Raw genomic sequence first — 41,719 nt, forward strand, 5'->3', positions numbered from 1 at the left:
ACCTTCACCGCGAGCCGGTCTGGCTCGACCTCGCCGCCGGCGTGCGCGTCTGCCTCGCCCCGCTCACCACCGCGCTGATGGTGTCGGCGCGCAACGACCCCGCCGTCCACGAGATGCCGGACGACGCCTCCGACGAGGACCGCGCGCTCGCTTACGCCAAGGCCATCGCCCGCCGCGCGTTGCTCGGCTGGGAGGGCGTCGGCGACGCCGATGGTGAGCCCGTCGATCCGACCTTCGACGGCATCGATGCGCTGCTCGATCTCTACCCCGTCTTCGAGGCCTTCCAGCTGAAGTACGTGAACAAGGGGCTGCTATTGGACGCGGAAAAAAACGGCTCGCAGCCCTCGCCGAATGGCACTTCGGCGGCGGGCAAGGATACTGCGACGCCTGCCCGTCGCCGTGCCAAGAGTGCCCGGGCCGCCTGAACCTGCCGGCGACCTTCGAGGGCTGGCAGGTGTGGGATCTCGCCCAGCGCATGGGCGGCCAGGTTCGCGCCGTGCCGGGCGGCGTCGTCGGATGGGACATGACCGCCGCCCTCGCAATGGCTGACGCCCTCGGCTTCAGCCCGCTCGCCGCTGTCGAGATGCTGCCGGCGCTGGAAGCCGCAGCGATCACCGCCATCAACAAGCAGATCGGATCCGAGCATGGCTGAGAAGCGCGTCAGCGTCCGCCTCGCTGCCGTCGGCGGACGCCAGGTGAAGGCCGAGCTGCAGGGCATCGGCGACACTGGCGGCAAGGCGTTCGGCCGGCTCTCGCGCGAGATGGAGGCGGCGAATGCGCGGATGGCATCGTTCGCGCGAGCCGCCAAGGTCGGGCTGACGGCGGCGGCTGCTACCGCGACGGCCTCGCTTGGTCTGATCGTCCGAGCCGCGGCCGACAGCGGCGCGCAGCTCCGGCAGTTCGTACAGGTCGCCAACGCCACACCCGAAGGGTTCCAGCGCTGGTCGGGGGCCGCGCGGACGGTCGGCATCGAGCAGGAGAAGCTCGCGGACATCCTGAAGGACGTGAACGACCGCGTCGGCGACTTCCTCCAGACCGGCGGTGGGCCGATGGCCGACTTCTTCGAGAAGGTGGCGCCGAAGGTGGGCGTCACAGCCGAACAGTTCGCGCGCCTGTCCGGTCCGGAGGCGCTGCAGCTCTACGTCGACACGCTTCAGCGCGCCGGCCTCTCGCAGCAGGAGATGACGTTCCACCTCGAGGCGATGGCCTCGGATGCCACGCGCCTCCTGCCGCTGCTGCGCGATGGCGGCGCGGAGATGCAGCGCCTCGGCGACCGCGCGGCCGACCTTGGCGCCGTCCTTGACGCCGATGCTCTGAAGGCGCTGCAGCGGACCGAGGTCGCGCTCGACACGATGTCTCTGGTGATGGAGGGGCTGCGCAACCGCATCGCGGTCGCGGCGGCCCCGGCCGTGGAAGCGCTCGCCTCAGGCTTCGTCACGCTCGCGTCAGCCGGCGGCGTCGTCCGCACGGCCATCGACACCGTGATCGGCAACCTCGGCCGGCTCGCGACGTATGCGGCAACGGCCGCCGCCTTCTTCGCCGGACGCTGGGTCGCGGGAATGGTGGCGGCCGCGGTCTCGGTGCGCGGCCTCGCCACGGCGTTGGTCGTCCTTCGGGGCGCGCTGATCCGGACCGGCATCGGCGCGCTCATCGTCGGGGCGGGCGAGCTGATCTACCAGTTCGGGCGCCTCGTCAGCAGTACCGGCGGCTTCGGCAATGCGCTGTCTCTCCTCGCGGATGTGGCGACCGAGGTGTGGGAGCGCATCAAGTCCGGTGGCCGTGCGCTCGCGCTGGCGCTTCAGTCGGTCTGGGCTCGGATCGAACGCGGCTGGCTCAGCGTCATGGCCCGGATCCAGAAGAGTTGGGCCGAGCTACTGCACCGGCTCGCGCGCGGTCTCGACGGCCTCCCAGGCTTCGATGAGACGACGCTGCGGGTGCATGGCGCCGCGGTCATGGCGACATCCGGCTTCTACGAGCTCGAACTCGCGGTCGGCGAGGCTGACCAGCGCGCGAAGGAACTTGCCGCATCCGCGTCGGAAGCCGCCAAGGCGGCCACCGCCCCGCTGACGTCCCTGGCAGCGCTCGGGCAGGCCGCCGAGGAGGCCGGCAACGACAGCGAGGCGTCGTTGCAGCGCGCGGCGAAGGCCGCAGAAGGCTTGAAGGACGGTGTCGCGCAGACCGCCAAAGCGGCGAAGGCTGCGAAGCCGGAGGTGGTGGAGACCGCCGAAGCCGCGAAGACCGGCTGGAGCCAAGCGCAGGACGCGCTGAGCGATTACGCCAAACAGGCGGTGGCGCTCGGCAAGAACGTGGGCGACGCGCTGGTGAGTGCGTTCCGGAGCGCCGAAGAGGCGTTCGCCGAGTTCGTCCGGACGGGGAAGGTCGACTTCCGCAGCCTGGTAAGCTCGATGCTCGTCGACATGGCGAAGGTGGCGGCGCAGCGCTTCATCTTCGGTCCGCTCTCGAATGCGCTGTCGGCGGGGATCGGTCGCCTCGGTTCGGTGTTCGCCGGCGTCTTCCACGAGGGCGGTGTCGTGGGGCACCCGGCGACGATGCGGCTCGCGCCAGCGGCGGCGTTCGCCGGAGTGCACCGGTACCACGGCGGCGGTGTCGCCGGGCTGCGGCCCGACGAGGTGCCGGCGATCCTGCAGCGCGGTGAGCGCGTCCTTTCGCGCCGTGAGACGGCTGCGCTCGATCGCGATCGCGCATCGGGCGGTGTGAGCGTCACCATCGTCGCGCGGGACGCGGAGAGCTTCCGGCAGTCTCGGACGCAGGTGGCGGCAGACGTCGCTCGTGCGGTGTCGCTCGGACGGCGGGGGCTCTGATGGCGTTCCACGAGGTTCGCTTCCCCGAAAACATCAGCCGCGGCGCGCGCGGCGGTCCGCAGCGGCGGACGCAGATCGTCGAGCTGGCGTCGGGGGCCGAGGAGCGCAACGCCAACTGGGTCAACTCGCGGCGGCGCTACGACGTGGCCTACGGCATCCGCCGAATCGACGACCTCGCCGTCGTCGTCGCATTCTTCGAGGCGCGCAACGGACGGCTCTATGGATTCCGGTTCAAGGATTGGGCTGATCACAAGTCCTGCGCGCCGTCCGGGATCCCAGCCCCCACCGATCAGCTGATCGGGATCGGCGACGGCGAGCAGACCGAGTTCCATCTGACGAAGGCGTACGCGTCGGGCGGTGAGACTTGGATCCGCGCGACCACCAAGCCGGTCACCGGGACGGTTCGCGTCGCTGTCGACGGCACCGAGCAGATGTCCGGCTGGTCCATCGATGCCACCACCGGGATCGTCACGTTCGCCACCGCTCCCGCTGATGCCGTCGCCATCCGCGCCGGTTTCGAGTTCGACGTGCCAGTCCGCTTCGACACCGACGCCCTCGACGTCACCCTCGACATCGAGCGGCTCGGCTCGATCACCTCCATCCCGCTCGTGGAGCTCCGCCGATGAAGGCGCTCTCACCTGAACTGCAGGCCCATCTCGACGAGGGCACGACGACGCTCGCCTGGTGCTGGCGCATCGCCCGCTCCGATGGCGAGACATTCGGCTTCACCGACCACGATCGCACGCTCACCTTCGACGGCACGGACTTCGAGCCGGAGAGCGGCCTGACCGCCTCCGAGATCCGCTCTGGCTCCGACCTGTCGATCGACGCACAGGACGCCGAGGGCGTGCTGACGTCGGACCGGATCGCCGAGTCGGACATCCTCGATGGACGATGGGACAATGCCGCGGTCGAGGTGTGGCGGGTGAACTGGGCGGATGTCAGCCAGCGCGTCCTGATGCGGCGCGGCTCCATCGGCCAGATCCGGCGCGGCCGTCTCGCGTTCGTCGCTGAGGTGCGTTCCCTCGCGCACGTGCTGGGCCAGACCGTCGGCCGGACGTATCAGGCCACCTGTGACGCTGCGCTCGGCGATGCGCGATGCGGCGTCGATCTCGACGATCCTGCCTATCGCGGATCGGGCGTCGTCGTCGATCGCCTGCGCGACCGAGCCTTCACGGCCTCCGGGATCGGCGCTTTCGAGGCCAGTTGGTTCGTCCACGGCACGGTCGAATGGACGAGCGGCGCCAACGCGGGACGCCGCGCGGAGGTCATTGCGCATGACGTGTCCGAGGGGCTCGTGACGATCACGCTGCTTGAGGCTCCGGTGCGCGGCCTTGCCGAGGGCGACGCGTTCGTGATCCGTGCCGGCTGCGACAAGCACGTTGCGACCTGCGCGGCGAAGTTCGCCAACGTCGCGAACTTCCGCGGCTTCCCACACATCCCCGGCCAGGACACCGTGATCCGCTACGCGACGACCGACGGCGGCCACGAGGGCGACGTCCTGTGACCATTCCGCCGAACCGCACGGTCTGGGACGCGCTCGTCGCTCTAGCAGCGACCGCGCTCGACGTTCCTGCCGCCGACGTGGGCGGACCAACTCGCGGGCCGGCGCGCGCTGCGCTCGCCCGACAGCTCGCCTACTACCTTGCGGTCACGACGTTGGGCTGGACGGCGAGCGACGCGGGCCGCGTTTGCGGTCGCGACCGCACGTCGGTGAGCCATGCGCTCCCCTTAATCGAGGATCGGCGGGACTGCCCGCAGTTCGATGCCATGGTCGAGCGTCTCGAAGAGGCCGCGCTCGCTGCGGCAGGCTTGGCCGGCGCCGCCAATAGCGTGCCGGGGCTCCCCATCGCGATCGCATCGAGGAAGTCGCGTGCGACGGGAGTGATCTGTCTATGACAGCGGCAGCAGATCCCGCCTGCGTCGTCGATGCGGCACTGTCTTGGCTCGGCACGCCGTACCACGATCAAGCCAGCCTGAAGGGCGCAGGCTGCGACTGCCTTGGCCTCGCCCGTGGCGTCTGGCGCGAGATCGTCGGGCCGGAGCCGTTCCCGATCCCGCCCTACAGCCGCGATTGGGGCGAGGCCGGCGCGGTCGAGGTCCTGGCGGCGGGCGCCCGCCGAATGATGCCGGAGATCGATCCGGCATACGCGGAACCGGGCGCGCTGCTGCTGTTCCGCATGCGCCCGCGCGCGATCGCCAAGCACGTCGGCATCATGACGGCGGAGGACCGGTTCGTGCACGGCTATGAGCGACTCGGCGCGATCGAGCAGCCCCTCACGCCCGTCTGGCGGCGGCGCATCGCGTTCGCCTTCCTCTTCCCGGCTCCGGATCCTGGCTGATGGCGACACTTGTTCTCGGCGCTGTCGGCACTGCGATCGGCGGCGCGGTTGGCGGGACCGTCCTCGGTCTGTCCGGCGCCGCCATCGGCGGCATCGTCGGCTCGACAGTCGGTTCCGTCATCGACAGCTGGCTCGTCTCGCAGCTCGCACCGACCCAGCGCATCGAAGGCGCGCGGCTAGACAGCCTGCGCATCACCTCGTCCACCGAAGGCGCCGTCATCCCGCGGCTCTACGGGCGAATGCGGATCGGCGGCAACATCATCTGGGCCACTGACTTCCGTGAGGAGGTCGAGACGTCCACCCAGGGCGGCGGCAAGGGCGGCGGGCCGAAGGTCAAGACGACCGAGTATCTTTACTACGCCTCGTTCGCCGTGGCCCTCTGCGAGGGGCCGATCACCGGCATCGGCCGCGTCTGGGCCGACGGCAAGCTGATGGACCTCGCCGGCGTCACCTGGCGCTGGTATCCGGGCGACGAGACGCAGGAGGCAGATCCGTTCATCGCGACCACGATGGGCGCCGAGCCGACGCCGGCCTACCGCGGCACGGCCTACGTGGTGTTCGAGGAGCTCGCACTGGACCGCTACGGCAACCGTCTGCCGCAGCTCTCGTTCGAGGTGTTTCGGCCGATTGCCGATCCCGACACCGCCGAGGGCTGCGTCGAGGCGGTCACGCTCATCCCGGCCTCGGGCGAGTTCACGTATGCCACGCAGCCGATCCGCAAGGGCGGCGATGGGGAGACCGTCGCCGAGAACCTCAACGCGCTCACCGATACGGCTGATATCGTCGTCGCGTTGGACCGTCTGCAAGCGATGGTCCCCGCGGTGAAGAGCGTCTCGCTCGTCGTCGCGTGGTTCGGCGACGACGTGCGGGCTGGCGAGTGTCAGGTGCGGCCCGGTGTTGAAGTGCCGGCGAAGGAGACGACGCCGGTGTCGTGGTCGGTCAACGGCCTCTCACGCGCAGACGCCCACCTCGTCAGTCGCGACGATCAGGACCGGCCGGTCTACGGCGGCACGCCAGCCGACTTTGCCGTGGTCGAAGCGATCCGGGAGATGAAGGCACGCGGGCTGCGGGTCACTTTCTACCCGTTCATCCTGATGGACGTCCCGCCGGGGAACACGCTGCCGAACCCGTACAGCGACAACGCCGCCGAGATCGGGCAGTCGACCTTCCCCTGGCGCGGGCGGATCACCTGCTCGCCCGCGGCCGGATATGTCGGCAGCGTCGATCAGACCGCGGCGGCGGGCGCGCAGGTGGCCGCCATGTTCGGCAGCGCGGCGGTGGGCGACTTCGCCATCTCGGGCGACACCGTCATCTGGACTGGGAGCGCGGACGATAGGGGTCTGCGCCGGATGGTGCTGCACTACGCCCATCTCTGCGCCGTCGCCGGCGGTGTCGACGCGTTCCTGATTGGCTCGGAGATGCGCGGCCTTACCACCATCCGGGATGGGGTAGCGAGCTTCCCAGCAGTCGACGCCTACCGACAGCTCGCATCCGATGTGCGATCGATCGTCGGCGCGGACACGAAGGTGAGCTACGCCGCCGACTGGTCGGAGTATTTCGGTCACCAGCCGTCCGATGGATCCGGGGACGTCTACTTCCACCTCGACCCGCTCTGGGCGGACGCCAACATCGACTTCGTCGGGATCGACAATTACGTTCCGCTTTCGGACTGGCGCGACGGCTTCGAGCATGCCGACGCCAACTCCGCCCCGGCGATCTACGGCCGCGCGTACCTTCAGGCCAACATCGCCGGCGGCGAGGGTTTTGACTGGTACTACGCCAGCGCCTCCGATCGGGCCGCCCAGATCCGCACGACGATCACCGACGGCGCCGGCAAACCTTGGGTCTTCCGGTACAAGGATCTCGAGGCGTGGTGGTCGAACGAGCACTTCGATCGCCCCGGCGGCACCGAAGCCGGTTTCCCGACAGATTGGACCCCGCGATCGAAGCCGATCCGCTTCACGGAGTTCGGCTGCCCGGCGATCGACCGCGGGACCAATCAGCCGAATGTCTTCTTCGACCCGAAGTCGTCCGAGAGCTTCCTGCCGTACTTCTCACGCGGCTGGCGAGATGACGCGATCCAGCGCGCCTACCTCGAAGCGACCGCTCTCTATTGGCTCGATCCCGCCCACAATCCGGTGTCGCCGGCCTATGGCGGCCCGATGGTCGACGTGCCGGAGTGCGCCGCGTGGACGTGGGACGGGCGGCCGTACCCGTTCTTTCCGGAACTCACCGACGTTTGGACCGACGGCGCCAACTGGCGGCTCGGGCACTGGCTCACGGGACGCCTCGGCTCCGTATCGCTGGCGGCACTGGTGCGGCACCTGTGCCTGCGCGCCGGCATGCCAGAGGAGCGCATCGACGTGTCGGGCCTCTGGGGCTCGCTCGAAGGCTACACCATCACCGCCCTGGAGAGCCCACGGGCGTCGATCGCGATGCTCGCCCGGCACTTCGGCTTCGATGCGGTCGAGAGCGAGGGCGTCGTCCGCTTCCTGATGCGCGGCCGGCAGGCGTCCGCGACCATCGCGCCGGGCGATCTCGTTGCAGCGGCGGAGGCATCTGACGTGTTCGAGCTGACCCGCGGACAGGAGACGGAACTTCCGCAGGCGCTGAAGTGGCAAGTCGCTCGCGCCGACGAGGACTACGACGGCGCGCTGGTGGAAGCTCGGCGCGTCACCGTCGATTCCGCGCGCGTGGCGTCAGAGGCGTTCCCGATGGCGGTGCCGCCGGAGGAGGCTGAGCGGCGTTGCCGGCGCGCGTTGATGGAAGCATGGACCGGGCGCGAGGGGCTTGTGCTGCGTCTGCCGCCGTCGCGGCTCGCGCTCGATCCGGCGGACGTCATCGCGCTCGAGCATGACGGCCGGCGCATGGACTTCCGCATCGCGTCCATTGCCGACGCCGAAGCCCGCGGCGTCGAAGCCGTCCTGCAGGACCGCACGAACTACGATCTACCACCGGGTGAACCCCGACCTGCGGCGCCGACCCAGCTTCCTGTCTTCGGCGCCCCTGACGTCGTCTACCTGGATCTGCCGCAGCTCTCCGACGATCACGTCGCGCACCACCCGCTCGTCGCGGCGTACGCGAAACCGTGGCCGGGCCGGATGGCGGTCTGGCGCAGTCCCGCCTCCGACGGGTTCGACCTCGTCACGACGTTCGGGCGGCGGGCGCGCATGGGCGTGCTGGTCGACGATCTCTATCCGGGTCCGACCTCGCGGTTCGACCTCGGCAACGCGCTCGTGGTCGATCTCCGCGTCGGCTCGCTCGAGGGCGTGACAGACATCGCGCTGTTCGGCGGTGCCAACGCGCTCGCCGTCGAGGCGTCGCCGGGTGTCTGGGAGGTTGTCCAGGCGGCTGAGGTTGAGCTGATTGCGCCGCGGCGATACCGGCTGAGCAGGCTGCTGCGCGGCCAGCGCGGGACCGAGGCCGCGATGGGCTCGCCTGCACTGGCTGGGTCACGCGTCGTCGTCCTCGACGCCAACCTCGCGGCGCTGCCGATCGGGGAGGTCGACATCGGCCTCCCTTGGAACTGGCGTGTTGGACCGGCGAGCCGCCCGGTTAGCGACGACACCTACGTCGCCTGCTCATTCGCACCCGCTGGTGTCGGACTGCGGCCGTTCTCGGTATGCCACGTCGAGCAGCCGTGGCGAATGGCGCGGACGCCGGGCGATCTGACCATCCGATGGATGCGCCGATCGCGCGCGCTCGCCGCCGACAGCTGGAACGGCGTCGACGTTCCGCTCGCCGAGGAGAGCGAGCGCTACGAGATCGAGATCCTCGACGGTGCCGCGGTGAAGCGAACGCTGACGACGGGCTCGACCAGCGTCGTCTACCCGGCTGCACAGCAGACCGCCGACTGGGGCGCTCTGCTCGGTCCCGGCGACAGCCTCGATGTCCGCATTTTTCAGCTGTCGGCCATCGTCGGCCGCGGTGCCTCGAAATCCGTAACGCTGTTTTTCTGAGGGCTCATGTCCGACACCTCGACCCATCTTTTGCTGCCCTACCTCCAGGCGGCGCAGGCGCAGAAAAACGTGACCCACAATGAGGCGCTGCGCCTGCTCGACGGCCTTGTCCAGCTCTCGGTTCTCGATCGGGATCTTGCCGATCCACCCAGCAGCCCGAGCGACGGGGATCGCTACATCGTCGCAAGCGGCGGCAGCGGTGCATGGAGCGGCTGGGACCTCAACGTCGCGTACTACGTCGACGGGGCTTGGATGCGGCTCGTCCCGCGTGCGGGATGGCGCACCTGGGTCGAGGACGAAGGGGTGCTGCTCGTCTTCGACGGGTCCAGCTGGGTCACCACGACACCGACCGCACTGCAGGCGCTCACGCGGCTGGGAGTTGGCACCACCGCGAACGCCGCAAACCCGTTCTCGGCGAAGTTGAACGCGGCGCTCTGGACCGCGCTGACGGACGCCGAGGGTGGCGATGGTGCGCTGCGCATCACGCTCAACAAGGAGAGCGCGGAAGACACTCTCGCGCTCCTCCTACAGTCTGGCTTCTCCGGCCGCGCCGAACTCGGTCTGGTCGGATCCGACGATCTGACGCTCAAGGTGAGTGCGGACGGGAGCAGCTGGAATGATGCTTTCGTCGTCGATCGGAACTCAGGGATCGTCAGCGAGCCCAACCGCCCGCGCTTCAAGGCGTACACGAACTACGACAACTACGTCCCGCTCACGACGTGGACGAAGATCGCGATCAACGCCACCGAGGCGAACGACCAGAACGTCTTCGACGCGGGCGCCAACGTCTTCACCGCCCCCGCGGACGGCACTTATCTCCTCGGCGCCTCGTTGCTGTACAAGGTCAACGGCAGCCTGTCGTCACGGATGCGCGGGCGGCTCGTACTGAACGGCGCGATCGAAATCCGCGGCTCCCTCGGCGAGATCTCCGGAACGCACGTCTCGAATGCCACCGCGATCTGGCTCCAGACGATGGTGCCGCTGTCCGCCGGCGATACCGTCGAGCTGCAGGGCTACTTCCGCGGCGCCGATGGATACTTCGCCGCCGAGCACACCACCTTCTGGGGCACCAAGATAGGATGAGAGGGCAGGCTCACGACCATGCCGACGACACGCACACCCGACCACATCACGCTGCCGAAACCCGAGTTCGAGCAGCTCCTCGAAACCGCCGCCGAAAAGGGCGCGAAGCGCGCGCTCATCGACGTCGGCCTCGAAGGCGAGACCGCAGCAGCCGACGTCCGCGATCTCCGCTCGCTCCTCGATGCGATCAAGGTCGTCCGCAACACCGCCCTTCAGACCGCGGTGCATGTGATCGTTACCGCGATTCTGCTCCTCATGGTCCTCGGCGCCGCAATCAAGCTGAAGCTGTTCGGCGACGGCGGCTGACCGCTCCCACTCTCATCATCGTCCACCGAGCCCGCCTTGTTCGGGCTCTTTTCGTTTGGAGGTTCCCATGACGCCCAAGTGGTATCAGCTCGCAACCGCCGAGCTGGGCCAGCAGGAGATCCGTGGCGCGAGGCACAATCCGCGGATCGTCAGCTATCAGCAGGCGACCGGCCTTCGCGCCACCGACGACGAGACCGCGTGGTGCGGCTCGTTCGTCGCGTGGTGCCTGCGCGAGGCTGGCATTCGCTATGATGTTGCTCGCGCGGCGGCCGCTCGGTCCTGGCTGAGCTGGGGCCGCAAACTCGACAAGCCGACCATCGGCTGCGTCGTCGTCTTCTGGCGCGGCAAGCGCAACGGCTGGCAGGGCCACGTCGGCTTCTACGCCGGCCGAGCCAAGAACGGCGACATCCTCGTCCTCGGCGGCAACCAGGGCGACGCCGTCGGCATCCGCCCGTACTCGGCGAGCCAGCTGCTCGGCTATCGCTGGCCGAGCGATGTCGCGCTGCCGCCGGACATCGAGCCGCTGGCAAAGTCCGGCGTCGTACAGGGCACCAGCATCGCCGTCGCCAGCGGCGGCGCGATCGTCGCAGAGAACCTTCCGACTTTGGTAACGGAACTCGAGCGGGCCGATCGACATCTGCAGGCGGGCACCATCTTCGGCATCGCCATCGGTGTGTTGATCGTCGCCGGCGGCGGATACGCCCTGTGGCGGAGGGTGAAGGCGGCTCGGCAGCTCGGCGAGGAGGTCACGTGATGGGATGGCTTCTCGCAATGCCGTGGTTGCGGCGGCTCGGGATGTACGCCGCCGCTGCTGGCGCCTTCGTCGCGGCGCTTGCCGCGCTACTTCGCTCCGGCGAGCGCAGCGGACAACTTCTAGAGCAACTCGAACAGGAACGGGAGGTGTCCGATGCGCGTCAGCGGATGCTCGATGCGGCGCACGATCGTCCTCGCGGGCGTGATGATCTCGCTCGGCGCATGCGCGACGGGGAATTCTGACCGCGGCGGCGCGTGTGTCCCGGTGCCAGAGTACCGGCGGCAGTTCCTCGACCGGGCGGCGGACGAGATCGAGCGGATGACGGAGGAATCCGCAATCACGCGAATGCTGGAGGATTACGCCTTGATGCGAGCGCAGGGGCGTTCGTGTCCCGAGCCATACTCGAGCTCGTATATGCTCAGCCCCCCGAGGTGACGGAAGCGACGCGCGCGATCGCCAAGCTTCCCCGTCGTCATACTCGCTCGCCGACTGCGAGTATACGTGCCGGACGCCGACGAGCGCGGACCCCGGTGCGAGGTCTTCGGGGACACAAATCCTCCCTCTGCGGCGTCGCGGAGTGGGACCCGGGAGCGAGAAGTTCCACAGCCGACCAGGGATGGGGCTATTCCGCCTAGCGCGGCGCTCGTCGACGACCCGAAGCCGCCGGCGCCGGCCTAATCGATCCGCATCGTATCCTCCAGCTCACGGTGCGAGCGGGCCTGAGGCTGAATAACAGAAGCCGATGAAGAAGGTTGCCGCACGAGATGACGTGCAGGTATCCAACACGCGGCGCGCGGTGTGTACTGCAGTAGGCGTGCGTCACGCCGCGTAACTCTCATCAGCCGAGGCCGAATACCCTTTCCGCAAGTGAGCCCGACTTGCGGTCATTGGCTGTGTCGACGCGATCGAGCCGGTCCTCGGTTACGACCCGCTCGTACGGTTCCGCCTCGTTCCGGATGCGGTACTGCAGGGCCTCGCCGACAGGCGGCAGGACGCGCGTGACCCTGAAGAGTTCGGCGGAGCCGGGCGGGCGGTCGAGCCGGTTTCTGAAGCGGACGGTCTGTCCCACCTCGAACAGGTGGGGTTCGGTGTCATGCCGTATGGGACGCATGGAATCTCCTTGCCGGCGCGCTATGCGCGCTCGTGCCGTGTGAGAATCGGATGAGGATGTCCTCGACTGCTAGGAACAGCCTTGCGGTCCTTGCTCCGCCGCGTGAATGGCGAGCACCGGTGGGAGCTTGCAGTCAGGGAAAAGCGCAGGGGAGAAGGATGTCGCGCGGTTAGGCGCTGGATCACCAAATTCTTACTTATGATTTTCGAACGTTGAATACAATGGAGCGCCAGCGAAAAATTGAAAGCGTCGATAGAAAGAGCGTCTGGCCGACTTGAGAAGATCGTCAAGGACGGCCGACGGGCCTCGGCAGCGGGCCGCATCGGGAGGTGAACGTGATCCGCGCGCTAGTCACCTCTGATGGGGGGAATGCCGAGGCGGCGCGCGCCGAGGCGGCCGAAGCGCTCGCAAACGCCCGCGGGATCCCCGTCGCCGAGGCGTCGCGGCAGGTCGCCGAGATCGAGGCCGCCTACCAGAGCACCGTGGACCGGACCGCGGAGGCGGCGGCGCGGGCCGCTGATGCGACTGCGGACGCCGTCTCGACGGGAGCGCTGCTCGCCTTCGCCGGGCTCGTCCTCGGCGCCATCGCGGGCTGGCTCGGCGGCCGGTCGGGCGTCGTCCATCCGGTGTTCGCAAATCGTCTAGCGCCGGCGCGTCTGCGGCGCGCCTGACCCGGAAGACCGACCGTCCGCTAGGGCCGGGGCAGTCCGCTCCGGCCACTACGGATGATGCCGTCGCCGCGCAAAGTCGGGACGGAAAGCCGGGTCGTGTATGGGCTGCGACGGCGAACGTCCGCTCCGGCTGTGTCCCCGTGGTCGGCGCGATTTCTTTCCGATCATTGATCCAACCTGATCGGAAAGCGGGCAGGTCATCTCCGGCATGATGCTGAAGCGCGTTCCGCAAGAGTGAAGGTGTCCGGCGAGATGTATGACTCCGAACCCCATCACGTGCTGCTCGCGGCCACCGGGCTCGCACTCCTCGCCGCTTACGCGTTGCCGCGCCTCGCTTTCGCGCGCCCGCCGTCCTCCTCGTGGCTCCTCATGGTTTTCGGGCTTCTCGTTTTCGCGTTCGTCCCGGGTATGCCCGGGGCGCTCGACCCGGTGAGCGCGCCGCTCGTCTGGGAGGTGGTCAGCGAGCTGGTCGTGATCGTCGTCCTGTTTTCGACGGGGCTCCGCATCGACACGATCCGCGGTCTGAGGCTGTGGTCCCCCACGGTCCGCCTCCTCGCGATCACGATGCCGCTGACCATCGCCGCCGTCGCCTTCCTCGGCTGGTCGCTCGCGGGCATGACGGTCGCGGGCGATCCTTGTCGGCGCGGCGCTGGCGCCGACCGATCCCGTCCTCGCTGGCGATGTCCAGGTGGGAACGCCGCTTGAAGGGGGAGAGCATCCGGTCCGGTTCGCGCTCACGGCGGAGGCGGGCCTCAACGACGGGCTGGCCATCCCGTTCGTCCATCTCGGACTGCTGGTCGAGGCGCTCGGGCTCGATCCGGGGACCTGGCTGCCCGACTGGCTCTGGCGGGACTTGGTCTACCGGGTCGCCGTTGGCGGCCTCGGCGGCGCGGCCATCGGGTGGGTCTTCGGCAGGCTCCTCGTCGGCAGCGGGCGGCGCATCACTGACGGTGTGTCGAGGATCGTCGCCTCGCCGGCGTGCTCCTCACCTACGGCCTCGTGGAGCTCGTCGAGGGATACGGCTTCATCGCGGCGTTCGTCGCCGGCATGGTGTGCAGGAGCGTCGAGCGCGACAACGCCTTCCACCGCCGGCTCCATGATTTCTCGGAGGCTCTAGATGTCGTTCCCAAGAAGATTGTTCAGCCTGAGCCAGGGTGTCTGATGGCCGATCGCTGAGTGTGGGCGGGCGGTGTTGTAGGTTTTGAGAAAGGGCTGCTAGCGCGCGTTCTCTCGGCGGATGAGTGATAGGGGCGGACGTAGGCCCATTCTCTGAGGGACGTCTGAATGAAGCGTTCGGCCTTGCCGTTGGTGCGCGGCGTGTAGGGCCTTGTCCGGATGTGCTTCAGCCCTCGTTCGTGCAGTATCTTGCGAAAGAAGTGGCTCCGGTAGGCCGATCCGTTGTCGGTCATGACCCGCTCGACGGTCACGCCATGGCGCTTGAAGAAGGCCAGGGCGCGGCCCAGGAAGGCAATCGCGTCCTCGCGTTTCTCGGAGGCGAGCACCTCGGTGAAGGCCAGGCGCGAGGCGTCGTCGATGGCCACATGGAGCACCTCCCAGCCGGTGCCGCGCTTGTTCGACTGGCCCCGCCGATCGCCTGTGATGCGATGGCCAATCCCCTTGATCCGCCCGAGCTTTTTGGTGTCCATGTGGATCATCTCGCCAGGCTGTTCGCGCTGATAGCGCCGGACCGGCGGAGTTTCATCCAGGGCCTTGAGCTTGCCGAGGCCGAGCCGGCGCAGGACCGCACCGACGGTCGATCGGGGCATGTTGAGCTGGCGGGCGATGGCCGGCCCCGTCATGCGCTGAAGCCTGAGGCGCTTGATGTCCTGGACGGTTCTCTCGGCGAGTTTATGACGGATACGATGCGGCGTGTGGGACCGGTCGGTGAGGGCCGCTTCGCCGCCCTCTTTGAACCTTGCCAGCCATTTGAAGGCGGTTCGCTTGGAGATCCCCGCGGCGCTTGCCGCATCGGCAACCGGCCAACCCTGGCTTTGCACCCGCTCCACCAGCAGGAGCCGACTGTGTCGGTTGGAACGTGCATTCTTGTGGGTGTTCATGACCGATCCCCGCTGCCTCCCGAAGAGACAATCAGACCCGGTCCCGGCGAGCAATCATCGTAGCATCCACATCTAGAGGAAGCGCTGACGGCCCTCCTCCTGATCTTCCTCGGTGGTGCCTTGCCCGCTCTGTGGCCCGCGCTCGACTGGCAGGGTTGCCTGATCGGCCTCGCGCTTCTTCTCGAGATCCGCCCGCTCGCGGGCTGGGTCGCGCTGTGGCGGTCGCCGCTCGGCGGGCGGGAGCGTGCCGTCGTCGCCTCTTGCGGCGTGCGGGGCATCGGGTCGGTCTATAATCTCGGCTACGCGTCCGGACGGATTGAGTTCATCAACGCGGCCCAGATCTGGGCGCTGGTGGCGTTCACCATCTTCGCGTCCACACTCGTCCACGGTGCGACCGCCCGTCTCATCGTCGACCGGGTCGTCGGCGCCCGCTCGGCGCCTTCCTGATCCCGGGGCACGGGACCGGGGTTCCGGTCCGCTCGACGGTGGCGGGACGAAGGGGACCGTCAGCGGGCGCTGAGCACGGCGACCTCCACCTCCATCGACGTCTGCGATGCGCCATCGAGGGACACGAAGGTGCCGCTGACAGGGACCGCCTGCGCAGGCGTGCGGGTCGTCGCCACGCGCACCAGGCTGCGGCTCGCGACGATCTGGTTGGTCGGGTCGAACTCGACCCAGCCGGCCCCCGGTAGGTACACGTCCGCCCAGGCGTGGGTCGCGCCACCGCCCGTCAACGTCTCGGCGTCGGTGGCCGGGTCGTAGAGATAACCGGTGACGAACCGCGCCGCATAGCCGAGGGATCGCGCGGCCTCCATGAAGAGGAAGGCGAAATCCCTGCACGTGCCGCTTCCCTTGGCGATGGTCTCAGCCGGGGACTGCACCCCCATCTCCTCCCTGCGCCGGTAGACGAAGCTGCGGTGGACGGCCGTGGACAGGGCCTCCAGCACCTCGGCGCTTCCGTGCGGCAGTTCCGGCAGAACAGCCGCCACCCATGCCCTCACTGCCTCCGCGTCGCGCGGCCGGTCGATCGCGACGAGGGCGGCGAGGTCGAACGCCTCGTCGGATTCGTACCGTGGTGGGTAGGCGCCGGCGCGTCGGCCGATGCGCGGCAGCGGATCGTCGAGGGCGTATCGCTGCAACCGCAGCTCGCTGGCGATCACGAGCTCCTGCGCCGGCTCGTGGAACGTCAGCCGCGCCACCGAGTTACCAAATGTGTCGTAGGCCCATCCGACGTCCGCCGGCGGGGACACGGTCAGGCTCGATCCCAAGATCCTCATGTCGTGTCCGTCACGGGGCCTGAGCATCAGGTCGTGCGGTCCGAATTGCACAGGCCGGTCGTATGAGTACACCGTCTTGTGGGAGATCATCAGCGCACTCACGAATGTTTTTCCACGTGGCCCGTCCTTTATTTTGCAAATATTGACACTATATCTGTAATGCTTGCCGATAAGGCAATGTCCAGACCATCGAATTCATCGTCTCGTTTGCGGGCGTGGAAAGGTAATAGTGTTTATTCGTTTCGGATTCGATATTGCGTTGAACTGCAAGACACCGACGACGCTCATTCTCGGCCTGTCGCCACACTCGACCTATTCCGGTCGCATCATCGGGTCCGACCGTCTCACCGTTGAGCCCGAGCTTGCGATGGACGATATCCTCGATCCGTTCGGCAACCGGCTCATACGGCTGAGGGCTCCCGCCGGCCGGCTCGCACTGAACGCGGACTGCGTGGTTGAGGTCGAGGGCGAGCCCGACCCGTTCGACTGGAACGCTCAGCAGCGGGATGTCGCGGACCTTCCGCCCGAAACGCTGCCCTTCTTGATGGCGAGCCGCTACTGCGAGTCTGACGTGCTCCGCGAGGACGCGTGGCGCCTGTTCGGCGGTACGCCGATGGGCTGGGCGCGCGTGCAGGCGATCTCCAACTTCGTGCACAACCACCTGACGTTCGGCTATGGTTTCGGCCGCCCGACGAAGACGGCGGCGGACGCGTTCAAGGAGCGCACCGGCGTCTGCCGGGACTTCGCGCATCTCATGATCGCGCTCTGCCGTGCCATGAGCATCCCGGCCCGCTACGCGAGCGGCTACCTCGGCGACATCGGCGTTCCGCCGTCAGGCCCCGGCGACTTCAGCGCCTGGACCGAGGTCTATCTCGGCGATCGCTGGTACACCTTCGACGCGCGCCACAACATCCCCCGCATCGGGCGCATCCTGATGGTGCGCGGCAGGGACGCGGCGGACGGCGCCATGATGACCACGTTCGGCGCCTACGATCTCGAGCTGTTCAAGGTGTGGACCGACGAGGTCGAGGGCCGCGGTGACGACGATCTAAAGGAGCTGCTCCGCCGGCAGCCGGTAGGCGAAGCGCTAACACTCGCACCGGTCTGAAAGCGCGCTTGCCGAGTACCGGAAGGGCGCGTTTCGGCGAGTGGCAGAATCTGCGCCCCGCGCAAGTCCGTCGCTCAATGCGGATTTCGAGACCCGCGCAGCGGACTTGGGCGGTATTTGAAAGCCAAGGCGCAGGCTATATTTGAAAAGTAAAGAGAAAACTTTGAAGGCTGCCCCCGAAAGCCTGCCTTCATCACGGCGGTCGGGTGCTGGACGGTATCACAGTGCGATCGGTTGACCGGTCGGCCGTCCGGACGGACGCCGCGGCCTGATCGCGTTTGGAGGACGATGCGTGGAAACGACCGACAGCCAACCTGAACAAAGCTTCGAAACGCCGAAGGCAGACAACAACAACATGAAAAGGCAGGCCGAGCCGAAAGGTCCGCCCGCGCCTCAACCCCCGGTGCCCGCCGGCGGTCACGTCAGGCCGCTCGGTGAACCATCGTGAGTACCGCACGGGATCTGGATGCGCCGGAGTTTTTCGAGTCGCAAAACTACGCGACCTCGGCCAACCTCTTCGTCCGCCACGCCGGGTCGAGACGAGGGGGTCTTCGCAGCTACCGGTTCGATACGGCGGCCGATGCGATCGCCTGCGCTCTGACCAACTTTGCCAGTCGGCGGCCGAGCGACGTGGTGATGACCGTGGAAGACAAGCGGTTCAATCTCGACGCTCTGCGCGCGATCGAACGCCGGGATGGGGCGCCCAGCGGCCCCAGTGCGGGCATCGCTTCCGCCTGATCAGCCGGTGATGCGGGCCATTCCTCCGGGGCGGTCGCGCCTGGACACCGGCGACGCCATGAACGGCTCAGCAACACATCCGCGATGGGCGGAGGAGTACCGCGGTTTGACCCACCTAACTGTCGACGAACCAAGGCACCCCGACACGGGTGCGCAATCGTCGATCGCGCCTGCCGAGCTCGGACGGGAAATGCGGGCGTACACCGTTCCGGACCGCAAGCGCAGCCTCTTCGAGCTGACCGCCTCCGCCGTACCGTTCGTGGCTCTCTGGCTCGCCATGTGGCTCGCCCTCACCCAAGTCGGCTACTGGCTAGTCCTCCTTCTGGCGGTGCCGGCCGCAGGGTTCCTCGTCCGTCTCTTCATGATCCAGCACGACTGCGGTCACGGCTCGGTCTTCGGCGCGCGCCGCGCGGACGACTGGCTCGGCCGCGCGCTTGGCGTGCTGACCCTCACTCCCTACGATCACTGGCGCCACACCCATGCCATGCATCATGCGGGTTCCGGACATCTCGGAAAGCGCGGCATCGGCGACGTCGCCACGCTTACCGTTGCCGAGTATCGCGCCCGCGGTCCGTGGGGGCGGTTCGCCTATCGCGCATATCGCCACCCTCTGGTGCTGTTCGGCCTCGGTCCGGCGCTCGTCTTCATCCTTCAACATCGGCTCCCGGTCGGCTTCATGCGCAGCGGCGCAATCCACTGGATGAGCACGATGGGCACCAACGCGGCGATTGCCGTGTTCGCAGCGCTGATGATGTGGGCCATCGGCGTCATGCCTTTCCTCGCCATTCACCTGCCGATCGTCGTGCTCGGATCTGCGATCGGCGTCTGGCTCTTCTACGTCCAGCATCAGTTCGAGGAGACCTCCTGGGACGGGGCGGATCAGTGGAAGCACCCCGAGGCGGCGCTCCACGGCAGCTCGCATTACACGTTGCCCGGCCCGCTTCGCTGGATCACCGCCAACATCGGGATCCACCACGTTCACCACCTTTCGAGCCGCATTCCGCATTACCGCCTCGCCGATGTGCTGCGAGACTACCCGGCGCTCGCGGAGTTCAACCGGCTGACGCTGCGCGAAAGCCTCCGATGCGTCCGCATGACTCTGTGGGACGAGGAGACCCGCCGGCTCGTGCCGTTCTCGGCTGCGCGGACCGCCGGGCCGGGCGATGACGGGCGGACTCTGCCGTCCGCCGCCGCACTTGCGGATACAGTCGACGTATCCGGCGCGCGGACCGGTGTCGCCGTATGACCATGATCGCACGGTCGGTCGGGCGACTGGCGCCCTTCCTTGTCGTCCTGATCCTCTCCGGCGTGCCGCTTCCGGCGGCGGCGCAAGGGGGCGACGGCGATGTCCCGGCGAATGCGACCGCCTCCCGATACGGTACCGGGTGGACGTGCGATCCCGGCTACCGCGACATCGACGGCGTTTGCAGTGCGGTGCGCGTCCCGCCGAACGCATACGGCACCGGTCGCTCGTACGGCTCGGGGTGGGAGTGTCTGCGCGGCTTCGCCGCCACACACGAGAATGGCGACTGCGTGGCCGTCACGGTCCCGGACAACGCTTATTTGAACGAACGCGGCCGGTCCTGGGAATGCGAACGGGGGTTCGCGCGTGAAGGCGACGGTTGCGTCGCCGTCGCCGTGCCCGACAACGCCCATCTGAGCGGAAACGCCTACGACCGCGACTGGCGTTGCAACCGAGGCTTCCGGGAGGAAGGGGCGAGCTGCGCGAGGATCACCGTGCCGGAGAATGGCTATCTTACCGACACCACCTATGGTCTCGGCTGGCTCTGCGAGCGCGGCTACCGGGCGACGCAGGACGCATGTGTGCCGGTTGAGGTGCCCGACAACGCCTATCTCGACGCAGCCGAGCGTGGTCCCGGTTGGACTTGCGAGCGCGGCTACGTCGAGCGCGAGCACGGCTGCGCTCTGATCGATATCCCGGACAATGCACATCTCGACTACAGCGGCCACCGGTGGACTTGTGACGAGCCCTACCGAAGGCGCGGCGGCGGGTGCGCTCCATCGGACTGATCGGGTCCAGCGTCGGTGGGCCGACGTCGGAACGCTCGCTCGAGGGCGGGTCCGCGGCGCACGGGAGGGGTTCCATCCCGACCGGAGGAATGGGCGGGGACCGTGGTCGCGCTCACGCCCAGCTCTCCGCTCTACGCCAGGCGTTCTCGTGACCGGCCGGATCGGAAGCCCTTGCAATCGTGTTGGTCGAAACGCGGAGGACGCGCGCGAAGGCTCGCGCACAACGCTGCGAGGCTTCCCGACATGACCGCGTCGCCAAACCCTGAATTGGTCGTGCGCCACCAAGCCGAGCTGGGCCACGATCGGCATATTCATCATCCTGGTGTTCGCCGCCATCACGCTTGCCCGCAGCTTCCTGATGCCGCTGACGCTCGCGGTGCTCCTCTTCGTCGCCTTCACGCCGGTCTGTCGCGCGATGGGGCGTCTGGGCGTTCCGCAGGCGGTGGCCGCAACGCTGGTCACCCTTGCGCTGCTCGTCGGCGTTCTGGTTGCCATGGTCGTGCTCGCCGTCCCGCTCACAACCGCAGTGGAGGATGCGCCTAAGATATTCGCAGAGCTCCAGGTCAAGTTCCCGGCGCTGCAGGGGCCGATCAGCGAAATCCGGGATGCGATAGACAGAATCAGCGCTCTATCCGTCGGCGGCGCGCAACCTTTGACCGTTGTGACCGCCGCACCAGCCAACGGCTCCGGAATGCTGACGAGCATCGCCCTGACGACACCGGCGGTGTTCGCCCAGCTGATCTTTACCCTCGTCCTGCTGTTCTTCGCCCTCGCCTCGCGCGAGCTTCTTTACAGGCGCACAGTACCGGGCTTCGCGGCGGCCGCCGAACGGAACGAGGTGCTGTCAGCGATGCATACGATCGAGAGCAGCCTCGGGCATTATCTGGGCGCGATCACGCTCATTAATGCGGGTCTGGGCGTGGCGGTCGGCTTTGCGATGTGGGCGTGGGGGATGCCGGCGGCGATCCTGTTCGGGGTCGGCGCGTTCGCCTTCAACTCCATCCCCTACGTCGGCGCCGTCGCGGGCGTGCTCGTCGCCACGCTCGTCGCCCTCGTCACCATGGACGGATTCGTCGTTCCAATTCTCGTCGGCTCGACGTACCTCGCGTTGACGTCAGCCGAAGGACAGCTCGTCACGCCGTATTTCGTGTCTCAGAGGCTGAGGCTGAACACCGTCATCGTCTTCATCGCTGTCGCGCTCTTCACGTGGCTCTGGTCTGTCGTCGGCATGATCGTGGCGGTGCCGCTCCTCGTGGTGCTCAATGTCATCTGCCAGTTCGTACCGGGTCTGGCCGGACTTGGCTCGTTTTTGTCGGGCGGCGAGGCTGACGAGATGGAGGTCCAGACCCTTCCCGAACGAAGCGCTGAAAGGATGAAGTCGTGACTGAACGACGTGAACTCTACCGAAGTCCCAACGGGGACGCCTGGTTTCTGGGGCGTGAGCCGAGCGACGGGCAGGCCTTCATCATTCATCAGCCGAACGCCCCCTCCGGCGGCCGGCTTTCGCACATTGATCTTCGGCGCTTCCTCAAGGACGGGAGGGACGGTCCGGAGCATCGTGCGCTGCTGCGGCTGATCGGGACACTTATCGACGTTCCTCCGTATGCCGACCGAGACACGCAGAGCGAACCGCAGGATCTCCACGGCCGCCAGCCGACCGACCCCGCGGAGCCCCCACAGACCTAGGCCGGGCTGTCTGCGGCAAGGAAGAAGCGGATCATTGCGGCCGAAGCATCGGGTCCGGCCGGGTCGGTATAATACCAGCGCGCCTACCCAATGACTCGGTAAACGGTTTGTCGTCCCAGCTCTGACTCCCTTGTCGGATCGGATGATTCGCGGGGCGCAGATGCGACGAGGATTGGTCATCAGCGACGCACTTTCGGCGGGCGAGCTGCGGCGGCTTGCCTTCCGCGAGCGTTCGGTTCGAACTGCGAAGCGCATGCTGGCGATTGCCAATGCGCTGAGCGGTATGACGCGTGCCGATGCGGCGGCAGCGGCGGGGATGGAACGCCAGGCGCTTCGCGATGCTGTCGTGCGATACAACGCCGAAGGTCTCGCGGGTCTCGTTGATCGCCCGGGCCCCGGACGTCGCCCGGCCCTCACGGAAGGCGAGCTGGCGCTTCTGGCGGAGCGGATCTTCAAGGGGCCCGATCCTGAGGTCGACGGCACCTCGAGGTGGACGCTGCCCGATCTCGCCGCGTTCATCGAGGAGCGGTTCGGCAAGACGATCACGCCCCAAAGCCTGTCGCGTATCCTGCGACGCGAGGGCTTCTCGCACCAGAAGACGCGGCCCTTTCACCCGAAGGCGAAGGCCAGGGCTGCATTCGAAAAAAGGGCTCCGCGGCGCGCTGAACGACGTCGCCGGGGCGCATCCGCACAAGCGCGTCGTCCTTTATTTCCAGGACGAGATGCGGGTCGGTCAGAAAGGCCGGCTGTGCCATCGCTGGTGGCTGAAGGGCGAACGCGCTCCGGGGCGTCAGGATCGGCGGTTCTCCTTCACATATCTCTTCGGCGCAGCGCGGGCCGACGGCGAGGCCGCGTTCGCGCTGGTGCTTCCCGAGGTCGGGACGCAAGCCATGCAGCTCTTCCTCGACGGTTTCGCCAAAACTCTCCCTGCCGACGAACACGCCGTCATGGTGCTCGACGGCGCCGGCTGGCACGGCGCCAAAGCGCTGGCGGTTCCGTCCAACATCACCCTCGTGCCGCTGCCGCCGTACTCGCCGCAGCTGAACCCGATGGAGCGCGTCTGGCTGTACCTGCGCGAACGCTACCTCAGCCTGCGCCTTCTTCCGGGCACCGAGGCCATCCTCGACGCCTGCTGCGCGGCCTGGAACGCCCTCCTCACCGAGACCGGCCGCCTCCGATCCCTCTGCTACCAGCCGTGGCTTCAACGGATCATTGAATAAGCGCGGCGGTATAAGTGCCGGCCTCCGATCCCACCGCCCAAGCGTGTCCCATCCCCCCTCGACCAGCCTCATCTCGGCGACGACGACACCATCCAATCAGACCGTGCGTTTCGGCGAGGCGGTTCATGTCCGGGCCGGCGGCGAAGTCGTCCGGATCCTGGTTGCAGCCATGCAACATCACGATAAGGCCGTTCGGCCCGGCGGGCATCGTCGCAGGGACATAGAGGCGATAGTCGCGGCTTCCCCCGGGTCCGTCGAAGGTTCTGGTCTGGAACCGGGGATCTGCGGGCTTCTGCAGATCAGCAGGAATTCGACCTCGAGAGGGCTGGGCACTCCGAGACTCGAGCGACCGATCGCGGCGCCGAGCGGGAAAGTGACCCGCTCCGACGGCAGCGGATCGATGGCAGGCGCCCGGACCGGTTCGATCCGCTGCGCAATGGAACCTCGATGCCGTCGAACGTCGTGCACAAGCGCGGCGGCGGCCTCTGAAGCGGGCGCATTCGTCTCGCGCTCACCGAGCGCGGCGCGTATGATCGCCATCGCTTCGCCCGGCTGACCGCCTCGCACGAGGGCGGTCGCCCGGCGCATTGCCGGGGCAAAATCTTCGCTCGACTGGATTCCTTCGCCGGCGGTCGCTGGCAGTGTAAGTCGCTTGTCAGGCGATGCGATCCGCTATGGCCTTCTTTACATCCCGGCTTGCCTGGAGGCGTAAGCCTTCGGAGAGGGGCTGGGCGCATGCGCGACGTCTGTTCTTCGAGCTCGCCGACATCGCCGCTCGGGCTCGGCGCGACGGCCGAGTGCCGGTGGATCTCGCTGGTCGCGCTCCAGGCGGTCCGGCGTATCGACGCGCTGTTCGACATCGAGCGCACCATCAACGGCCTCGACGCGGCAGAGCGACTTCGGGTGCGACAGGAGATAAGCGCGCCGCTCGTGCAAGATCTCGAGGTCTGGCTGCGCGACGAACGCGTTCGCCTGTCCCAATCGGCCGCCGTCGCCAAGCCGATGGATTACATGCTCAAGCGCTGGGACCGGTTCACCGGCTTCCTCGAAGACGGCCGGATCTGCCTCACGAACAACGCGGCCGAGCGGGCCCTTCGAGGCTATGCCCTCGGCCGCAAGGCGTGGCTCTTCGCCGGCTCCGAGCGCGGCTCCGACCGGGCCGCCGCCATGGCGACGCTGATCGGGGCGGCCAAGCTCAACGACGTCGACCCGCAGGCCTGGCTCGCCGATGTCCTCGTGCGCATCGCCGCCATGCCGCAGGGCCGGCTCCCCGAACTACTGCCGTGGAACTGGAAAACGCCGGTCTCCTCCAGCGAAACCGCTTGAGCCATAGGCGCGATCCGCCGTGCCTGCGGCCCTCACCGGACGTGTGTGGACGCCCCCTCGGATGCAAGCGTTTTGTTGGGATCGAAGGACATGTGGCCAGGTGCGGTCGTGTGTCCGGCCTCGAAGGTGCGGCCTTCATCGCCGCGGGCCCGTATGGAGATAGGCGAGATCGGGACCATTTCGCTTACCCGCGCTCAATGGCGCTGCATCCGGAATGCTGGTTCGCCCGATCCGGTCTCGTGACCGTTTGCCCTTACGTTTCTTTCGCCCCGCTCACATCCTCGACGTCAACCCGGCGGCTCGGCCTATTGCGCCGCCAGCGCCGGATCCCGGTACTCTCCGCCGTTTCGCATCAGCGCCCAGGCGACACGCGCCATGCGATTGGCAAGCGCGACTGCAACCAGCATGCGCGGCTTGCGGTCGATCATCCTCGCCAGCCAAGATCCCTCGGGCGCTCCCTTTCGAGCCGCCCATCGCACGACGGCGACGGCACCTATGATCAGGAGACGGCGAATGTTGCGTTGCCCCATCTTCGACGTCTTCCCCAGCCGCCCCTTGCCGCCGCTTGAATGCTGACGCGGCGTAAGGCCGACCCAGGCGGCGAAGTCGCGCCCCTTGGTGAAGGTCTGCGCCGGCGGGGCGAACGTGGTGAGCGCCGCGGCGGTGATTGGCCCCACCCCCGGGATCGTCATCAGCCGCCGCGCGGTATCGTCGGCGCTCGCTCGCACGCGCAACTCCTTGTCGAGCGCCTCTATCTGGCTCCCCAGCATCTCGATCTGATCCACCAGCATTCGCCCCAAGGCTGTCGCCGCTTCCGGCAAGCCACTTTCGTCACCTTCGACGAACGCCGCCAGTCGGCCGACGTGCGTGATGCCCGTGGGCACGACGAGGTCGAACTCGGCGAGATGGGCGCGTAGCGCGTTGATCGTTTGCGTGCGCTGGCGCACCAGGAGATCACGGGTTCGGTACGCCATCGCTGCCGCCTGCTGGGCCTCCGACTTCGGCTCCACGAACCGCATCGTTGGCCGCGACGCCGCCTCGGCGATCGCTTCGGCATCGGCCGCATCATTTTTCTGCCGCTTCACGAACGGCTTGACGTACGCTGGCGCGATCAACTTCACCTCGTGGCCCAAGCTTCGGATTGCTCGGGCCCAGTGATGCGCCCCGGCGCAGGCCTCCATCGCGACCGTGCATGGCGCTTGATCCGCAAAGAACTTCAACAGTTGCCCGCGCGACAGCTTCCGTCGAAAAACGACTGACCCATCCGGCGCAGCGCCGTGGGCCTGGATTACGTTCTTGGCCAGATCCAGGCCGATGATGCTAACCTCTTTCACGGACGCCCTCCTCATAGCGGTGCTTCAACACCCGCTACCTTGGCACTTCGATGCCGTCGGGGGGCGTCCACCCCATCGCTTACCTGGAGGCTGCCGAGCACGGTGATGGATCCGATGGTCGCCGCAGCGAGCGCCGGCATGACGTCAGGCGCGATCCGCGCAAGACCGACGAGCTTGATGTGGAGCCCTTCACGAGCCGCTCGCGCCGCTTCCGGGGGGGGGGGCAACTGTGTAGTCGGCTCACGCTGCGAGCGGCGTTCCGCTGCGCAGCATGGCGTTGATGATGACGAAGAGTTGGCGTGCGACGGCGATGAGGATCGTCTTTGGCGCCTTCCCTTTCTCGCGCATTCGATCGCGCATGGCAGTGAGGCTCGGGATGCGTCGCGATGCCGTGAGGGCTGCGATGTAGAGCGCCTCACGGACCTTGCGACGACCGCCCCAGATGCGGCGAGCTCCGCGCCAAGTGCCGCTCTCCCGGGCATGTGGGGCGAGGCCGGCGAGAGAGGCGATGCGTCGCCGGTCGAGGGTGCCGAGCTCGGGAATCTCGCCGAGAAGGGTGGCGAGGACCGTTGGACCGATGCCGGGTACGGCGCGCAGAAGCCGGGCTTGAGAAGAGAGCGTCAGGTCCTCCTCGATGAGGCGCGCGATGACTCGATCGAGTTCGGCGATCTGGCGGGTGAGGAGGTCGATCATCGCCTCGATCTGGAAGGCGATCTCGTCCTGCCCGGCGTTGTGGCGGCGCGTCTTCTCGGCTTTACGGATATCGACCAACTGTCTGCGACGCCTGAGGAAATCGGAAAGACGGCTGCGCGCCGGGCTACTTGGGCGGGTGATGGGAAGGTCCAGGACCGAACCCATATGCGCCAGCACCCGGGCATCGACGCGATCGGTCTTGGCGAGGACGCCGGTGGCTCTGGCGAACTCGCGGGCCTGACGTGGAGCGGTTCGCGAGAAGGCGAGGCCTCGTTCGGCGAGGGCGGCGATGAGAGGGCCGTCGCAGCCGCTGGTCGCCTCGAATACGACGAGGACGTCCGGCTCGAGCGAAAGGGCCCAAGCGGCGATCGCCTCCGGGTCGTTGGCGACCTGCGTCGAGGTGGCGTTCGGCAGGGTGTGGAGGTCGATGACGGCGCGCGAGAGGTCGCAGCCGATGACGGTGCGTGGCATGGTCGGGGTCCTGTCCATGTCGTGCGGGATCGGGGTCCCAAGCAACTGTTCAGGGTTCAAGAGCGACGCGGAAGGGACCCATGCTCCCTAACGGGTTCGAGGGCCCTCGGGGGGACGGGCTCCCTTCCGCAACTCCGAAGCTATCACCTCGCTGACAGACAGAGGGGGGCGATGGTCCGATCTGCCGGTACGCTACGGTAAGGTCTCGACCATTAAGAGCCTTTACTACCGCTGGGCCAGATTGGCGTGCTCGACCGGCTTCTCGATGCGTTCGCGGCGGAGGCCGACACGGAGTGGGACGCCGTAGACTCCACGACTATCGAGGCCCATCCCCAAGCGGCGGGCACGTCGCATAAAAAGGGCGGGCATGAAGCTGGCGGCCTGGGCCAGTCCCGCGGCGGGCATATTTCGAAGTTGCACGTCGCTGCCGATGCGCTCGAGCTGCCGCTCAGGATTATCGTCTCGCCGGGGCACCGCGGCGATATGCTGTTCGGGGGTGACCTGATTGCGGGGCTTACAACACAGGCCGTCCCTGCCGATCGGGCTTACGACGCCAACCACTTCCGCCTGGCGTTCGCCTACGAGGGCGCGGAGGCGGTCATCCCCTCACGGCCCGACCGGCCAAGCCTGCCGTGCGACGTCCGGCTCCTATCGAAGCGCAATCTGGTCGAACGGCTCATCAATCGCCAGAAGCAGTTCCGCCGGGTCGCGACGCGCTAAGACCGTCTCGCCGCGAACTATCGCGGCTTCGTGCTGGTTGCCGCGATCTGCCTCTGGCTGGCTTAACGGTAAAAATGCGACCAATGCCTGATTGATCTTATCTCGGGATCGATTGAAAAGGGAGCCTCGAGGCTCCCTTTTCGGATCAGTCGACGAGCTGCAGATTCGCGGCCGACTCCCGTCCGTCACGGCCCCTTTCGATATCGAACGTCACCTTCTGACCTTCGCCGACGCTGCTGAGGCCAGCTCGCTCGACAGCGGAGATATGCAGGAAGATGTCTCGGGAACCGGACTCCGGCTGGATGAAGCCGAAGCCCTTCTGAGAATTGAACCACTTCACGGTGCCGTTGGCCATCGTGGCCTCCATCGGAAAGTGCTGCCCGCGACATGCGGCAGCCTGGCTGCAGTCAGAGCAAAAATCGGGACTGAAGCCGGATGGAGACAGTTTTCGACTATGGTAACCTAGCAATCTTTCATATACGGTGGGCGGTCGATGATCGCAAGATGCGTTTTATTTGAGGGAAGGACCGGAAAACTGCGCTGAATCTCGTTCAGCGCCCGCCCGTATGCCATAAAAGTGCTCCTATTAATAGACGGCATTGAGTTCCGCTTTTCAGGCCCTACATATGAGTGTGCACGACTAGCTATCGAAGGCGTGCCACTTTTCTCGAAATCGTCCTGATCGTCCGCGAGGCTGACCGTTCGGCCGCGCGCTCAGAGGCTGCGTCCGAAGCGGCAGAACAAAGGAAGTCGTATGGCCAAGGGCCAGAAGCGAACAGATGCGACCCCAAAATCCAGCAATGACGTCGCCAGGAAAGCTAAGAAGGCGGCGGGCCCGAAGTATCTTCGAGATGCCATGACCACCAGCCCCAACGCCACCGCGCTGACGGCGAAGGGCAAGGCACCACGCGGGAGCAAGGCATGAGCGGCGATCGGCGAACCGATCCGGCGGATGTCATGTGTGAAGCCGATTTCGGTTTGCCTGCAGACCTCTTTGTTTCTCGCCGCGCCAATTCGAAGCGTGGCGGCTTGCATTATCACAGATTTTCGACCGCCGCCGAGGCTATCGAGTTTGCTATCCATAACTATTCATCCGCTCGCTCCGATGATATTGTCATGTCCGTCGACAACAAACGATTCAATTTCGCTGCTGTGAAGGTCATGCACCGTCGCACTTACGATCCTGTTAGGGCGGCCGATGCGGATTTGTCTTGAAGAACGCGACCTGCGTCACGGTCGGTTCGAGAGAAACACATGGTTTGGCTCGAGAAACGGCGGCGACTCGCGGGCCGCGTCCGATAAGCGGCGGACCGGCTCACGACGATTTGCGGGCGCTTGGCCTAGCGCGGAAGATGTACCGACACCCGACGTTCGGCGAAGCCTGTTCGAGGTCGTAGCCTCGCATTGCGATCTTCCCGCAGTCCTGCGATGGTCATAGCGAACATCGGCATTCATCACGTCCGCCAACTGTCGCGTCGCATTCCGCACTATCGATTGCCGCAGGTCCTACGCGATTCTCCGCGGCGTCGGGACGTGAGCCGCCTGACATCTCTCTCCGTCGAGACCACGCGGTGTTGTGACGATCGAGGAGCCGGTTCTCCACCGGCGATCCTGCATTTGACGGTGATTGCCTCCGACAAAAAGGATCGTTCTTTATGAGAAGCCTGCGCCGAGTGAGCTGGGCTTCCACCTGGCCAATTGCGATTGCGGTCGCTCTTACCTGCTTCGCCCTCGCCGCGAGCGCCTGGGCGCAGCACGGCGGTCAGCAAAGGCCTGGCATGCTCGCGGATAGTGTTGCCCCTCCTTGCACCGCGGGGTTCCGGCCTGACCCTTCGGGCGAGACGTGTACTGCGATCGTCGTCCCCGAAAACGCGTTCGCCACGAATCGTGAATATGGCGAAGGGTGGGAGTGCAAGCACGGCCACGAAGCGTCAACCTCAAGCGATACGTGCGTCGCGATCGACATACCGGACAATGCATACCTCACCGAGCGCGGCGATCGGTGGGAGTGCGACCGCCGGTTCATCCGCGCGGACGGCAAGTGCCTGCCGATCGCGGTCCCAAAGAACGGTTACCTCACAGGCAACACCTACGACGGTGGATGGGACTGTGCGCGCGGATACCGCAGGGACGACGGCACGTGCGTCGCGGTCGTCGTGCCGGAGTTCGGGTACCCCACAAACACTAGCTATGGCAGAGGCTGGGAATGCGACCGTGGCTACCGTGAAGTCGGCGGCGCATGCGTCGCGATCCGCGTGCCCGAGAACGCCTATCTCACCGACCGCTCCTACGGACGGGGGTGGACATGTGAGCGCGGATACAGCGAGACGACCGACGCGTGCGAAGCGATTGTCCTGCCCGAGAACGCACATCTCGACCACTTTGGCGCCCGTTGGACCTGCGATCGCGGCTTCGAAAGGCGCGGCGCCTCCTGTCTCCTGCGCGACTGAATTGGGCGTGTCCGCGAGCGTGACACCCAGATCGACCCTTTGACCTCGATCCCGTTCCGTAGCAAGAACGACGTCTGCGGTCCGGTTCCGATATCCTCGCGCCGTGGAAATCGGAGCGTTCGTGGTCGATATTGCAGAAGTTCTTCGAGAGATCGAGGCGACGGAGATCGTCGCGACCCTTCGCGAGGGACTATTAATCCTGACCGAGGAGCTTGTCGTCGAGTACGCGAGTCCCGGCTTCGTCCGCACATTTGCGGTTGACCACGCCGCGACCCTCGGCCGGCACCTGGCCGACCTTGGCAACGGCCAGTGGAACGTTGCCGAACTCCTGCGGGTCCTCGAACAGATCGTCGGCGGCGGACCAGAAGTCGAGGGTTTCGAGGTCGAGCACACCTTCGAGCAGCTCGGCCGGCGCGTCATGCACATCAATGCTCGCAAGACAGTGCGGCCCGGCAATGGCTCGCGCCGCATCCTGATGGTGGTGTCCGACGTTACTGATGCCGTTGATGCGGCGCGGGAAGTCGACCGGCAAAGGCGCCTCGCGCAGGGCATCGTGGACACGCTGCGCGAGCCTCTGTTGGTACTGGACGCGGGTCTCGGCGTCGTCGAGGCGAGCCGCGCCTTCTATCGCACGTTCGCAGTGGACGATGACCAGACGATCGGTCGCCCGCTTGCGGCCCTCGGCAACGGCCAGTGGGCGATCCCCGAACTCATCGAGCTTCTGACCGACGTCATCCCCGACAACACGACGATCGAGGACTTCGAGGTCCGCCACGTCTTCCCGCAGATCGGAGAGAAGGCGATCCTTCTCAACGCCCGCAAAGTGTACCGCGAGGGTAACCACAGCGCGACGCTGCTCCTCGCCATGGAGGACGTGACGGAGCGCCGTCGGCTCGAGGCCGAGCGGGCGGCGGCGGCCGGTCGGGCGGAGCGACTGCTCGAAGAGTTGAACCACCGCGTGATGAACAGCCTGTCGACGATCAGCTCCATCATCTCCTTTGAGGGCCGAACCCTCGCCGATGAGGAATGCCGAACCGCGTTCGAGCGGATGCGCAGGCGGATCTTCTCCGTTGGTACCCTCTACCGGGCGCTGACCAAGTCGGGCTCGGTGGATACGGTGGACGCGAACGCGTACCTCTCGTCGGTCGCGCGAGACATTGCCGCTTCGATGTCGGGGCGCAGCGAAGCGGTCAGGCTCGAGCTTGATCTGGAAGCGATTGAGCTTTCGACGCAGCTCGCCGTGCCGATCGCACTCATTGTGAATGAGCTCTTCACCAACAGCCTCAAATATGCGTACGGGGATGGTCGCTATGGCATTCTCGGCCTGTCCCTGAAGATGGCGGATGAGCGGACCATGGTGCTCACGATCTGGGACGATGGACCTGGCATAAATCCCACCGCGCGGGTCGATTCGGGGCTTGGACAGCGTCTCGTCGAGGCGTTCCTCACGCAGCTCGGCGCGACCATGAAACGGGAGAGCGACGCTTCAGGCACGCGCTTCTACATCGCCATCCCGTACGAGAATGATAGCACATAGGAACTGGCGTCAGCGGCCCGCCATAAAAGAGGCTGTTCTGCATGAACACGAGGTGGAGAATGTTGGCTCCCAGACCCTCTCCCTCCGCCAGACCCAAGCGAGAGGATCTGGGGTCGAACTGTTCTCCATTGGCGTCAGTCGCGCTGGTGACCGCTCTGAAGTTGTTCCCGCTCGCTGATTTGCCTGCATGCTTTGCTCTGACGAATGGGGCAGCGGCGGGTTGATGCGGTACGACGAACCAGAGCTGACGAGACTGCGAGTTGATACTGCGGCCGCACGCCTCGAGTTCGCGCTCGTCAAGGCACTCTGGATCGAATCCAAGAGCGAAGCTGCGACCGATCGAGACCGATCTGCTTTCGAGGCACGTCTTAGGAGCGAGATCCGGGCCAACGACGAGATGCTGCTCACGCATCTCGTCACGCTAGGGCTGCGCCAGGGCAGCATACCGCGCGTCGACGTCGCGTTGCAGGAGACGCTGGCTGAGTGGGATCGCAATGTCGCTGCAATGCGCCGCGAGCCGTCGGTCAAGTCCACTGACCCCGGTACATCGCTGCAGCGCCTGGAAGCCTTGCTCGTCCGTCGGTTTGCCGGACGGATCAACACCGAGCGCCAGACTGGCTTGGGCATCGAACAATATATCTGGCGCAGCCGGGACGATGGTCTGGTGCGCGACCTCCACGCCGGCCACGACGATAAGGTATTTTCTTGGAGCCGCCCACCGGAGGGCGGACATCCTGGCGAAGCGTTCAACTGTCGCTGCGTCGCCGAGCCGGTCGTCGACGCCGGATCGGTGGGCAGCGAGGAGGCGCCGAACGGTACCGGCGGGGCCGCACTGCGCATACCATCTTCCGCGCAAGGCGACGCCTTCCGTTTTTCGCGCAACGACCCCGGTGACGCTGACGGATTTCTGGTGGCCGGTCGCGGCACCTTCGGGCAGCGAAATCTGCGGCCCGTGCGTATCCATGGCCGCCAGTTTGTCATGACGCCGCGGCAAGCGACGGAGTATGCGATCGCGCGGATGCAGGCCGACCAGGCGATCGCCCGTGCGCGAGAGATCAATCCGCGGTGGCGCCCGCGGCCGGGCGCGTTCGAGAGCCCCATGGGAGCGATTGCCAATCAACGTGCAATCGTGCGGGAAGCCGACCAGTTCATCCGTGATGCGCAGACGGCGCGCTTTGGCGGCCAGCTGACACCAGGGATCGGCCACAATCAAGGGCCCGCGCTGCCGGCACCGTCACGTCCAGCACGGCGGGCGACGCTTGGTGAACTCATCGCACCGGGTGGCCGGCTCGTCGGAACACGTGCACCGGGAGCTCGATCAGGTATCCAAACGGTTGAAGCAGACGAGATGTCGGCGATCATCGACAGCATCATCACGTACGGTGAGCGACTGGGCTACCAGGGTGGCTATGGCGGTGTGTGGTACAGGACGATTGATGGCGCCATCGTCGGGATCAGGACAAGCGCCGACCACGGAATTACGCTCGAGGTCCGCGACCCGGGTCCGACGCCAAGCTCCAGAAAGATGAAGCTGCATATCAGGGAGAATCAACCATGAGGGAATATCTGAAGGACAAATTCGGCGGCCTTCCAATCCTCGAAAGTATTTATCGGGCGCGGTTCGAGGCTGAGGATGAGTGGGTCGATCTTGACGCTAACGTAAGTCACGGCCGGCACTTCTACGATCTCGAGGGCGATGAGCTTGAGGAGTACGTCCGTCGCTGCTTGCATTCGATCCTCGAGCACGGTGCGCTGCCGGCGATCAACGTCGGCGACGAATGGCCCGTCATGGAAGCAACCACCGCGTACGGCACGAAGCCGGCCGAGATCGTCGAGAACGTCATCGGCGCATGGAAAAGAAGCGGTCGCGACCCTGTATGGGGGGAATATGCGTTCGCGGCTCCGAAGCTCATCGAGCCGATGTCGCTTGAACGATTTCGTAAGGTTGCGGCAGAACGCGGTTGATCAAATGCCGTACAGCCGGCGAATTGGCCTCGGGGCTGGGCAATTCCGGTGTTTGTCGGATGGAGAATGTTCGCTCCCAGACCCTCTCCCTCCGCCAGTCTCATCCTCTATCTGGTTGATTTGACTGGTGCTTCCAAATCGGACAGATCCCCTGTCCCACTTTATCGTCCGGCTGCTGGCGTACGTCAGCGGACTAGCGGCGCAGAGAACGCTACTGCAAGCATGGCTGAGGGCGCTGAATGAGCGCCGACACAGCCACGCAGCTCAACCCGACCGAGGGGCACATTCTCGCCGGTGTGCAAATCGACCAGCACCGCTTCTTAGCGAGGGTGAAGCTGCCACAGCTCTTCCAGATCGCGCCGGACCCGCGCGACACCGAGGATAAGCGCAAGCTCGCCGCGTCCAAAGATGCTCAGGACCTTCGCGAGATCCGTCTGAAGGTGCAGCGGCTCTTTGATGGAGCCAAGGCCAAGGACGTTGGCTCCTATGCCGAGTACGTCGCTGGCGACCAGCGCCGTTACTTCGTGCCGTGCCCGCTGTGCGGTCACATGCAGTGGCTGCGGTTCGAGCGGCTGCGCTGGGAGAAGGGGCAGCCGGAGACGGCGGCCTACCTCTGCGAGGACTGCGAGAAGCCGTTCGGAGAGCACCACAAGGCGGCGTTGCTCGGCGCCGGCGAATGGCGAGCAACGGGCACGAGCCGAGACCCGCGGACGATCGGATTTCACTTGTCGGCGCTCTACTCACGGCCCGGCTGGAAGTCGTGGGCGGACATCGCGCGGGACAAGGAGATGGTCGCCGGGTCGGACGAGGCGGAGCGCGTGTTCCGCAACACCGTGCTCGGCGAGACGTGGGTCGAGACCGGCGATGCACCGGATTGGCAGCGGCTCGCCGATCGCCGCGAGGACTGGGCAGCGGGGATCGTGCGCGCCGGCGGCCTGTTCCTGACGGCGGGCGCTGACGTCCAGAAGGACCGGATCGAGGTCGATGTTTGGGCGTGGGGCCGCGGTCTGGAGAGCTGGCTCGTCGAGCACATCGTCATCGATGGGGGGCCCGGGTCGGTGACATGCTGGCAGGGGCTCAACGAGCTGCTCGGCCGGACATGGCCGCACGCCAACGGTCAGCCGCTGACGATCGCAAGGCTCGCCATCGACACCGGCTACGAGACGCCGGCGGTGTACGCGTGGGCGCGGCAGGTCGGGTTTGCGCAGGTGGCTCCGGTGAAGGGCGTCGAGGGGTTCAACCGCGCGAGCCCTGTGACGGGGCCGACGTTCGTGGACGCCACCGTCGGTGGCAAACGGTTGCGCAGAGGGGCGAGACTGTGGACCGTGGCGGCTTCGACCTTCAAGGCGGAAACCTACCGCTTCCTGCGGCTCGATCGCCCTGCGGCCGAGGACGTTGTGGGCGGTGCATCGTTTGCGCCAGGCACCGTCCACCTGCCGCGCTGGGCCGAGAGCGAGTGGCTGAAGCAGTTCGTCGCCGAGCAACTGGTCACGGTGAGGAACAAGCGCGGCTTCGCCCGGCTCGAATGGCAGAAGCTGCGCGAGCGCAACGAAGCGCTGGACTGCCGGGTGTACGCCCGCGCCGCGGCATGGATCGCCGGCGCCGATCGCTGGTCGGACGCCCAATGGCGCGAGCTGGAACGGCAGGTCGCGGCGCCGGACCACGAAGAGCAGGCGGCGCCCGTGCACGCGGTGCCGCGTCCCGTGACACGGCGGCGGACGGTGCAATCAAGCTACATGAGGTGACGATGGCCACCGCGGCCGAACTCAAGACCCGGCGCGAGGCGCTGCTGGCGTCGCGGGTGAGCGGCGTCGCGCGCGTCAGCTACGATGGCAAGACCATTGACTATCGCAGCCTCGCCGAGATCGACCGCGCCATCGAGGCGCTGGAGCGCGAGATAGCCGCCGCCGAGGGCCGGAAGATCGTGCGCCACCTCCGCGTCGTGAGCGACAAGGGGCTCTGAGCTTGCCGCTGCTGGAAGGATTGCGACGCCGGCTCGGCGGCCCGGCGACGGCACGGTCACGGCTCGAAGGCGCCTTGGCACGGCGACGGCTCCGCGGCTGGCAGCCGCCGCTCGAGAACATCAACTCGTTGGTTGCAACCGGCGGCCCGCGCTTGCTGGCCCGTGCACGCGAACTGGTGGTCACCAACGGCTACGCAGCGAACGCGTGCGAAGCATTCGCCTCCAACCTCGTAGGCGACGGCATCAAAGCGTCGTCGCTGATCAGCGATCCTGCGCTTCGCGACGGGATCCAGCGGCTCTGGCTCGCTTGGACCGACGAGGCGGATGCTGATGGACTGACGGACTTTTACGGTCTGCAGGCGATGGTCGCCCGCGAGATGTTCGTCGCGGGTGAGTGCTTCGTCCGGATCCGCCCACGGCGGCTCGAGGACGGACTGACGGTCCCACTCCAACTGCAGCTCCTCCAGTCGGAGATGCTGCCGTTCGAGAAGACGGAGGAACTGAGCGGCGGCCGGTCCAGCAGAAACAAACGCACCATGGCCGGTGCGACGTGCGGCAGGCCGCGCAACTGGCCCGCGTCGATGGGCCGGTAGATGTGCAGGATCTCCGACGCCGGCACGCTCACCGTCTCGAACGTCCGAACCCGGTGATCGGTGCTGTCGCCCGGATGGATGCGGCGAAAATGGTAGGCGATCCGCCGCCCGATCGCGTCGAACTCGATCCCGCAGCGAATGCGTGCAGCGGTGGCTGGATGCCGCGGTGCTCGCCGACGCGCTCGACGCTCCTACCGCGCCGGGTGCGCTGCGCCCGGTGCAGTGGATCCCGCCCCGCTGGGACTGGGTCGATCCGCTCAAGGACATCCAGGCGCAGGTGCTCGCCATCGAGTCCGGGCTGCTCTCGCGCCGCAAGGCCGTCGAGGCGACCGGCTACGACATCGAAGAGATCGACCGGGAGAACGCGGCCGACGCCACGCGTGCCGCGGACCTCGGTCTCGCCTACCGCACGACCCCCGGCGAGACGCAAGGGGCGCGGGCGACGCCACAGCAGACCCCGGACCCCAACGAGGAGTGACCGCATGCGGTCTTGGTACACGATCCGCGCCCTCGCCGAGAGCGCGGAGGTTGCGATCTATGACGAGATCGGCGCCTTTGGCATCTCGGCGAAGACGTTCCTGGACGAGCTCGGCGCGCTACCGGACGAGCAGCGCATCACGCTGCGCATCAACAGCCCCGGCGGCTCGGTCTTCGACGCGGTCGCGATCCACAACGCGCTGAAGCGGCACCCGGCGGGCGTCACCGTCTGGATCGACGGCATCGCCGCTTCGGCCGCGTCCTACATCGCCATGGCCGGCGATGAGGTCGTCATGCCGGCGAACGCGTTCCTGATGATCCACGATCCGAGCGGGATGGTGCTCGGGACGGCCGACGACATGCGGGCGATGGCCGAGGCGCTGGACAAGATCAAGACGAGCCTCGTCGCGGGCTACGCGGTCAAGTCTGGCGGCACCGACGCCGACATCGCCGAGCTGATGCGCAAGGAGACCTGGTTCGACGCTGAAGAAGCGGTCGCGCTCGGCTTCGTCAATTGCGTCGCAGAGCCTGTCCGGATCGCCGCGCGGTTCGACATTGGCCGCTTCCGTAATGCCCCGCCCGAACTGGTCGAGGAGGTCGCCGAACCTGCGGCATCTGATGGGGACAGCGCAACGGTCTCCGAGGACGGCGAGGCCGTGGATGATGGCGCGGCGTCCTCAGAGGACGACGGCGATACCTCCCTCGCAAAGGCCGATGCCGAACCGGAGCCCGCAGCGACGCCGACGGAGCCCGAGCCGCCGACACCTCGGCAGCATCCGTCAGCTTCGGCCATCCGCTCCGAGGCGATGGCGCAGGCCCGCGCCGTCGTCGATCTCTGCACGCTGGCTGGCCTGCCCCAGATGGCGAGCCGGTTCCTCGCCGACGGCACGCCGATCGAAGACGTCCGCGCCGCGTTGCTCACCGCCCGCGCCGAAGGCGGAGCGGAGATCGATCCACGCCACACGCAGCCCGGCCGGACGGTCGGCGCACGACCTTGGGGCGAGGTGATCGCCTCCACCTTCAAGCCCAAAGGATGAACCGATGACCGTACTGACCGAAGGCCGCCACCCGGGCGGCTTTCTCGTCTGGGAGGCGTTCCGCGACTATTGCCACGAGGTGGTGACCGTCGCATCGGGCACGCTCGAACCCGGCACCGTGCTCGGCAAGATCACCGCCTCAGGCAAGTACGCCGCCCATGACCCCGACGCTTCCGACGGCACCGAGACTGCCGTTGCCGTTCTCTGGGGCCATGCCGACGCCAGCGGCGGTGACACGATCGCCGTAGCGGTCGTCCGTGGTCCCGCCCTCGTCAACCAGCACGACCTCGTCTTCGCCGGCACGCCGTCGGCCGGCGAGATCACCGCCGCGCATACCGCGCTCGCCGCGGCCGGCATCATCGTGCGCTGAAGGAGAGCCTGATGGCCGCCATGGACATCTTCGAAGGCGATGCCTTCTCCATCATCGAGCTCACCCGCGCGCTCGACAACATTCCGTTCAAGCCGGCGACGCTGTCCGGATCGGGGCTGTTCGCGGACCGCGGTGTGCGCTCCCGCACGGTCGTCATCGAAAGCCGCGATGGGACGCTGTCGCTGATCCCCTTCTCCGAACGCGGATCGGCCTACGAGCAGCAGATCGCCGAGCGCCGCGACGTCCGCGCGTTCGTCTGCCGCCAGTTCAAGAAGCAGGACGTGATCTGGGCGTCGGAGATCCAGGGCATCCGCGCCTTCGGCTCCGACAGCGAGACCCAGCAGGTGCAGGGCGAGGTGGCGCGCCGGCTCCGACGCCTGCGCTCAGACGCCGAGGCGACCTTCGAGTACCACCTGCTGAACGGCATCCAGGGGCTGGTGAAGGACCCGAAGGACGGCTCGACGGTCGTGAACTACTTCACCGAGTTCGCGATCACGCCGTCGGCCGAGGTCGACTTCGATCTCGACAACGCGACGCCGGCGTCCGGCGCGCTCCGCAAGAAGTGCCAGTCGTTGATCGAGAGCGTCGAGGAGGGCCTCGGCGGGCTATCGACCGGCTCCGTCATGCTGCGCGCCGAGTGCGGCTCGTCCTTCTTTGCCGTTCTCGTGGCGCACAAGGAGGTTCGGGAGACCTACCTCAACACCGCCGCTGCGGCAGACCTGCGGAGCCGGGTCGCGGACGAGGTGAGCTTCGGCGGGATCACGTTCCGGCGCTACCGCGGCAACGCTGCGTTCGGCGTCCCGGCCGACAAGGCGTACTTCTATCCCGAGGGCGTCGAGGGCCTGTTCGAGATCTACTACGCGCCGGCCGACACGTTCGAGACCGTCAACACGCTCGGCCTGCCGCTCTACGCCCGCGCGATCCCCGATCGAGACCGCGACGAGTGGGTGCGGCTCGAGATCGAGAGCAACCCGCTTCCGATCTGCACGCGTCCGCAGGCGCTCCGGACCAGCAAGCGCACCTGATGAACGCACTTTGCGCGGCGTTCGACGCGCTGTTCGCCGACCCGAACGTCGGGCGGGACGCTGTCTACACGTCCGCGGGCACCGAGCCTGTCCCGGTGCGGATCGTGCCCCGCCGCGCCGACACGATCAGCGAGTTCGGCGAAGCACGGGTCTGGTCGGAGACGATCCGGCTCGACGTCCGGGTCAGCGAGATCGCCGAGCCGCGGCCTGGCGATGGTTTCGAGATCGACGGCGAGGCGTTCGTCATCCAGGGCGAGCCGACGCGTGATCGCGAGCGGCTGGTCTGGACGGTGGAGCTGCGGCCGGGATGAAGCTCGACCTGAAGATCGTCCCTGATCTGGCAACGCTTATGGCGGAGGAGATCGAGGCCGCGGAGCGCGCGGTCACCACCGGCGTCGGCGAGGTCGGCGTTCGGCTGAAGGGCAACTGGCGGGCGCAGGTGGTCGGCGCGGGCCTTGGCCCGCGGCTTGGCAACACGATCCGCAGCGCGCGCTATCCGAAGCAGGGCAGCAGCATCCGGGCCGCATCGCTGGTCTGGTCGAAGGCGCCGGTGATCGTCGGTGCCCACGACCGCGGCGCGACGATCCGGCCGAGGTCGGGCCTTTGGCTGGCCATACCGTTGCCGGTCGCCCGGGAACGCATCCGGCGCGGTCCGCTCACGTCGGCGATCTGGGAGCGTAAGACGGGGACGAGCCTCCGCATGGTACGGCGTCGCTACGGGCCGAGCCTGCTCGTCGCGGACAACGTGCGGGTGACGAAGTCGGGACGGGTCCGATCGAACGTCACCCATCGGAAGGACGGCACGACCTACAGCCGGCTTGCCGGCCGTTCGTCGGCGCCGATCTTCCTGCTGGTGCCGCAAGTTCGGCTGCCGAAGCGGCTGGATCTTGATCGCGACGCGCGAGTGGCGGAGGCGGCGCTGCCGGGCGCGATCGTCTCCAATTGGGTCGAGGGGCGGCTCGGCTGACGATCACCCTGGCGACCTCCGCCTAGTTGGCATATATTGCCATTCAAGTTGGAGGCTTCCCATGGTGACCCGTAACGTGGTGCTGACCGAGACGCAGTCCGCCCTGCTCGACAGGTTGATTGACGAGGGGCGGTACCAGAACGCGAGCGAGGCGATGCGGGCAGGCTTGCGTCTTCTGGAGCGCGAGGAAGCCGAGATGGGCGAGCTGCGAACCCGGATCGAGCGCGGTCTGGACGAAGCGCGCCGCGGCGATCTCGCCGAAGGCTCTGGCGAAGATGCGGTCCGCAGAGCGTTCGCCCGCGCCCGCTCCGAGGCGTGACCACGAAGCCGTGGCGGCTGACGCGGCAGGCGGAGGCCTCGCTGACCGACATTGCTCGCTGGACGATCGAGACCTTCGGAACCCGCCAGGCCGACGCGTACGAGGCGGATCTCATCGACCGCTGCACCGCGATCGCAAATGGCTTGGTGATGTCACAGAGCTGCAGGGCGCTGATCGATCCTAACCTGCCCGAAGACCTGTGCTTCGCACGCGCCGGCCAACACTTCATCGTCTTCGTCGAGGACCCCAAGGAGGTGATCATCCTCGATTTCCTCCACGCGCGCAGTGACCTCCCCGCGAGGCTGGAGCGCCTGAACACTCGCACCAGCGAGCGCTGATCCCTTCAAGGAATCCCGTGTCAGCCCGTGAACACATCCTGCAGGCGCTGCTCGGCGCCCTGCAAACGATCCCGTCCGCCGCCGTGCTTCGCGGGGAAGTCCTGCCAGAACGCGTGCCCGCGGACGGGCTTCTGATCCTCCGCGACGGCGATCCGGGTGATCCCGAGGTAACGCTGTCGCCGCGGCGCTACCACTACGAGCACCGCGCTGAGGTCGAGGCGATCGTCGCACCGCGCCAGCCCGCCGACCGCGCCGAAGCGCTCGACGACCTCGTCGCCGCGATCGGCATCGCGATCGCCGCGGACCGCACGCTCGGCGGCCTCTGCGACTGGTGCGAGGCGAGCGCACCGCAGCCGGTCGATCTCCCGGTCGAAGGCGCGGCGACGCTGAAGGCGGCGATCGTCCCGATCACGCTGACCTATTTAACGGCCGATCCGCTGGCCTGATCCGAACAACGACAGGAACATCCCTATGGCACGCGCGATTGGAGCGCGGGCGCAGATGGCGCTCGCGTTCGAGAGCGTCTATGGCACCGCGCCGCGAGCGGCTTCCACCGCATGCCGTTCGCGAGTTCGACGATCGGCGCCGAGCAGCCGCTGCTCAGCTCCGAGCTTCTCGGGTACGGCCGCGATCCCCTCCCGCCGGTGAATGACGCCGTCACCGCGGACGGCGATGTTGTCGTCCCGATCGACGCAGAAGCCTGGGGCGTCTGGCTGAAGGGCGCCTTCGGCAGCCCGACCACGACCGGCAGCGGCCAGTACACGCACGAGTTTCGCTCCGGCTCATGGACGCTGCCGTCGATCGCAATCGAGACAGCGATGCCGGACGTTCCGCATTTCGCGATGGCGACCGGCTGCGTCGTCGATCGCGTCAGCTGGCAGATGCAGCGGTCCGGACTCCTCACGGCGACCGTCGGCCTGATCGCGCAGGGCGAGACGGTCGCATCGAGCACCGGCGCGGGTACGCCGT

51 protein-coding genes and 5 pseudogenes are annotated in these 41,719 nt (G+C 67.0%); 46 read left to right on the forward strand and 10 right to left on the reverse strand.

The annotated features are described in order from the left end of the window. The 12 genes from BIX52_RS21435 to BIX52_RS21490 form a co-directional block, all read left to right on the forward strand. On the forward strand, positions 1-425 hold a 425-nt coding region (locus tag BIX52_RS21435), incomplete at its 5' end, for a hypothetical protein (RefSeq protein WP_075223161.1). Between the two features lie 29 nt (positions 426-454). Then, positions 455-652, forward strand: a complete 198-nt coding sequence (locus BIX52_RS21440; protein ID WP_075223162.1) for a DUF7697 family protein — start codon at positions 455-457, stop codon at positions 650-652. After that, positions 645-2,822, forward strand: a complete 2,178-nt coding sequence (locus tag BIX52_RS21445; protein ID WP_075223163.1) for a phage tail tape measure C-terminal domain-containing protein — start codon at positions 645-647, stop codon at positions 2,820-2,822. The genes BIX52_RS21440 and BIX52_RS21445 overlap by 8 nt, the downstream gene beginning before the upstream one ends. Beyond that, the gene (locus BIX52_RS21450; protein ID WP_075223164.1) at positions 2,822-3,448 is read left to right on the forward strand and encodes a DUF2460 domain-containing protein; all 627 of its coding nucleotides are present in this window, start codon (positions 2,822-2,824) and stop codon (positions 3,446-3,448) included. Before BIX52_RS21445 ends, BIX52_RS21450 begins: the two co-directional genes overlap by 1 nt. Continuing rightward, complete coding sequence (locus BIX52_RS21455; protein ID WP_075223165.1) at positions 3,445-4,329, forward strand: DUF2163 domain-containing protein; 885 nt, start codon at positions 3,445-3,447, stop codon at positions 4,327-4,329. Before BIX52_RS21450 ends, BIX52_RS21455 begins: the two co-directional genes overlap by 4 nt. Next, positions 4,326-4,721, forward strand: a complete 396-nt coding sequence (locus BIX52_RS21460; protein ID WP_075223166.1) for a hypothetical protein — start codon at positions 4,326-4,328, stop codon at positions 4,719-4,721. Before BIX52_RS21455 ends, BIX52_RS21460 begins: the two co-directional genes overlap by 4 nt. Beyond that, complete coding sequence (locus BIX52_RS21465) at positions 4,718-5,164, forward strand: C40 family peptidase (RefSeq protein WP_075223167.1); 447 nt, start codon at positions 4,718-4,720, stop codon at positions 5,162-5,164. Before BIX52_RS21460 ends, BIX52_RS21465 begins: the two co-directional genes overlap by 4 nt. Then, positions 5,164-9,123 carry a baseplate multidomain protein megatron gene (locus BIX52_RS21470; protein WP_075223168.1) on the forward strand — a complete coding sequence of 1,320 codons (3,960 nt, stop codon included), beginning with the start codon at positions 5,164-5,166 and terminating at the stop codon, positions 9,121-9,123. Before BIX52_RS21465 ends, BIX52_RS21470 begins: the two co-directional genes overlap by 1 nt. Before the next feature lie 6 nt (positions 9,124-9,129). Then, a complete protein-coding gene (locus tag BIX52_RS21475) occupies positions 9,130-10,206 on the forward strand; it encodes a DUF2793 domain-containing protein (protein WP_075223169.1) in 1,077 nt (358 codons plus the stop codon). An 18-nt stretch (positions 10,207-10,224) separates the two neighbouring features. Further along, positions 10,225-10,512 carry a DUF6127 family protein gene (locus BIX52_RS21480; protein WP_075223170.1) on the forward strand — a complete coding sequence of 96 codons (288 nt, stop codon included), beginning with the start codon at positions 10,225-10,227 and terminating at the stop codon, positions 10,510-10,512. A 67-nt stretch (positions 10,513-10,579) separates the two neighbouring features. Beyond that, complete coding sequence (locus BIX52_RS21485; protein WP_075223171.1) at positions 10,580-11,266, forward strand: TIGR02594 family protein; 687 nt, start codon at positions 10,580-10,582, stop codon at positions 11,264-11,266. After that, positions 11,266-11,508 carry a hypothetical protein gene (locus tag BIX52_RS21490; RefSeq protein WP_075223202.1) on the forward strand — a complete coding sequence of 81 codons (243 nt, stop codon included), beginning with the start codon at positions 11,266-11,268 and terminating at the stop codon, positions 11,506-11,508. Before BIX52_RS21485 ends, BIX52_RS21490 begins: the two co-directional genes overlap by 1 nt. Positions 11,509-12,104: 596 nt before the next feature. Here BIX52_RS21490 and BIX52_RS21500 read toward each other — a convergent pair. Continuing rightward, complete coding sequence (locus BIX52_RS21500; protein ID WP_075223173.1) at positions 12,105-12,377, reverse strand: hypothetical protein; 273 nt, start codon at positions 12,375-12,377, stop codon at positions 12,105-12,107. A gap of 335 nt (positions 12,378-12,712) precedes the next feature. Between BIX52_RS21500 and BIX52_RS21505 the strand changes: the two genes are divergently transcribed. Both BIX52_RS21505 and BIX52_RS21510 read left to right on the forward strand, forming a co-directional pair. Next, positions 12,713-13,048, forward strand: a complete 336-nt coding sequence (locus tag BIX52_RS21505; protein WP_139312842.1) for a hypothetical protein — start codon at positions 12,713-12,715, stop codon at positions 13,046-13,048. 252 nt (positions 13,049-13,300) lie between these two features. Beyond that, positions 13,301-13,753 (forward strand): hypothetical protein, encoded by a 453-nt coding sequence (locus BIX52_RS21510; RefSeq protein WP_139312843.1) that lies wholly within the window; start codon positions 13,301-13,303, stop codon positions 13,751-13,753. Positions 13,754-13,906: 153 nt separating this feature from the next. On the opposite strand, the gene BIX52_RS23800 is transcribed toward BIX52_RS21510, so the two are convergent. Continuing rightward, positions 13,907-14,134: a hypothetical protein gene (locus BIX52_RS23800; RefSeq protein ID WP_245803265.1), complete on the reverse strand. Its 228-nt coding sequence runs from the start codon at positions 14,132-14,134 to the stop codon at positions 13,907-13,909. Positions 14,135-14,161: 27 nt separating this feature from the next. Continuing rightward, a pseudogene (locus tag BIX52_RS21520) lies at positions 14,162-15,105 on the reverse strand (IS481 family transposase). 84 nt (positions 15,106-15,189) lie between these two features. Here BIX52_RS21520 and BIX52_RS21525 point away from each other — a divergent pair. Further along, positions 15,190-15,552 (forward strand): cation:proton antiporter domain-containing protein, encoded by a 363-nt coding sequence (locus BIX52_RS21525; RefSeq protein WP_108676471.1) that lies wholly within the window; start codon positions 15,190-15,192, stop codon positions 15,550-15,552. A 59-nt stretch (positions 15,553-15,611) separates the two neighbouring features. Here the strand turns inward: BIX52_RS21525 and BIX52_RS21530 are convergent, their stop codons facing one another. Further along, the gene (locus BIX52_RS21530) at positions 15,612-16,472 is read right to left on the reverse strand and encodes a transglutaminase family protein (RefSeq protein WP_083660670.1); all 861 of its coding nucleotides are present in this window, start codon (positions 16,470-16,472) and stop codon (positions 15,612-15,614) included. 169 nt (positions 16,473-16,641) lie between these two features. Between BIX52_RS21530 and BIX52_RS21535 the strand changes: the two genes are divergently transcribed. From BIX52_RS21535 to BIX52_RS24130, 9 genes and pseudogenes are all read left to right on the forward strand, one after another. Next, positions 16,642-17,490 (forward strand): transglutaminase-like domain-containing protein, encoded by an 849-nt coding sequence (locus BIX52_RS21535; protein ID WP_075223178.1) that lies wholly within the window; start codon positions 16,642-16,644, stop codon positions 17,488-17,490. Between the two features lie 292 nt (positions 17,491-17,782). Next, positions 17,783-17,938, forward strand: coding sequence for a hypothetical protein (locus BIX52_RS23355; protein WP_157956223.1), 156 nt, complete (start codon positions 17,783-17,785; stop codon positions 17,936-17,938). Continuing rightward, positions 17,935-18,228, forward strand: coding sequence for a hypothetical protein (locus BIX52_RS21540; RefSeq protein WP_075223179.1), 294 nt, complete (start codon positions 17,935-17,937; stop codon positions 18,226-18,228). Before BIX52_RS23355 ends, BIX52_RS21540 begins: the two co-directional genes overlap by 4 nt. A gap of 190 nt (positions 18,229-18,418) precedes the next feature. Further along, complete coding sequence (locus BIX52_RS21545) at positions 18,419-19,474, forward strand: fatty acid desaturase (RefSeq protein WP_075223180.1); 1,056 nt, start codon at positions 18,419-18,421, stop codon at positions 19,472-19,474. Further along, positions 19,471-20,259: a hypothetical protein gene (locus BIX52_RS21550; RefSeq protein ID WP_075223181.1), complete on the forward strand. Its 789-nt coding sequence runs from the start codon at positions 19,471-19,473 to the stop codon at positions 20,257-20,259. Before BIX52_RS21545 ends, BIX52_RS21550 begins: the two co-directional genes overlap by 4 nt. Before the next feature lie 307 nt (positions 20,260-20,566). Beyond that, the gene (locus BIX52_RS21555) at positions 20,567-21,643 is read left to right on the forward strand and encodes an AI-2E family transporter (RefSeq protein WP_281249217.1); all 1,077 of its coding nucleotides are present in this window, start codon (positions 20,567-20,569) and stop codon (positions 21,641-21,643) included. After that, positions 21,640-21,945 carry a hypothetical protein gene (locus BIX52_RS21560; RefSeq protein WP_205647736.1) on the forward strand — a complete coding sequence of 102 codons (306 nt, stop codon included), beginning with the start codon at positions 21,640-21,642 and terminating at the stop codon, positions 21,943-21,945. The genes BIX52_RS21555 and BIX52_RS21560 overlap by 4 nt, the downstream gene beginning before the upstream one ends. A 283-nt stretch (positions 21,946-22,228) precedes the next feature. Beyond that, a pseudogene (locus tag BIX52_RS24125) lies at positions 22,229-22,519 on the forward strand (helix-turn-helix domain-containing protein); the annotation flags it as partial. A gap of 88 nt (positions 22,520-22,607) precedes the next feature. Next, complete coding sequence (locus tag BIX52_RS24130; RefSeq protein ID WP_369412117.1) at positions 22,608-23,165, forward strand: IS630 family transposase; 558 nt, start codon at positions 22,608-22,610, stop codon at positions 23,163-23,165. Here the strand turns inward: BIX52_RS24130 and BIX52_RS23995 are convergent. Further along, the gene (locus tag BIX52_RS23995) at positions 23,155-23,475 is read right to left on the reverse strand and encodes a PHB depolymerase family esterase (RefSeq protein WP_108676473.1); all 321 of its coding nucleotides are present in this window, start codon (positions 23,473-23,475) and stop codon (positions 23,155-23,157) included. The genes BIX52_RS24130 and BIX52_RS23995 overlap by 11 nt on opposite strands. A gap of 418 nt (positions 23,476-23,893) precedes the next feature. On the opposite strand from BIX52_RS23995, the pseudogene BIX52_RS21580 reads away from it, so the two are divergent. Further along, a pseudogene (locus BIX52_RS21580) lies at positions 23,894-24,491 on the forward strand (IS66 family transposase); the annotation flags it as partial. A 305-nt stretch (positions 24,492-24,796) separates the two neighbouring features. Here BIX52_RS21580 and BIX52_RS21585 read toward each other — a convergent pair. The 3 genes from BIX52_RS21585 to BIX52_RS23820 are packed head-to-tail and all read right to left on the reverse strand — an operon-like array spanning position 24,797 to position 26,989. Next, entirely contained in the window at positions 24,797-25,825 is a 1,029-nt protein-coding gene (locus BIX52_RS21585) for an IS110 family RNA-guided transposase (RefSeq protein WP_075223203.1), read from the reverse strand. An 11-nt stretch (positions 25,826-25,836) separates the two neighbouring features. Beyond that, positions 25,837-26,052, reverse strand: a complete 216-nt coding sequence (locus BIX52_RS23815; protein ID WP_425426697.1) for a hypothetical protein — start codon at positions 26,050-26,052, stop codon at positions 25,837-25,839. Positions 26,053-26,065: 13 nt separating this feature from the next. After that, positions 26,066-26,989: an IS110 family RNA-guided transposase gene (locus BIX52_RS23820; RefSeq protein WP_075223185.1), complete on the reverse strand. Its 924-nt coding sequence runs from the start codon at positions 26,987-26,989 to the stop codon at positions 26,066-26,068. 246 nt (positions 26,990-27,235) lie between these two features. Here BIX52_RS23820 and BIX52_RS21600 point away from each other — a divergent pair, with 246 nt between their 5' ends. Further along, complete coding sequence (locus BIX52_RS21600; protein ID WP_157956225.1) at positions 27,236-27,709, forward strand: IS5 family transposase; 474 nt, start codon at positions 27,236-27,238, stop codon at positions 27,707-27,709. A 145-nt stretch (positions 27,710-27,854) separates the two neighbouring features. On the opposite strand, the gene BIX52_RS21605 is transcribed toward BIX52_RS21600, so the two are convergent. Next, on the reverse strand, positions 27,855-28,064 hold the full coding sequence (locus BIX52_RS21605; protein ID WP_075223186.1) for a cold-shock protein: 210 nt from the start codon (positions 28,062-28,064) through the stop codon (positions 27,855-27,857). 399 nt (positions 28,065-28,463) lie between these two features. Between BIX52_RS21605 and BIX52_RS23370 the strand changes: the two genes are divergently transcribed. From BIX52_RS23370 to BIX52_RS21650, 10 genes and pseudogenes are all read left to right on the forward strand, one after another. Next, positions 28,464-28,634, forward strand: a complete 171-nt coding sequence (locus BIX52_RS23370; RefSeq protein ID WP_157956226.1) for a hypothetical protein — start codon at positions 28,464-28,466, stop codon at positions 28,632-28,634. Next, on the forward strand, positions 28,631-28,924 hold the full coding sequence (locus BIX52_RS23095; RefSeq protein WP_139312845.1) for a hypothetical protein: 294 nt from the start codon (positions 28,631-28,633) through the stop codon (positions 28,922-28,924). The genes BIX52_RS23370 and BIX52_RS23095 overlap by 4 nt, the downstream gene beginning before the upstream one ends. Positions 28,925-29,105: 181 nt before the next feature. After that, a pseudogene (locus tag BIX52_RS23825) lies at positions 29,106-29,284 on the forward strand (fatty acid desaturase); the annotation flags it as partial. Between the two features lie 80 nt (positions 29,285-29,364). Continuing rightward, on the forward strand, positions 29,365-30,159 hold the full coding sequence (locus tag BIX52_RS21615) for a hypothetical protein (protein ID WP_075223188.1): 795 nt from the start codon (positions 29,365-29,367) through the stop codon (positions 30,157-30,159). A gap of 121 nt (positions 30,160-30,280) precedes the next feature. Continuing rightward, complete coding sequence (locus BIX52_RS21620) at positions 30,281-31,696, forward strand: sensor histidine kinase (RefSeq protein WP_139312846.1); 1,416 nt, start codon at positions 30,281-30,283, stop codon at positions 31,694-31,696. 223 nt (positions 31,697-31,919) lie between these two features. Continuing rightward, positions 31,920-33,254 (forward strand): phage minor head protein, encoded by a 1,335-nt coding sequence (locus BIX52_RS21625; protein WP_157956227.1) that lies wholly within the window; start codon positions 31,920-31,922, stop codon positions 33,252-33,254. After that, complete coding sequence (locus tag BIX52_RS23105) at positions 33,251-33,661, forward strand: hypothetical protein (protein ID WP_108676476.1); 411 nt, start codon at positions 33,251-33,253, stop codon at positions 33,659-33,661. Before BIX52_RS21625 ends, BIX52_RS23105 begins: the two co-directional genes overlap by 4 nt. A gap of 239 nt (positions 33,662-33,900) precedes the next feature. Next, entirely contained in the window at positions 33,901-35,406 is a 1,506-nt protein-coding gene (locus BIX52_RS21640; RefSeq protein WP_083660682.1) for a terminase gpA endonuclease subunit, read from the forward strand. Between the two features lie 2 nt (positions 35,407-35,408). Continuing rightward, a complete protein-coding gene (locus BIX52_RS21645; RefSeq protein WP_075223192.1) occupies positions 35,409-35,624 on the forward strand; it encodes a phage head-tail joining protein in 216 nt (71 codons plus the stop codon). A gap of 74 nt (positions 35,625-35,698) precedes the next feature. Then, positions 35,699-36,217, forward strand: a complete 519-nt coding sequence (locus BIX52_RS21650; protein WP_425426698.1) for a phage portal protein — start codon at positions 35,699-35,701, stop codon at positions 36,215-36,217. Here the strand turns inward: BIX52_RS21650 and BIX52_RS23830 are convergent. Beyond that, positions 36,196-36,357 (reverse strand): annotated as a pseudogene (locus tag BIX52_RS23830) (phage portal protein); the annotation flags it as partial. The gene BIX52_RS21650 and the pseudogene BIX52_RS23830 overlap by 22 nt on opposite strands. 2 nt (positions 36,358-36,359) lie before the next feature. Here BIX52_RS23830 and BIX52_RS23110 point away from each other — a divergent pair. From BIX52_RS23110 to BIX52_RS21705, 10 genes are all read left to right on the forward strand, one after another. Beyond that, positions 36,360-36,695: a hypothetical protein gene (locus tag BIX52_RS23110; protein WP_075223193.1), complete on the forward strand. Its 336-nt coding sequence runs from the start codon at positions 36,360-36,362 to the stop codon at positions 36,693-36,695. A gap of 4 nt (positions 36,696-36,699) precedes the next feature. Continuing rightward, a complete protein-coding gene (locus tag BIX52_RS21665; RefSeq protein WP_075223194.1) occupies positions 36,700-37,731 on the forward strand; it encodes a head maturation protease, ClpP-related in 1,032 nt (343 codons plus the stop codon). 4 nt (positions 37,732-37,735) lie between these two features. Then, a complete protein-coding gene (locus tag BIX52_RS21670) occupies positions 37,736-38,101 on the forward strand; it encodes a head decoration protein (RefSeq protein WP_075223195.1) in 366 nt (121 codons plus the stop codon). An 11-nt stretch (positions 38,102-38,112) separates the two neighbouring features. After that, the gene (locus BIX52_RS21675; RefSeq protein WP_075223196.1) at positions 38,113-39,126 is read left to right on the forward strand and encodes a major capsid protein; all 1,014 of its coding nucleotides are present in this window, start codon (positions 38,113-38,115) and stop codon (positions 39,124-39,126) included. Further along, positions 39,126-39,437 carry a head-tail joining protein gene (locus BIX52_RS21680; protein ID WP_075223197.1) on the forward strand — a complete coding sequence of 104 codons (312 nt, stop codon included), beginning with the start codon at positions 39,126-39,128 and terminating at the stop codon, positions 39,435-39,437. The genes BIX52_RS21675 and BIX52_RS21680 overlap by 1 nt, the downstream gene beginning before the upstream one ends. Next, a complete protein-coding gene (locus BIX52_RS21685) occupies positions 39,434-40,093 on the forward strand; it encodes a DUF6441 family protein (RefSeq protein ID WP_075223198.1) in 660 nt (219 codons plus the stop codon). Before BIX52_RS21680 ends, BIX52_RS21685 begins: the two co-directional genes overlap by 4 nt. Before the next feature lie 61 nt (positions 40,094-40,154). After that, positions 40,155-40,412 (forward strand): type II toxin-antitoxin system ParD family antitoxin, encoded by a 258-nt coding sequence (locus BIX52_RS21690; protein WP_075223199.1) that lies wholly within the window; start codon positions 40,155-40,157, stop codon positions 40,410-40,412. Continuing rightward, positions 40,409-40,750: a type II toxin-antitoxin system RelE/ParE family toxin gene (locus BIX52_RS21695; protein ID WP_075223200.1), complete on the forward strand. Its 342-nt coding sequence runs from the start codon at positions 40,409-40,411 to the stop codon at positions 40,748-40,750. Before BIX52_RS21690 ends, BIX52_RS21695 begins: the two co-directional genes overlap by 4 nt. A gap of 17 nt (positions 40,751-40,767) precedes the next feature. Next, positions 40,768-41,196: an acyl-CoA transferase gene (locus tag BIX52_RS21700; RefSeq protein ID WP_075223201.1), complete on the forward strand. Its 429-nt coding sequence runs from the start codon at positions 40,768-40,770 to the stop codon at positions 41,194-41,196. A 111-nt stretch (positions 41,197-41,307) separates the two neighbouring features. Beyond that, positions 41,308-41,719 (forward strand): phage tail tube protein (locus BIX52_RS21705; RefSeq protein ID WP_245803266.1); only part of this gene is annotated, 412 nt, incomplete at its 3' end.

Origin of the sequence: Acuticoccus yangtzensis (assembly GCF_001927245.1) — a bacterium.
In the GTDB taxonomy this organism is placed as follows: Bacteria; Pseudomonadota; Alphaproteobacteria; order Rhizobiales; family Amorphaceae; genus Acuticoccus; species Acuticoccus yangtzensis.

What these genes read in the sequence shown, in the direction of transcription:
- BIX52_RS21465 (WP_075223167.1), top strand. Translation starts at nt 4,718, where the DNA reads ATGACAGCGGCAGCAGATCCCGCCTGCGTCGTCGATGCGGCACTGTCT.
- BIX52_RS21640 (WP_083660682.1), top strand. Translation starts at nt 33,901, where the DNA reads ATGAGCGCCGACACAGCCACGCAGCTCAACCCGACCGAGGGGCACATT.
- BIX52_RS21530 (WP_083660670.1), bottom strand. Translation starts at nt 16,472, where the DNA reads ATGATCTCCCACAAGACGGTGTACTCATACGACCGGCCTGTGCAATTC.
- BIX52_RS21455 (WP_075223165.1), top strand. Translation starts at nt 3,445, where the DNA reads ATGAAGGCGCTCTCACCTGAACTGCAGGCCCATCTCGACGAGGGCACG.
- BIX52_RS21670 (WP_075223195.1), top strand. Translation starts at nt 37,736, where the DNA reads ATGACCGTACTGACCGAAGGCCGCCACCCGGGCGGCTTTCTCGTCTGG.
- BIX52_RS23095 (WP_139312845.1), top strand. Translation starts at nt 28,631, where the DNA reads ATGAGCGGCGATCGGCGAACCGATCCGGCGGATGTCATGTGTGAAGCC.
- BIX52_RS21510 (WP_139312843.1), top strand. Translation starts at nt 13,301, where the DNA reads ATGTATGACTCCGAACCCCATCACGTGCTGCTCGCGGCCACCGGGCTC.
- BIX52_RS21485 (WP_075223171.1), top strand. Translation starts at nt 10,580, where the DNA reads ATGACGCCCAAGTGGTATCAGCTCGCAACCGCCGAGCTGGGCCAGCAG.
- BIX52_RS23370 (WP_157956226.1), top strand. Translation starts at nt 28,464, where the DNA reads ATGGCCAAGGGCCAGAAGCGAACAGATGCGACCCCAAAATCCAGCAAT.
- BIX52_RS21605 (WP_075223186.1), bottom strand. Translation starts at nt 28,064, where the DNA reads ATGGCCAACGGCACCGTGAAGTGGTTCAATTCTCAGAAGGGCTTCGGC.
- BIX52_RS21490 (WP_075223202.1), top strand. Translation starts at nt 11,266, where the DNA reads ATGGGATGGCTTCTCGCAATGCCGTGGTTGCGGCGGCTCGGGATGTAC.
- BIX52_RS21615 (WP_075223188.1), top strand. Translation starts at nt 29,365, where the DNA reads ATGAGAAGCCTGCGCCGAGTGAGCTGGGCTTCCACCTGGCCAATTGCG.
- BIX52_RS21690 (WP_075223199.1), top strand. Translation starts at nt 40,155, where the DNA reads ATGGTGACCCGTAACGTGGTGCTGACCGAGACGCAGTCCGCCCTGCTC.
- BIX52_RS21470 (WP_075223168.1), top strand. Translation starts at nt 5,164, where the DNA reads ATGGCGACACTTGTTCTCGGCGCTGTCGGCACTGCGATCGGCGGCGCG.
- BIX52_RS21645 (WP_075223192.1), top strand. Translation starts at nt 35,409, where the DNA reads ATGGCCACCGCGGCCGAACTCAAGACCCGGCGCGAGGCGCTGCTGGCG.
- BIX52_RS21480 (WP_075223170.1), top strand. Translation starts at nt 10,225, where the DNA reads ATGCCGACGACACGCACACCCGACCACATCACGCTGCCGAAACCCGAG.
- BIX52_RS21500 (WP_075223173.1), bottom strand. Translation starts at nt 12,377, where the DNA reads ATGCGTCCCATACGGCATGACACCGAACCCCACCTGTTCGAGGTGGGA.
- BIX52_RS21680 (WP_075223197.1), top strand. Translation starts at nt 39,126, where the DNA reads ATGAACGCACTTTGCGCGGCGTTCGACGCGCTGTTCGCCGACCCGAAC.
- BIX52_RS23820 (WP_075223185.1), bottom strand. Translation starts at nt 26,989, where the DNA reads ATGCCACGCACCGTCATCGGCTGCGACCTCTCGCGCGCCGTCATCGAC.
- BIX52_RS21550 (WP_075223181.1), top strand. Translation starts at nt 19,471, where the DNA reads ATGACCATGATCGCACGGTCGGTCGGGCGACTGGCGCCCTTCCTTGTC.
- BIX52_RS21450 (WP_075223164.1), top strand. Translation starts at nt 2,822, where the DNA reads ATGGCGTTCCACGAGGTTCGCTTCCCCGAAAACATCAGCCGCGGCGCG.
- BIX52_RS23105 (WP_108676476.1), top strand. Translation starts at nt 33,251, where the DNA reads ATGAGGGAATATCTGAAGGACAAATTCGGCGGCCTTCCAATCCTCGAA.
- BIX52_RS21545 (WP_075223180.1), top strand. Translation starts at nt 18,419, where the DNA reads ATGCGGGCGTACACCGTTCCGGACCGCAAGCGCAGCCTCTTCGAGCTG.
- BIX52_RS21675 (WP_075223196.1), top strand. Translation starts at nt 38,113, where the DNA reads ATGGCCGCCATGGACATCTTCGAAGGCGATGCCTTCTCCATCATCGAG.
- BIX52_RS21445 (WP_075223163.1), top strand. Translation starts at nt 645, where the DNA reads ATGGCTGAGAAGCGCGTCAGCGTCCGCCTCGCTGCCGTCGGCGGACGC.
- BIX52_RS21625 (WP_157956227.1), top strand. Translation starts at nt 31,920, where the DNA reads ATGCGGTACGACGAACCAGAGCTGACGAGACTGCGAGTTGATACTGCG.
- BIX52_RS21685 (WP_075223198.1), top strand. Translation starts at nt 39,434, where the DNA reads ATGAAGCTCGACCTGAAGATCGTCCCTGATCTGGCAACGCTTATGGCG.
- BIX52_RS21665 (WP_075223194.1), top strand. Translation starts at nt 36,700, where the DNA reads ATGCGGTCTTGGTACACGATCCGCGCCCTCGCCGAGAGCGCGGAGGTT.
- BIX52_RS21475 (WP_075223169.1), top strand. Translation starts at nt 9,130, where the DNA reads ATGTCCGACACCTCGACCCATCTTTTGCTGCCCTACCTCCAGGCGGCG.